The 55983-nt window shown below is 63.8% G+C and carries 54 protein-coding genes and 1 pseudogene (1 of these 55 only partly in view); 15 read left to right on the top strand and 40 right to left on the bottom strand.

Annotation, left to right across the window (positions count from 1 at the left end; translation table 11 throughout):
* From BFN67_RS04635 to BFN67_RS04610, 6 genes and pseudogenes are all read left to right on the top strand, one after another.
* Window positions 1–197: the 3' portion of a hypothetical protein gene (locus BFN67_RS04635; RefSeq protein WP_080918479.1), read on the top strand. 16 nt of this gene lie to the left of the window's left edge; 197 of the gene's 213 nt are visible here — the last part of the coding sequence; its start codon lies beyond the left edge, outside the window; the stop codon is at window positions 195–197.
* On the top strand, window positions 194–946 hold the full coding sequence (locus tag BFN67_RS04630) for an amino acid ABC transporter ATP-binding protein (RefSeq protein ID WP_080918478.1): 753 nt from the start codon (window positions 194–196) through the stop codon (window positions 944–946). The genes BFN67_RS04635 and BFN67_RS04630 overlap by 4 nt, the downstream gene beginning before the upstream one ends.
* A gap of 197 nt (window positions 947–1143) precedes the next feature.
* Window positions 1144–2451 (top strand): aminotransferase class III-fold pyridoxal phosphate-dependent enzyme, encoded by a 1308-nt coding sequence (locus tag BFN67_RS04625; protein WP_080918477.1) that lies wholly within the window; start codon window positions 1144–1146, stop codon window positions 2449–2451.
* 14 nt (window positions 2452–2465) lie between these two features.
* Window positions 2466–2840, top strand: a complete 375-nt coding sequence (locus BFN67_RS04620) for a nuclear transport factor 2 family protein (protein WP_080918476.1) — start codon at window positions 2466–2468, stop codon at window positions 2838–2840.
* A 35-nt stretch (window positions 2841–2875) separates the two neighbouring features.
* A pseudogene (locus BFN67_RS04615) lies at window positions 2876–3117 on the top strand (glutaminase); the annotation flags it as partial.
* A 393-nt stretch (window positions 3118–3510) separates the two neighbouring features.
* The gene (locus BFN67_RS04610) at window positions 3511–4425 is read left to right on the top strand and encodes a LysR family transcriptional regulator (protein ID WP_139789029.1); all 915 of its coding nucleotides are present in this window, start codon (window positions 3511–3513) and stop codon (window positions 4423–4425) included.
* Here the strand turns inward: BFN67_RS04610 and BFN67_RS04605 are convergent.
* From BFN67_RS04605 to trbB, 11 genes are read right to left on the bottom strand one after another with little or no spacing between them, the layout of a single operon-like run.
* A complete protein-coding gene (locus BFN67_RS04605) occupies window positions 4420–4671 on the bottom strand; it encodes a DUF2274 domain-containing protein (RefSeq protein ID WP_080918475.1) in 252 nt (83 codons plus the stop codon). The two genes, BFN67_RS04610 and BFN67_RS04605, sit on opposite strands and share 6 nt — an antisense overlap.
* 1 nt (window position 4672) lies before the next feature.
* Window positions 4673–5818, bottom strand: a complete 1146-nt coding sequence (locus BFN67_RS04600) for a TraB/TrbI/VirB10 family type IV secretion system protein (protein ID WP_245295157.1) — start codon at window positions 5816–5818, stop codon at window positions 4673–4675.
* Entirely contained in the window at window positions 5815–6816 is a 1002-nt protein-coding gene (gene trbG, locus BFN67_RS04595; RefSeq protein ID WP_080918473.1) for a P-type conjugative transfer protein TrbG, read from the bottom strand. Before trbG ends, BFN67_RS04600 begins: the two co-directional genes overlap by 4 nt.
* Window positions 6813–7502, bottom strand: coding sequence for a conjugal transfer protein TrbF (gene trbF / locus BFN67_RS04590; protein WP_080918472.1), 690 nt, complete (start codon window positions 7500–7502; stop codon window positions 6813–6815). The genes trbG and trbF overlap by 4 nt, the downstream gene beginning before the upstream one ends.
* Window positions 7499–8851, bottom strand: coding sequence for a P-type conjugative transfer protein TrbL (trbL, locus tag BFN67_RS04585; protein ID WP_080918471.1), 1353 nt, complete (start codon window positions 8849–8851; stop codon window positions 7499–7501). The genes trbF and trbL overlap by 4 nt, the downstream gene beginning before the upstream one ends.
* A complete protein-coding gene (trbK-alt, locus tag BFN67_RS04580) occupies window positions 8851–9153 on the bottom strand; it encodes a putative entry exclusion protein TrbK-alt (RefSeq protein WP_080918470.1) in 303 nt (100 codons plus the stop codon). Before trbK-alt ends, trbL begins: the two co-directional genes overlap by 1 nt.
* A 22-nt stretch (window positions 9154–9175) precedes the next feature.
* Window positions 9176–9946: a P-type conjugative transfer protein TrbJ gene (gene trbJ / locus BFN67_RS04575; protein WP_080918469.1), complete on the bottom strand. Its 771-nt coding sequence runs from the start codon at window positions 9944–9946 to the stop codon at window positions 9176–9178.
* Window positions 9943–12474: a conjugal transfer protein TrbE gene (gene trbE, locus BFN67_RS04570; RefSeq protein ID WP_080918468.1), complete on the bottom strand. Its 2532-nt coding sequence runs from the start codon at window positions 12472–12474 to the stop codon at window positions 9943–9945. The genes trbJ and trbE overlap by 4 nt, the downstream gene beginning before the upstream one ends.
* Window positions 12475–12485: 11 nt before the next feature.
* A complete protein-coding gene (locus BFN67_RS04565) occupies window positions 12486–12767 on the bottom strand; it encodes a VirB3 family type IV secretion system protein (protein WP_080918466.1) in 282 nt (93 codons plus the stop codon).
* Complete coding sequence (locus tag BFN67_RS04560) at window positions 12767–13099, bottom strand: TrbC/VirB2 family type IV secretion system protein (protein ID WP_080918465.1); 333 nt, start codon at window positions 13097–13099, stop codon at window positions 12767–12769. The genes BFN67_RS04565 and BFN67_RS04560 overlap by 1 nt, the downstream gene beginning before the upstream one ends.
* Window positions 13096–14094 carry a P-type conjugative transfer ATPase TrbB gene (gene trbB, locus BFN67_RS04555; protein WP_080918463.1) on the bottom strand — a complete coding sequence of 333 codons (999 nt, stop codon included), beginning with the start codon at window positions 14092–14094 and terminating at the stop codon, window positions 13096–13098. The genes BFN67_RS04560 and trbB overlap by 4 nt, the downstream gene beginning before the upstream one ends.
* A 202-nt stretch (window positions 14095–14296) precedes the next feature.
* On the opposite strand from trbB, the gene BFN67_RS04550 reads away from it, so the two are divergent.
* Window positions 14297–14902, top strand: coding sequence for a hypothetical protein (locus BFN67_RS04550; protein ID WP_080918462.1), 606 nt, complete (start codon window positions 14297–14299; stop codon window positions 14900–14902).
* A 30-nt stretch (window positions 14903–14932) separates the two neighbouring features.
* Here the strand turns inward: BFN67_RS04550 and BFN67_RS04545 are convergent, their stop codons facing one another.
* The 27 genes from BFN67_RS04545 to BFN67_RS04420 form a co-directional block, all read right to left on the bottom strand.
* Window positions 14933–15358 (bottom strand): ribbon-helix-helix domain-containing protein, encoded by a 426-nt coding sequence (locus BFN67_RS04545; RefSeq protein WP_080918560.1) that lies wholly within the window; start codon window positions 15356–15358, stop codon window positions 14933–14935.
* A 10-nt stretch (window positions 15359–15368) separates the two neighbouring features.
* On the bottom strand, window positions 15369–17354 hold the full coding sequence (locus BFN67_RS04540) for a conjugal transfer protein TraG (protein ID WP_080918460.1): 1986 nt from the start codon (window positions 17352–17354) through the stop codon (window positions 15369–15371).
* Window positions 17355–17508: 154 nt separating this feature from the next.
* Entirely contained in the window at window positions 17509–18294 is a 786-nt protein-coding gene (locus BFN67_RS04535) for a hypothetical protein (protein ID WP_080918458.1), read from the bottom strand.
* Window positions 18291–19265 carry a hypothetical protein gene (locus BFN67_RS04530; protein WP_080918456.1) on the bottom strand — a complete coding sequence of 325 codons (975 nt, stop codon included), beginning with the start codon at window positions 19263–19265 and terminating at the stop codon, window positions 18291–18293. Before BFN67_RS04530 ends, BFN67_RS04535 begins: the two co-directional genes overlap by 4 nt.
* Window positions 19266–19354: 89 nt before the next feature.
* Window positions 19355–21121 carry a relaxase/mobilization nuclease domain-containing protein gene (locus tag BFN67_RS04525; protein ID WP_080918454.1) on the bottom strand — a complete coding sequence of 589 codons (1767 nt, stop codon included), beginning with the start codon at window positions 21119–21121 and terminating at the stop codon, window positions 19355–19357.
* Between the two features lie 247 nt (window positions 21122–21368).
* Entirely contained in the window at window positions 21369–22124 is a 756-nt protein-coding gene (locus tag BFN67_RS04520) for a lytic transglycosylase domain-containing protein (protein WP_139789028.1), read from the bottom strand.
* A gap of 3 nt (window positions 22125–22127) precedes the next feature.
* Window positions 22128–22466 carry a DUF736 domain-containing protein gene (locus tag BFN67_RS04515; RefSeq protein ID WP_080918451.1) on the bottom strand — a complete coding sequence of 113 codons (339 nt, stop codon included), beginning with the start codon at window positions 22464–22466 and terminating at the stop codon, window positions 22128–22130.
* 46 nt (window positions 22467–22512) lie between these two features.
* Window positions 22513–23061, bottom strand: coding sequence for a S26 family signal peptidase (locus BFN67_RS04510; protein WP_080918450.1), 549 nt, complete (start codon window positions 23059–23061; stop codon window positions 22513–22515).
* Complete coding sequence (locus BFN67_RS04505) at window positions 23058–23576, bottom strand: DUF2840 domain-containing protein (protein WP_080918448.1); 519 nt, start codon at window positions 23574–23576, stop codon at window positions 23058–23060. Before BFN67_RS04505 ends, BFN67_RS04510 begins: the two co-directional genes overlap by 4 nt.
* Window positions 23573–23827, bottom strand: a complete 255-nt coding sequence (locus tag BFN67_RS04500; RefSeq protein WP_080918446.1) for a ribbon-helix-helix protein — start codon at window positions 23825–23827, stop codon at window positions 23573–23575. The genes BFN67_RS04505 and BFN67_RS04500 overlap by 4 nt, the downstream gene beginning before the upstream one ends.
* Window positions 23824–24477, bottom strand: coding sequence for a ParA family partition ATPase (parA, locus tag BFN67_RS04495; RefSeq protein ID WP_080918445.1), 654 nt, complete (start codon window positions 24475–24477; stop codon window positions 23824–23826). Before parA ends, BFN67_RS04500 begins: the two co-directional genes overlap by 4 nt.
* A gap of 150 nt (window positions 24478–24627) precedes the next feature.
* Window positions 24628–25767 (bottom strand): replication initiator protein A, encoded by a 1140-nt coding sequence (locus BFN67_RS04490; protein ID WP_080918444.1) that lies wholly within the window; start codon window positions 25765–25767, stop codon window positions 24628–24630.
* 8 nt (window positions 25768–25775) lie between these two features.
* On the bottom strand, window positions 25776–26057 hold the full coding sequence (locus BFN67_RS04485) for a helix-turn-helix transcriptional regulator (RefSeq protein WP_080918559.1): 282 nt from the start codon (window positions 26055–26057) through the stop codon (window positions 25776–25778).
* A 140-nt stretch (window positions 26058–26197) separates the two neighbouring features.
* A complete protein-coding gene (locus tag BFN67_RS04480; RefSeq protein WP_080918442.1) occupies window positions 26198–26671 on the bottom strand; it encodes a DUF2285 domain-containing protein in 474 nt (157 codons plus the stop codon).
* 85 nt (window positions 26672–26756) lie between these two features.
* Window positions 26757–26981, bottom strand: coding sequence for a transcriptional regulator domain-containing protein (locus tag BFN67_RS24695; RefSeq protein ID WP_080918440.1), 225 nt, complete (start codon window positions 26979–26981; stop codon window positions 26757–26759).
* A gap of 105 nt (window positions 26982–27086) precedes the next feature.
* Window positions 27087–27407 (bottom strand): DNA -binding domain-containing protein, encoded by a 321-nt coding sequence (locus tag BFN67_RS04470; RefSeq protein WP_425349737.1) that lies wholly within the window; start codon window positions 27405–27407, stop codon window positions 27087–27089.
* Window positions 27408–27437: 30 nt separating this feature from the next.
* Entirely contained in the window at window positions 27438–27698 is a 261-nt protein-coding gene (locus BFN67_RS04465) for a helix-turn-helix domain-containing protein (RefSeq protein WP_080918436.1), read from the bottom strand.
* 223 nt (window positions 27699–27921) lie between these two features.
* Window positions 27922–28323: a single-stranded DNA-binding protein gene (locus BFN67_RS04460; RefSeq protein ID WP_080918434.1), complete on the bottom strand. Its 402-nt coding sequence runs from the start codon at window positions 28321–28323 to the stop codon at window positions 27922–27924.
* 707 nt (window positions 28324–29030) lie between these two features.
* Window positions 29031–29447 (bottom strand): hypothetical protein, encoded by a 417-nt coding sequence (locus tag BFN67_RS04455; protein ID WP_080918432.1) that lies wholly within the window; start codon window positions 29445–29447, stop codon window positions 29031–29033.
* Window positions 29448–29603: 156 nt separating this feature from the next.
* Complete coding sequence (locus BFN67_RS04450; protein WP_080918431.1) at window positions 29604–30539, bottom strand: DUF2493 domain-containing protein; 936 nt, start codon at window positions 30537–30539, stop codon at window positions 29604–29606.
* 324 nt (window positions 30540–30863) lie between these two features.
* Window positions 30864–31904 (bottom strand): DUF7146 domain-containing protein, encoded by a 1041-nt coding sequence (locus BFN67_RS04445; RefSeq protein WP_080918430.1) that lies wholly within the window; start codon window positions 31902–31904, stop codon window positions 30864–30866.
* Window positions 31904–36244 (bottom strand): strawberry notch family protein, encoded by a 4341-nt coding sequence (locus BFN67_RS04440; protein WP_080918429.1) that lies wholly within the window; start codon window positions 36242–36244, stop codon window positions 31904–31906. The genes BFN67_RS04445 and BFN67_RS04440 overlap by 1 nt, the downstream gene beginning before the upstream one ends.
* A 149-nt stretch (window positions 36245–36393) precedes the next feature.
* Entirely contained in the window at window positions 36394–36630 is a 237-nt protein-coding gene (locus BFN67_RS04435; protein WP_080918428.1) for a hypothetical protein, read from the bottom strand.
* A 256-nt stretch (window positions 36631–36886) separates the two neighbouring features.
* Complete coding sequence (locus tag BFN67_RS24470) at window positions 36887–37051, bottom strand: hypothetical protein (protein ID WP_192856762.1); 165 nt, start codon at window positions 37049–37051, stop codon at window positions 36887–36889.
* Between the two features lie 451 nt (window positions 37052–37502).
* Window positions 37503–39638, bottom strand: a complete 2136-nt coding sequence (locus BFN67_RS04430; protein ID WP_080918427.1) for a ParB/RepB/Spo0J family partition protein — start codon at window positions 39636–39638, stop codon at window positions 37503–37505.
* 158 nt (window positions 39639–39796) lie between these two features.
* Window positions 39797–40285, bottom strand: coding sequence for a JAB domain-containing protein (locus BFN67_RS04425; protein ID WP_245295156.1), 489 nt, complete (start codon window positions 40283–40285; stop codon window positions 39797–39799).
* 145 nt (window positions 40286–40430) lie between these two features.
* Window positions 40431–41627, bottom strand: coding sequence for a DUF932 domain-containing protein (locus BFN67_RS04420; protein WP_080918425.1), 1197 nt, complete (start codon window positions 41625–41627; stop codon window positions 40431–40433).
* Window positions 41628–41866: 239 nt separating this feature from the next.
* Between BFN67_RS04420 and BFN67_RS04415 the strand changes: the two genes are divergently transcribed.
* The gene (locus BFN67_RS04415) at window positions 41867–42127 is read left to right on the top strand and encodes a pyocin activator PrtN family protein (RefSeq protein ID WP_080918424.1); all 261 of its coding nucleotides are present in this window, start codon (window positions 41867–41869) and stop codon (window positions 42125–42127) included.
* Between the two features lie 217 nt (window positions 42128–42344).
* Here BFN67_RS04415 and BFN67_RS04410 read toward each other — a convergent pair whose 3' ends face one another.
* Window positions 42345–42803 carry a very short patch repair endonuclease gene (locus BFN67_RS04410; RefSeq protein ID WP_080918423.1) on the bottom strand — a complete coding sequence of 153 codons (459 nt, stop codon included), beginning with the start codon at window positions 42801–42803 and terminating at the stop codon, window positions 42345–42347.
* A 174-nt stretch (window positions 42804–42977) separates the two neighbouring features.
* Between BFN67_RS04410 and BFN67_RS04405 the strand changes: the two genes are divergently transcribed.
* The 5 genes from BFN67_RS04405 (at window position 42978) to BFN67_RS04385 (ending at window position 51782) form a co-directional block, all read left to right on the top strand.
* Window positions 42978–44489 carry a DNA cytosine methyltransferase gene (locus tag BFN67_RS04405; protein WP_245295155.1) on the top strand — a complete coding sequence of 504 codons (1512 nt, stop codon included), beginning with the start codon at window positions 42978–42980 and terminating at the stop codon, window positions 44487–44489.
* Complete coding sequence (locus BFN67_RS04400; protein WP_080918421.1) at window positions 44479–45981, top strand: ATP-binding protein; 1503 nt, start codon at window positions 44479–44481, stop codon at window positions 45979–45981. Before BFN67_RS04405 ends, BFN67_RS04400 begins: the two co-directional genes overlap by 11 nt.
* A gap of 16 nt (window positions 45982–45997) precedes the next feature.
* Window positions 45998–48730, top strand: a complete 2733-nt coding sequence (locus tag BFN67_RS04395) for a Z1 domain-containing protein (RefSeq protein ID WP_080918420.1) — start codon at window positions 45998–46000, stop codon at window positions 48728–48730.
* Complete coding sequence (locus BFN67_RS04390; protein WP_158083469.1) at window positions 48727–49740, top strand: PD-(D/E)XK motif protein; 1014 nt, start codon at window positions 48727–48729, stop codon at window positions 49738–49740. Before BFN67_RS04395 ends, BFN67_RS04390 begins: the two co-directional genes overlap by 4 nt.
* Window positions 49741–49850: 110 nt before the next feature.
* Window positions 49851–51782 (top strand): AIPR family protein, encoded by a 1932-nt coding sequence (locus tag BFN67_RS04385; RefSeq protein WP_425349745.1) that lies wholly within the window; start codon window positions 49851–49853, stop codon window positions 51780–51782.
* 19 nt (window positions 51783–51801) lie between these two features.
* Here the strand turns inward: BFN67_RS04385 and BFN67_RS04380 are convergent, their stop codons facing one another.
* Entirely contained in the window at window positions 51802–53349 is a 1548-nt protein-coding gene (locus tag BFN67_RS04380; RefSeq protein ID WP_080918417.1) for a hypothetical protein, read from the bottom strand.
* Between the two features lie 180 nt (window positions 53350–53529).
* On the opposite strand from BFN67_RS04380, the gene istA reads away from it, so the two are divergent.
* Together istA and istB are read left to right on the top strand one after the other, a co-directional pair.
* The gene (gene istA, locus BFN67_RS04375) at window positions 53530–55065 is read left to right on the top strand and encodes an IS21 family transposase (RefSeq protein ID WP_080917953.1); all 1536 of its coding nucleotides are present in this window, start codon (window positions 53530–53532) and stop codon (window positions 55063–55065) included.
* A 13-nt stretch (window positions 55066–55078) separates the two neighbouring features.
* Window positions 55079–55834 (top strand): IS21-like element helper ATPase IstB, encoded by a 756-nt coding sequence (gene istB, locus BFN67_RS04370; RefSeq protein WP_080917952.1) that lies wholly within the window; start codon window positions 55079–55081, stop codon window positions 55832–55834.
* Window positions 55835–55983 lie beyond the last annotated feature (149 nt).

Here is a 55983-nt window from a genome sequence, read left to right as displayed (position 1 = left end):
TCAATATCAATTTCGAGCCGTCCGGTGATGCATCAGCGGCCATGACCGCGCCCCCGACTACAAGAAGCATTTCAGGGCTCATTCCGGGATTTTCGACAGACCAGTTCATCGCGCCTTTCAACCTTCATTTCGTCGATGATCAGACGATTTCCGCTCGGAGCGCGAAACAAGAACTATCTGGCCGAGGTACAAAATGACCTCAGGCTCAACAATGATCAGCCTTGACAAGATCCATAAATCCTACGGGTCGGTGGAAGTACTCAAGGGAGTAAGCATCGGCATCCGTGCCGGCGAGCGGGTGGTGCTCTGCGGCCCTTCTGGATCGGGAAAAAGTACTCTGATCAGGTGTATCAACGGTTTGGAACCGCGAAGCAGCGGGAAGATTCTGGTGAATGGCCACGAGTTGCACCCCAACTGTGAAAACATTGCCGATCTCAAAGGAGAGGTTGGAATGGTCTTCCAACAGTTCAATCTGTTTCCGCACCTAACGGTGCTGCAGAATCTTATGCTGGCGCCGCGGATCGTTCGGGGCACCGCTCATGAGGCGGTGCAGGCTCAGGCAATGCGCCTCTTAGAACGTGTGAAGATTGCAGACAAGGCTCATGCATATCCGGGGCAGCTGTCGGGCGGACAGCAACAGCGCGTCGCAATTGCGCGTGCGCTCTGCATGCAGCCGAAGGTGATGCTGTTCGACGAGCCTACTTCCGCCCTGGACCCCGAGATGGTCAAGGAGGTTCTCGATGTCATGATCGATCTGGCCCGAGAAGGCATGACGATGATCGTCGTTACTCACGAGATGGGCTTTGCAAGGACAGTGGCTGATAGAGTGATCTTTATGGATGGCGGGGTGATTTTGGAAGAAGACGCTCCGGCCTCATTCTTTACCAGGCCGAAGCATCCGCGCACGAAAGAATTTCTTCGGCAAGTGTACGAACACAGCCACTAGTCCCGCATCGCGCCAGCACAACTGAAACCACGCAATCCACCTCGATCGAGCGGTTTGCGAGAAGCCGCTTCCGCGGTGTTCGCCCGCACCCGCGACGGATCGCAATGCTTCGGCGATGGTCTGGCACAACACCTAGCTGTGCGTAGCGCAAGCACGCCGAAAAAACCGATAAAACGCTGACGTTTAGGAGAACGAATATGAGCAGACTTCTGCAAACCGGACTCAATGCCGGCAAAGAACCAGTCATCAAGGTTGTCGACGGCGAAGGTGTATACTTCATTCTCGCAGATGGGCGTCGTCTTATCGACGGCAGTAACACCGGCGGCCCCCTCGGCCACAAGCACCCTGCCATGGTTGAAGCGATGATCAAGGCTGCCTCAAATCCTGTCATCAACGAGGGTTGGTTCTGGGCCGAGCGTGAAGCCGCTGCTGAAGAGCTGATCGACATCGCCTTCGGCGAAGAAAAGAGCTGGGTGGGCGCCGTCCGTTTTTTCATCTCAGGAAGCGAAGCGAACGATCTTGCGCTGACCTTCTCGCAGGCCCTGACTGGTCGCACGGAGCTTGCAACCCGCGAGCGGGCCTTTCATGGCATGACAGGCCTGTCCCGACAGATGACGGTACAGCCGCATTGGCATGGCGGTCTTGCCCTCCAGAGCGGTGGAAGCAAAGCGGTACCGACGCAGGTTCCTGTCCGCATCATCCCAGGTCCGGTTGATGCGAAGTACGGGGTTGTGAGTGACAACAGGACACTCGCTGAGCGCATGGCTGGTACCGAGCAGGCGTTGTCCGCAGTAGCGGCGACCATCATCGACTACACGCAAGGTGGAACGTACTACGATCCCGAGTATCAGGACTACGTCGCGAATGCAGCCCGCAAGGCCGGTTCGCTTTGGATCGCGGACGAAGTGGTAACAGGCCTCGGGCGTAGCGGCCGCTGGTTCGCCTTCCAGGGCGGCGAAACCCGACCCGATATTGTCACACTTGGCAAATGCCTGGCTGGTGGTTCGGCCCCTGCCGGCGCGGTCGTCATGTCTAAGGAAATCGTCGATAACATGAAGGACAAGAGCTGGCAGACCTACAGCACTTTTCGCGCGCATCCTAGTGCGGTTGCCGCTATCCGGGCATATCTGTCGGTGATGAAGGACGGTGAAATCATCCGACGCGTCAAGACGCTCGAAGCGAAGATGCAGCAGGGTCTCGTCGAGATCGCTCGCCGGCATCCGAGCGTGGCGCGCGTCGATGGTTTCGGCTTGCATTGGACCGTGGAACTCCATGGTCCCGATTGGCGCAATTGGTATGCCGACACTACGGTTTCTCCGATTGCTTCGCGTGTGGCGTCACGCGCGATCGAGGCGGGCGCGATCATCGGTACAAGCGGCGAGCAAACATCGCTGTTCCTCGCCCCGTCATTTATCATTACCGACAGCGAACTCGATACACTGCTTGCTGCTCTTGATCATGGCCTGGCTGTTGCTGACGCCGAGTTTGAACGCGGCGCGGCCTGAAGGGAAGATAAGTCATGCCTGATAATACGGTGGCTGAGAACGTCCGTGCAGCCGTTCAATTTTACCTGGATGCGCTTTACTTTGGCGATGTCGAGGGATTTCGTGCAGTCTTCCATCCTCGGGCCCAGTTGTACTCGGCAACAGATGGTAAACTCGTTAATCTGAACGTCAATGCGTATCTCGATCTCGTTGCTAATCGCCCGTCTCCGCAGGAAAAGGGCGACGAGCGACAGGACGAAATCCTCGCGTTATCGGTAGCGAGCCCAACGACTGCTCACGCGCGTGTCAGAGACGTCTACCTGCCAAAACGCTTCATCGACGACCTTACATTCGTTCTGGTCGACGGCAAATGGCAGATCGTATCGAAGGTATGGCATTTTGATTTGTGACTTAGGTTGACTGTCAAGTTCCAGCGACGCCTTACGAAAGAACCCGGCGCCTGAACTCGTTGATGTTGAAGTGTGGCCTCTACGACGGTTCGGGGGAATTTGCCTTCCGGGTGGGGTTGCTCGCCAAGAGTGGTGTCGGCGGTGGCATCCTGGCTGTGGCGCCGGGCATCGCCTCACTCGCAGTTTAGAGCCCCGGTGTCGATGTGCAGGGCAATTCGTTACTTGGCATTAGCGCACTCGAATTGTTGGCTCATCAGACGACTGGTCGGTTTTCGGTCCAGATCAAAACGGGACGAGTGGATGGAAGATGACTTCACGTGAGATGGAGAAAAAAGCGTGTTTCTCCCAGGACTTGTCGTCAAATCGGCAATGCGTTGCCCCCTGACGACCGAATGAAAATGCACATACCAAACTCGCCGCATGCCCTTTCCAAGCTGTCTTGGCGCATGGCGGCCCGTCCTGCCGGCGGGGAGGAACAGCGCCGGCAGGACGTTTCTTTTTGATTTCATAACACCAGGCACTTTCCGCCAGGCTCAATCAATTCGCTCACCAAGGCCGCGATCCATGGAAATTTCACAGCACATCAGGACTTCGCCAGCAATTCCATAAGACCGCAGGGCGGGGTTCGGGGGCGAACAGAAAATGTTTCAGTCACATTATGAGGTTGCCAATGGCACTGCCCCCTGCCCCTTATGAGTTCCGCCATCTGCGCTACTTCCTCGCCGCCGTCGAGCATGGCAGCTTCCGCAAGGCGGCCGCAGCGCTCGACGTGCAAGAGTCAGCAATCAGCCGCCGCATCCGGGATCTTGAGGACAATATCGGAGCCTCGCTGTTTCACCGGCATAGCGCCGGGGTTCGGCTGACCATCGCCGGCGAGAAGTTCCTGCCGCGAGCCAGGGAGATCGTCCGGCACATCGGAGAATCCGGCGCCGATGTCGGTGCGGTGGGCCGCGGCGAGGATGGACGGATCAGGATCGGCAATCACGCCTCTTTGTCCTCGGGATTCCTGTGCGAGCTTTTGTGCAGCTTCCGTGTCTCGCATCCGGGCGTGGCAACCGAACTGGTCGACGGCGCGCCGGCCGGTCTCGTCGCCGAGATCCGCCAGCTTCGGCTCGACGTGGCGTTCCTGCCGGGCGCGCGGGAGTGGCAGGATTGCGACACGGTGAGGCTTTGGACCGAGGGCGGCTTCGTCGTGCTATCAGAGAGCCATCCGCTCGCCGCGAGGGATGAACTCGACTGGGAGGATCTTGCCGAAGAGACCTTCGTGATCAGCGAGGCTCCGCCCGGGCCGAACATACGTGATTGCCTGATCAAGCGGCTGGCGAGGCTCGGCCACACTCCCGACATCCGTTGCCATCAGGTCGACCGGCACAATCTGTTGTCGCTCGTCGGAATGGCGGAAGGATTGACGCTGACCAGCGAAGCCTCCACGGCCGCCCGGTTTCCTGGCATCTGCTATCGACCGATCAGGGGCGAAGTTTTGCCTTTCACCGCAGTCTGGTCGCCGGTCAACGACAATCCGGCCATGCGACGGCTCCTCAGTCTTGCCCGGACGATGTCGGCGAAGCGCCAGCAATCTTCATGAGGTCGGATCGTGTGCCGGTTTCGGTGCCGCGCAACCGCGCCGCGCCCTAGCAAACCCGCGATCCGTTGCGATGAACCGCTCCAGCATCGGCACGATCAGCCGGACCGGCTCGACCGGCCCATCTCCGCCGTCCCTGCCCAAAATTTCGCCATACGAGAAAAGATCCCTGTGAAGGCTCGCGGGCAGTTCCACGGTCAGCTTGACCGGCCTGTCGTCTGGCAAGGGTCCGAGTTTCAGCTTCGCCATCTCAGCCTCCGTAGGGTTCAAGCACAAGGTCGCGGCTGACAATGACCCGGACCGGGAAGCCGGGCCGGATGGTAAGCGTCGGTTCGACCCGCAATTGGCGCTGAACGATCCGCTGACCGGCGTCATTGATCGTGTCCTGGGCGCCGTCGCGGATCGCTTGGACCAGCCGCTCCTGGTCATCGGTCGCAAGCTCGGCCCCGACCGCGAGCAGGGTCGAGAGCCCGACCGCCTTCATCAGATCCCACCAGTGATAGTCGACGCCGTCCTCGAGCCCGGCATAGCCGGAAGGATCGGCGCCCGGCAGGCGTTCCAGCACGATCGAGCGTCCGTTTGGGAAGATCAGCCGCTTCCAGACCAGGAGCACGCGGCGCTGACCGAAGGTGACGCCGTCGTCGTATTCGCCGATGATGCGGGTGCCCTGGGGGATGAACAGCAGGCTGCCGGTCGGACTGTCGTAGACGTTCTGGGTCACCTGGGCCGTGATCTGCCCCGGGAGGTCCGAGCGGATACCGGTGATGAGTGCTGCCGGAATGACCGACCCGGCCTGCAGCACATAGGGCGAGGCCGGCGCCGTTACGCGATCCGGTGCCACGGTTCGGCGATCAACGTCCGCGTTCAGGAAAGCCTGGTGCCGGTCCTGTCCGGTTGCGCCAAGGTCGGGTGCCGCCACGGCCGGCATCGTGCCGACAGGCATGTCCGTCCGGGCGCCCGGCTGCGTCTGGAAGAAGAGCTTGCTGGTGTGGGCTGCCTCCATCTCGGCGAGCCGTCGCTGTTCCTCCGGATCGGCCGCGGGCGTGGCGATCGTCGGCGGGACGACCGGTTGGCCGCGTTCCTGGGCGTCGAGGATCGGACCACCGAGATCGCCGGGGAGCGGAGACCCGAGTTTGGGAATGGCGTCATAACTGCCGGGCAGGTCGTTGAGCCCATCCGCCGGCTGGCTGCGATCTCTGGTGATGAGCTCCTGCCGTGAGCCCTGCCGGTCCGGCCCCTGGAGCCCATAGATCAGGGCGCCGCCCATGCCGAGACCGGCGACGATACCGAGCCCGGCCATGGCCTTGCGCGAGATGCGGGTGACGCGCGGCGGATCGGCGCGCAGGCGCATGGAGGCGGCGGCCTCTCTGTCTGTGCTCGTATTCGATGACGTCATGACCGCTCTTCCTTTTCGCTCGGCGTCGTTGCGGCTCGACTTCGCGGCGCAGTCCTCACGATGCGCACCACCTGCTGGTCCTTGCCACGCCCGAGCCGCAGTTCTGCCGCTCCGAAGAGCCGATCGACGATCAGCACGTTGCGATGGATGCGGCTGTTGACGATCTCGGGCTGGCCATCGGAGCCAATGACTAAGAGCGGCGGCATCTCGCCCTGCACGATGCCGGCCGGGAAGACGACATAGACGCGTCGTCCGTCGTCGAAGACTGAGACCGGCCGCCAGGGCGGCGCGTCACCCTGCAGGCCATATCGATAGTTGCGCGCACGCGCCGGCGGGATGGACGGTGTCGTCGCGGCCACACGCTGCTCGCCGGGCACGCGTGGGTAGGCCCAGGAGACGGCGGGCATCCAGGTCTTCTCGCCCGAACGCAGTTCCAAGAGATAGGTGCGTCGGTCGGTCGAGATGACGAGATTGGTGGTGATGTCGGGACGGGTCGGCTTGACCAGCACCAGGACGCGGCGGTTGTTACCGGCGCCGCTTTCCGTGTTGCCGATGATCCAGCGGGCGGTGTCGCCGGCAGCGATCGGACCGGCGCCGGTGAGATTCTCGCCAAGCTCGAGCGCGATGGTGGTGATCTGACCGGGAGCGGCATAGACCTGATAGAGCGCGCCCTCCGACCAGGGGTAGATCTGGATGGCGTTGAAATACCCCTCGCGGCGCGGCTCGACGCGCGCGGCGGCATTGGCGTTCTCGACGCGCCCGGTCGCCGTCGCCGCATTGGCCCCCCCCTTGCCCGGCGTCCAGGCGGGCGGCGTGTGCAGCGGCTTCGACATGTCGTCTGCGGTCGAAGTTCTGACCACCGGAAGCGGCGGCACCGTATCGTCATAGGAAAATTGCGGCGGTCGGTTGGTGGCGCATCCCGCGAGCACTGTCGCGGAAAGCAGCAGAGCCGCGGTTGCGGATCTACGGAGAGACGTGATCGCGCGGTCTGTCGTCATTGGCTCAACTCCCGCGACCAGTTGATCGCGTTGACATAGATTCCAAGCGGATTGGCGCGCAGGCGCTCGGCCGTCTGCGGCGGGCGGATGACGACGGTCAGGATGGCGGTCCAGCGTTCGGTGCGGGCGAGCTGGCCGTTGTCATAGTGCCGCTCAGTCCAGGCCACCCGGAAACTGTCGGGCGAGGCACGGATGACGCTCGAGACCTCGACCGAGACCTGTTCCTTGCCCACGCGCGTGAAGGGATCGTTGGCGCGGGCATGGTCGTTGAGGGCGACGGCGCCGCGGTCAGTGGTGAACTCGTATGCGCCGAGCCAGTTCTGGCGCACGACCACCGGATCGGCGGAGAGCCCCCTCACCTTCTCGATAAAGCGCGCCAGGTGAAAGGCGATCTGCGGGTCGGTGGGCGTATAGTCGGCCGTGGCCGGCTCGACAGCGCGGGATTCGCCGTGACTGTCGACCTCGACGACCCAGGGCACGACGGTGCCGCGCGCCGACTGCCACACAAGCGCCGCGGCGAAACCGCCTGAGAGGATCAGACAGCCGAAAGCCATGAGACGCCAGTTTTTGGCCTGCACACGGGCCGAGCCGATGCGCTCGTCCCAGACCTGGGTCGCCTTCTGGTAGGGCGTCTCGGGTTCGGGCGTCTTGCCGTAATGGGTGGCGGATCGTTTGAAGAGGCTCATGTGCGGTCGCTTTCTGAAACAGTGACGGAGGCGCCGCCGCCATGGCTGTCACCGGCGCGGACAGCGTGGCCGGCGGCGGAGAGGCCGTGGCTCATGGCCTGATTGCGGCGCAGGGATTTGGCCCAGGCGGGTGGCATGGAAGCCGGTGCGGAAGAGGCTGCGGCAGAGTCACCACCGATCGTGCCCATGGACGATGTGCCGCCCGTGGCGCTGAACCCGGCCTTCACGCCCTCGGTGTAGCTCGACTTGACCACATCCGAGGCACGGGATGTGGCCTTGCGCAGCGGCGAGGCGGCGGCGGATCCTGCGGCACGCGCGACGCCGCCCATGCCGGAGGCGACGCCTGCCGCACCGGTTTCGCCGACCGCGCCGAGTGTGTAGGCGGTCGAGGCCGCGCCGGCGGCCGAGACAGCTCCGCGTGTGGCGGCAGCACCGCCGGAGAGGACGGCGCCGGTTCCGCGCGCCGCGAGCATGGCGCCGCCGCCGGTGGCGAGTGCCGCGCCGCCGACGGCAAGTCCTGTTCCGACAGCTGCGCCAGCGCCAAGCTGTGGACCGCCGGAGACGAGACCCGTGGCGATGCCGGGCCCGAAGATACCGAGGCCCAGCAGCGAGAGCGCGGCAAGAACGATGGCCATCGCCTCGTCGATCGTCGGCGTCACGCCGCCGAAACCGGCGGTGAACTGGCCGAAGAGGGTCGAGCCGATGCCGATGATGACGGCGAGCACCAGCACCTTGATGCCGGAGGAGACGACATTGCCGAGCACGCGCTCGGCCATGAAGGCGGTCTTTCCGAAAAGACCGAAGGGAATGAGCACGAAGCCGGCGAGCGTCGTCAGCTTGAACTCCATCAGGGTGACGAAGAGCTGAATGGAAAGAATGAAAAAGGCGAGGATCACCAGGGCCCAGGCGAAGAGCAGGCAGGCGATCTGGACGAAGTTCTCAAAGAAGGCAACGAAGCCCATCAGGTCGGAGATGCTTTCCAAAAGCGGCCGTCCCGCATCGAGCCCCGTCTGGGCGACGCGTCCGGGGCGCAGGAGCTCGGCGGCGGAAAACCCGGTGCCCGATGCCATCAGGCCGAGACCGGCAAAGCTCTCGAAGACAATGCGGGCGAGGCTGTTCCAGTTCGAGATCAGGTAGGCGAAGACGCCGACGAACAGCGTCTTCTTGACGAGCCGGGCCAGGATGTCGTCATCAGCGCCCCAGGCCCAGAACAGCGCGGCGAGCGTCACATCGATAACGATCAGCGTGGTGGCGATGAAGGCGACCTCACCGCCCAGCAGGCCAAAGCCGCTGTCTATGTAGGAGGTAAAGACTCCCAGGAAGGAGTCGACGACGCCTGTTCCCCCCATCATCGTGCCTCGCCCTGATGAGGGGCGCCGGGTCCGGGCGCGGGTCCTGCCGCGCGGCCAAGAAAGCGATCGCGGGTTTCAGCCCAGACCGCCAGGCACCCGGTATTGCTGGCCGCGGCCTCGCCCATGTGCTGGCAACGCCGCTGGCCCGCGCGCAGCGGATCGACCGATGGTTCCACCGCCGGCGCGAACGCAGCCGGTTGCGGTGCTTTCTCCTGCCGCGCCATTTCGATCGCCGTCGCGGTGAGCGCAACGGCGGCAAAGACTATCGCGGCGATGCGGGCCAGCAGCCTGGAGTCCATGATGTCCCCCTGCCCTTGGGCGTCAGTTATTGAACATCCGGGCGTTGCCCGGCTGGTAGCCGCCACCCGGCGTCAGGAAACGCTCGCGCTGGACACGGCCCTGCTCGGCGGCCGCCGCGCGCTCGGCCTGGGTGAGCGCCTCCGCCCGACCATTGGCGGCGATGACGGCGGTGAGATCGGCGATCTGCTGGGCCTGCAGCGCCAGCAGCTGGTTGCCGGCCTGGGCCGCCTGCAACGCGCCGGTCGCGCCCTGGCTTTCGCCGACGAGCGCAGCCAGTTGCGCCCGCTGCTGGTCGATATTGCCGACGACGCCGGCCTGGACGCGCATGGCGTCCTGAAGCCCGCCGACGGTGTTCTGCCAGCGGGCGCGGGCATCGGCGATGAGCTGCCCTTCGGATGTGCCGGGATCCATGGCGCCATATTGCTGCTGGAACATCCGGTCGATCTGCTGGACGTCGAAGGCGATGTTCTGTGCCTCGCTCAGCAGCTGCTGCGTGCGCTGCACCGATTGCTGCAGTTGCTGCAGGGTGGAGAACGGCAGGCTCGCCAGATTACGCGCCTGGTTGATCAGCATCTGCGCCTCGTTCTGCAACTGCACGATCTGATTGTTGATCTGCTCGAGCGTCCGCGCCGCGGTGAGCACGTTCTCCGCGTAGTTCGACGGGTCGAACACGATCCGCCAGGCGTGGGCGGGCGACGCCATGAAGGGCGACATGCCGAGCGGCGCGGCAAGTGCCAGCGCAAGCGCGGACGCGCCGCACAGGCGGAAGCGGCGGAGAGATGGCAGGGTCATGATGTGGTCTCCTGGTGGGGTTGAGATGGCATTGAACCGGTGTCCTCCTCCCCGGAGCCCGAGCCATCGCGCGGTTCCGCGCGGCGCGGCGCAGGCTCGAGGACGAGGTTGGTGAGATCGGGAACGAGATCGGCCGCCCAGGCGGCGCCACGGGCACGCAGCCAAGCATCGAGAAACCCGCTCCGGCCATGTTCGGCCAGTATCTCCGTAATCAGCGCCTGGTCGGATTTGGGGGACGCCGCGCAGAGCGCGAGCCCCACCTCGGAGAGGCCGAGTTCAAAGAGCCGGTTGCCGCGCCGCGACTGGCAGTAATAGTCCCGCTTCGGCGTCGCGCGGGCGAGGATCTCGATCTGACGGTCGTTGAGACCGAAGCGGCGATAAATGGCGGTGATCTGCGGCTCGATTGCGCGCTCGTTCGGCAGCAGGAGCCGCGTCGGGCAGCTCTCGATGATCGCCGGCGCAATCGGCGAGTTGTCGATGTCGGAGAGCGACTGCGTGGCGAAGATGACAGAGGCGTTCTTCTTTCGAAGCGTCTTCAGCCATTCGCGCAGTTGCCCGGCGAATCCCTCGTCGTCCAGCGCCAGCCAGCCCTCGTCGATAATGAGCAGCGTCGGTCGGCCGTCGAGCCGGTCGCCGATACGATGGAAGAGATAGGAGAGCACGGCAGGCGCCGCTCCGGTGCCGACCAGTCCCTCGATCTCGAAGGCCTGGACGGAGGCGGAGCCCAGATCCTCGGCTTCCGCGTCGAGCAGCCGGCCATAGGGTCCGCCGACGCAATAGGGCCGGAGCGCCTGCTTCAAGTCGTTGGACTGCAGGAGCACGGAGAGCCCGGTGATGGTGCGTTCTTCAACGGGCGCGGTACTGAGCGAGGTGAGCGCCGTCCAGATGTGATCCTTGACGTCCGGATTGATGGACACGCCCTCGCGCATGAGGATGGAGGCGATCCAGCCGGCGGACCATGACCGCTCGGCGGCGGCATCGATGTTTCGGAGCGGCTGCAGCGACACGGCTGCCTCGCCGCTCTCGCTCAGGCCGCCGCCGAGGTCGTGCCAGTCACCGCCCATGGCGAGGCAGGCCGCGCGGATCGATCCGCCGAAATCGAAAGCGAAGACCTGCGAACGCTGATAGCGGCGGAACTGCAACGCCATGGCGGCAAGCAGCACTGATTTACCGGCCCCGGTCGGACCGACGACAAGCGTGTGACCGACATCACCGACATGAAGCGAAAACCGGAACGGTGTCGCACCCTCGGTCTTGCCATAGAGCAAGGGAGGCGCATCGAAATGTGCATCCCGTGCCTCGCCTGCCCACACGGCGGAAAGCGGGATCATGTGGGCGAGGTTCAGTGTGGAGATCGGCGGCTGACGCACATTAGCGTAGACATGCCCCGGCAGCGAGCCGAGCCAGGCGTCGACCGCGTTGATGGTCTCGACCATAGCGGTGAAATCGCGGCCCTGGATGACCTTCTCGACGAGGCGCAGCTTCTCGTCGGCCAGCCGCGGATCCTCGTCCCAGACGGTCAGTGTCGCGGTGACATAGGCCTGGCCGGCGATATCGGCGCCGAGTTCCTGCAGCGCCAGGTCGGCGTCGGCCGCCTTGTTGGCGGCGTCGGTATCGACCAGCACCGATTGCTCGCTGGTCATCACCTCCTTCAGGATCGCCGCGATCGACTTGCGCTTGGCGAACCATTGACGGCGGATCTTTGTGACCAGCCGCGTCGCATCCGTCTTGTCCATCAAAATGGCGCGGGTCGACCAGCGATAGGGAAAGGCGAGCCGGTTGAGCTCGTCGAGAATGCCGGGCGTTATGACCGTTGGAAACCCTGTGATGGTGAGGACGCGCAGATGGGCCGTGCCGAGCCGCGGCTCGAGCCCGCCGGTGAGCGGCTGGTCGGCCAGAAGCGCATCGAGATAGATCGGTATCTCCGGCACGCGCACGCGCTGCCGCTTGGTCGAAACGGTGGAATGGAGATAGGACAGCGTCTCGCCGTCATCAAGCCAGCGGCATTCCGGCATGAAGCCGTCGACCAGCGCCAGCACCCGATCGGTGCGATCGACAAAGCCACGCAGGATTTCCTGTGGGTCTACGCCGACGCGCTCGCGGCCCTCGTAGAGCCAGGTCTCGGCCCGCGCGGTCTCCTCGGCCGGCGGCAGATAGGTCAGAGTCAGAAAATAATCCGAGATGAAATGCGTGCCCTGCTCTTCGAACGAAGCCCTGCGCTCGGCATCGAGCAGGGCCGAGGCCGGATCGGGAAAGCGGCTCTCGGGATAAGTCGCGGCCTCGGCCCGCTGCGCTTCGACGAAGATCGCCCAGCCGGAGCCGAGGCGGCGGAAAGCGTTGTTCAGGCGGCCGGCGACGGCGACGAGTTCGGCGGCGACTGCGCTGTCGAGATCGGGACCGCGGAAGCGGGCCGTGCGCTGGAAGCTGCCGTCCTTGTTGAGCACCACACCCTCGGAGGCGAGCGCCGCCCAGGGCAGGTAATCGGCGAGCCGGGCGCCGGTGCGGCGATATTCGGCAAGGTTCATCATCGCGCGCGCCCTCACACCTCAAAGTGGCCGGGCAGGCGCAGGTGCCGGCGCCCGGTCTCGACAAAGAGCGGATCGCGCCGGGCGGCCCAGACCGCCATCGCGTGGCCCAGCAACCCGATCGCGATCCCCGCTATCCAGAGCTGGAGGCCGAGGCCGATGGCGCCGGCGAGCGTGCCGTTGAGGATGGCGAAGGTCCGCGGCGCGCCACCGAGAAGAATCGGCTCGCTCAAGGATCGGTGCACCGGCACGGAGAAACCTGGGACCGCCTCGAGCTGTTCGAACGTGGCCGCCATCAGATCAGCGCCCCGCCGCCGAAGGAGAAGAAGCTCAGGAAGAAGGAGCTGGCCGCGAAGGCGATCGACAGGCCGAAGACGATCTGGATCAGACGCCGGAAACCGCCCGACGTGTCGCCGAAGGCGAGCGACAGGCCGGTGACGATGATGATGATCACCGCGACGATCTTTGCGACCGGTCCCTCGATGGACTCCAGGATCGACCGCAGCGGCGCCTCCCATGGCATGGAGGAGCCGGAGGCATGGGCAGCCGGGGCGAGCATGAGGCTCACCCCGGCGAAAACGGCGGCGGATTCGATGTGGCAGCGCGCGCGGGAGAGAATGCGGATCATGGACGATCTCCAGTGACATGAGGGATTGTGGGTGAAGGATCCGTGGGCGAGACGCGGTAGTCACCGTCGGGCCCAAGGCCGTCGACACGAGCAAGTTCACTCAGGCGCCGCGCCGTGCCACGCCCGGAAAGCACGGCGACGAGGTCGATGGTCTCGGCGATCAGCGCACGCGGCACGGTGATGACGGCTTCCTGGATGAGTTGCTCCAGCCGGCGCAGCGCGCCAAGCGCGGAGCCGGCATGGATCGTGCCGATGCCGCCGGGATGGCCCGTGCCCCAGGCCTTGAGGAGATCGAGCGCCTCGGGCCCGCGCGCCTCGCCGATCGGGATGCGGTCGGGACGCAGCCGCAGGCTGGCGCGGACGAGATCAGAGAGCGAGGCGACGCCGTCCTTGGTGCGCATCGCCACCAGATTGGGCGCGGCGCATTGCAGCTCGCGCGTATCCTCGATGATGACGACCCGGTCGGAGGTCCTGGAAACCTCGGCCAGCAACGCGTTGGTCAGCGTCGTCTTGCCGGTGGAGGTGCCGCCGGCGACCAGAATGTTGGCGCGTGTCGCGACGCCGACGCGGAGCGCTTCGGCCTGGAGTTCGGTCATGATGCCGGCGGCGACGTAGTCCTCCAGCGTGAACACCGCGACGGCCGGCTTACGGATGGCGAAGGCAGGCGCCGCAACCACCGGCGGCAGCAGGCCTTCGAAGCGCTCTCCCGTCTCGGGAAGTTCGGCGGAGACGCGTGGACTGCCGGCATGGACCTCGGCGCCGACATGGTGGGCGACCAACCGCACGATGCGCTCGCCATCGGCCGGCGACAGCGTTTCGCCCGTGTCGGACAGGCCTTCGGACAGCCGGTCGATCCAGAGCCGCCCGTCGGGGTTGAGCATGACCTCCACGGTCTGAGGGTCGTCCAAGAACCGGGCGATCGCGGGTCCGAGCGCCGTGCGCAACATGCGCGCGCCGCGCCGGATCGCCTCTGGTTGCTGGTAGTTCCCGGTCATGCCGTCCCCGTTCTCGCTGAGGGCACGCGACAGGCGGCCCTGGATCGGGGACGATTAAGAAAGGCAGACTTGGGGATGGCTCAATAAGTATTCAGGGGGCGTAGGGTTCTGGCGTGCAATGACAGGTGAAAGGCGGTGTTCCAAATTCCGGACCTGCTGCATGATGACGAGGCACTGACGAAACAGGAACGGGACGAGCACCATGAGGGACAAGGAGACGGCGCTGAGGATCGCGATTCTCGGATGGGGATCGCTCATCTGGGATGACGGCTGGCCGAAGTTCGATGAGCAGCGTGGAGAGTGGCTGGAGGACGGGCCCGTCCTGCCGCTGGAGTTCTCGCGGGTCTCCGAGACAAGGGGCAGCGCCCTCACCCTGGTGATCGACGAGGAACACGGCCGGGAGTGCAAGGTGATGTATGCGATGAGCAAACGCAGGAATCCGGACGATGCCATCGCCGATCTGCGCGATCGTGAGGGCACGATCCTGAAACGCATCGGGTTCTACTTCCCAAACGACAGATCGCGAAAATGCGAAGCGCCGGTCCCTGCCACGATTCCGGAATGGGCCGCGTCCAAGGGGATCGACGTTGTCGTCTGGACCGGTCTTCCGTCCAACTTCGCCCAGAAGAACGGCGTCCGAAAGGGCGAAACCTTCTCCGTCGACGCGGCGATCGCGCATCTGCAGAAGCTGACTCCGGCGGGCAAGGCCGCGGCGGCGACCTATGTCTGGCGAGCGCCCGCATTCGTGAGGACGCCGCTACGCGAGCGGCTGGAGACAGAACCCTGGTTCAAGCAGGACGCCTCGTAGCACTGCCAGGAAAGCTCCCTCCCCGTTCGGTCAATCGCCCGGTTCGGAAGGCGCGGCCTTCACATCTGCCGGCACCTCGTCCAGGAACCCCCGCCCCTTCTGTATCCGCCGCCCGAGCGTCTCGACGAAGCCCTCGAACCGCTCCCGGCCCTTGGCCTGAGCGGCGGCCTGGTCCTCCGGCGCGATCGGCGGGGTGATGGTCAGCCAGAAGCGCACGAAGAGCGCGACGGTCTCGGCGGTGATGCGCTGGTCGCGTTCAAGCCGCGCCGCCTGGCGCGTGAGCCGGTCGAGCCGTCTGGTGAGCGCTGCCTCCTGCCGGTCGGCATGATCGGGCGACAGGAAAGACTCGACCGCCGCCTCGACCACGGCGGAGCGGGTCAGGCGCTTGCGGTCGGCCAGATCGTTGATCCGGCCGATCATCTCGACGGGCAGTGAAAGGTTCAGGCGGTCGCGCATGCCGGCCTCCTCACAGCTCAGTGCCGTCATCGTGGTCGAGGCTGGCCTGCCGGGCGATCTGCCGCATCTGGCCGCGCAGGGCCTGCCGTTGGCGAGCATTGTCCTCCGGCTCGTCATCCAGCATCTCGAATTCCCGCGCGGGTTCTTTCTCCGTCTCGGGCACGATGGCGACATGCTCGGGCAATTCCGGCTCGCGCCGCAGCCCGGCATTCGCCTCGTCCTCGTCACCGTCCCCTGCCTTGGTCTCCTGCGCCACATCCAGCTCCGGCGCCGGCAACGTCGACCAGCCGTCCTCGCGTGCCGAAACCGGTTCCTCCTTCGGATCGGGTGGCGGCAACACCCGCTCAGTGAGGCGAGCATCCGTGTAGTAGCGCGCCTTCCTCGCCCGGATCGGCGGCGTCCCCGCCACCATGACGATCTCGTCGTCGGGCGGCAGCTGCATGATCTCGCCAGGCGTCAGCAACTGCCGCGCGGTCTCCGAGCGCGAGACCATAAGATGGCCGAGCCAGGGGGCGAGCCGGTGACCGGCATAGTTGCGCATCGCCTTCATCTCCGTGGCGGTGCCGAGCGCGTCCGACACCCGCTTGGCGGTGCGCTCGTCATTGGTGGCGAAGCTCACCCGGACATGGCAGTTGTCGAGGATCGAATTGTTCTGGCCATAGGCCTTCTCGATCTGGTTGAGCGACTGGGCGATCAAAAAACTCTTAATGCCGTAGCCCGCCATGAAGGCGAGCGCGCTTTCGAAGAAGTCGAGCCGCCCGAGCGCCGGGAACTCGTCCAGCATCATCAGCACCCGGTGCTTGCGGTTCTTGGTGTGCAGGTCCTCGGTGAGGCGACGGCCGATCTGATTGAGCACCAGGCGGATCAGCGGCTTGGTGCGCGAGATATCCGAGGGCGGCACCACGAGATAGAGCGTGGCGGGTTTGTCGTTCGCGATCAGGTCGGCGATGCGCCAGTCGCAGCGCCGGGTGACGTGGGCGACGACAGGGTCGCGGTAAAGCCCGAGAAAGGACATGGCGGTCGAGAGCACGCCGGAGCGCTCGTTGTCAGATTTGTTCAAGAGCTCCCGCGCCGTGGAGGCGATCACCGGATGCGGACCCACCTCGCCCAGATGCTGGGTCGCCATCATCGCCTTCAGTGTCGCCTCGATCGGACGGCGCGGATCGGAGAGGAAGGCGGCGACGCCGGCGAGGGTCTTGTCCTTTTCGGCATAAAGAACGTGCAGGATCGCGCCCACCAGCAGCGAGTGCGAGGTCTTCTCCCAGTGGTTCCTGCGCTCGAGCGAACCCTCGGGGTCGACCAGCACGTCGGCGATGTTCTGGACATCGCGCACCTCCCACTCGCCGCGGCGCACCTCGAGCAGCGGGTTATAGGCGGAGGAACTCATGCCGGTCGGATCGAAGCGCAGCACCCGACCGTGCCTTGCCCGGAACCCTGCGGTCAGTTCCCAGTTCTCGCCCTTGATGTCGTGGACGATGGCCGAACCCGGCCAGGTGAGCAGCGAGGGAACGACGAGGCCGACGCCCTTGCCCGACCGGGTCGGCGCGAAGCAGAGCACGTGTTCCGGACCGTCATGGCGCAGATAGTCCTGGCCGAGCCGCCCCAGCAGCACCCCGTCCGGACCGAGCAGCCCTGCCGCCGCGATCTCTTTCTGCTCGGCCCATCGCGCGGAGCCATAGGTGTCGATATCTGCCGCCTCGCGGGCCCGCATCACCGAAAGGGTGATGGCGACGGCGATGGTGAGAAAGCCGCCCGAGGCGGCGATGGCCCCGCCTTCCCAGAAGATGGCGCGCGCATAGGCGTCATAGAAATACCACCACCAGAAGATCGCCGGCGGCGGGTAGACCGGCATGCCGAGGAACTCGAACCAGGGATTGCCCAATTGCGCCTGGAACCCCAGCCGCCAGGCGACCCATTGCGTGGCGCCCCAAGTGGTGGAAAGCACGATCAGGAAGACGATGAGGATCTGGCCCCAAAGGATTTTCGTGGCGGTCATGGGGCGCCATGATCAGGCCGCAAGATGCCCTTTCAAGAGCAGCCCGATAAGCAGCGCACGGCAGAGGGCGATAGCGAGAAAATGGGACAGCCTGAATGGCTTTGCCTTTGCGAGGTGCGCTCGCGGGTCGACGAATTTTCGAAGGTTAGCCGGTCTAAAGCTCGACTGGCTGACCGACGAAGATCGTCTGGGCACCCTGAAGCCAGGCCTCCAGAGCGAAGACGGCGGCATCTCCTTCGGCGGGCGTTCTGGCACGGTCACGGAGCTGCTCGCGCTGGCCCTGCGATAGCCGCCTTGTCGCGCGCCCTTCGGTTTGCTCATTGGCCAATCGTTTAACCGTGTATGCAAGCGGCTCATCTTTCTTTGCGCCGCGGGCCGCAATGCGTTGCACAAGGTCGTCGACCTTCACATCGGGGGTCTCAACCGGATCCGAGCAGACATATCGCCGTGAACGATCGTACACGATCCGGTGCTCGGCCGTCGGACCTGGCGTCGCGTTCCGGATTTCCGACGGCGTGATCAGCAAGGACTGTTCGAGGACCTTGCCCGATCGGAACAGCAACTCATAACGGGCCCAGTCGGCAAAGCGTGGCGCAACGTAGTAGACCTCTGCACCGAGAACCTCGGACGACCACAGTCTCAGAAACTGATGCTCGCCTGTGTCGACCTGAAAGCGCCAGAACGGCCTGGCTAGCGCCGGAATGGATTGACCAGGATGGCTTCGCCTGAAGCGGCTGAGCTGGTGGCCCAGCTTGAACTGAAGCATGAGAACGGCGCCGGGCTTTGAAAAGGCGACGTCAAAACCGACCTCCTGCTCATGCACGAGGCTGGGCAGAAAGGGTACAGCATTCCATCCCACCGTCTCGAGCAATCGCCGGGTCTCCTCGACCACGCCGTACCCGTAAGTAAACTCGGACAGCCTTTCGCTGATGCTGATCATGTCGCGGGCCGCACATGGATCGCCTGCACCTGGCGCATGCAGAGATCGCCGTCCGGATGACAACTGGTCCAGATCTCATCATCGACCAGCCGGAATTCCCTGATGTCATCGGGCGCGAACAAGCCATCCGAGAGCGGAATGGCCGCGTTCGGATTGTGAAAAAGACGAAGACCGTCGCGCAGGCTTTCCCGGTAGTTCGATTTCCTCGCTCCGATCGTGATCGGCTCGACATTGTTACGGATGCGAATTGCCTGGAAGATAAAGGTGCCTTCGCAGTTCGCCAGGGCACGGGCCTTACCGAACGTGGCCAAGCTACTGAAGAGAATTCCACTGACCTCACTCATCCGGTCGTCAAGGAATAATCCTGTCGGCAAGGGAATCCGACCGTCCTTCAGGAATTCTCCTTCTTCCCAGACATCGTAAAGAAGCCGCTGCATCGCCACGTCACCCAATTGGTGCGCATCCGGGGTGGCGAAGTTGTGGATCGCAATGACATAGGCATTCCCCTGCATGTGTGGCAGACGCGAATAGCGCTCGCGATATCGGCGCACCTTGGAATCGATGCTGTTGGAAAGCCGGACCAGGTTCTCAAGATACCGTGCGCCGATCTCTCCGGTGTTTGTCAGGTCCTTGATCGTCTTCTCCCATTCCGGCGTCATACCCTGGCCCTGGGCCGAGATGACCGCCTCGATCGCAAGGTTCGCATCCGGCGCAACAAAGTCCGGAGCGTCGAAGGAAAAATCCACCCGTATTCCGAGACTCTTCAGGACCGCGTAAAGATAGAGCTCCCACCAGGAGGAATTGAACGTCCGCTGAAACTCATTGACAAACTTGCCATCCCTGTCGGCGAAGCCGTCCGCCCAATCGCGGAGCACGGCGCGAATACCATCGTCAGCTTCACCGACGAGACGCGTGAAGTTGGGATGTAGTCGGCTCTCTGGAACGATGGGGTTAAACAGGTCAAGTGGCATGTCGCTTCATCGCAAAATCGCGTCGAATCGCCAAGAGCAGTGTGCCGGCATTCGGTACTTTTGCAGGCTGTCACTCCTAACTCCTCACCTCATATCCCCAGGCCCCGCTTCCGCCCCAGGCTCCAATCGATACCACCATTGCCACGCACGACGCCGGTGACGTGCTGACCGAGTTTGTTCTCGATCTCGCGGGACCAGGGCACGAGCTGGAAGCCGGGGCCGCCGTCCGGTCCGATACCCTCGATCAGCGCGTAACGGCCGGAAGAGAGGGCCAACTGCCGACGGTAGGTGCCGGCGACATGCTCGCCGGCCTTGACCGGGTGATGCGGCAGACCGGTCTCGTCCGCGAGTTTCGCACCCACGGCATCGAGCTCGCGGCGGCGCAGGGTTGCGAGCAGGTTGCGCTGCAGAAGAACGCGCTGGCCCTGCCGGCGGGCCAGGCCTTCGCCGGTGAGGTGCCCGGCGCGAGCGTCCATCGCCTCACGTACCTCGCGCCCGAAACCGCCCATGGCAAGCGGCATCGCCTCCTGCTCGACGAGCCGGTGATCGAGCCAGGTGGCACCCGGTGCCGTGGTCTGGTGCGCGAGATCGAGATCGGACCGGTTGGCGAGGACAAGTGTCGGGCGCTTATCATCCGGACCGCCGAGGCGGCGGACCTCGACGATGCCTCCTTCGGGCGGGGCATGCTCGAAAGCGTCCAGCCCGCGGAAGCGGACATGATGGGCACGACCGTCGGTGCCATCGATGACGGCGTAGGCTTCGCCCGTGAGCTCGTCATGCAGCCCCTTCTCAACCAGTCGGCCGACGATCGGCGCCCCTGCTGCACTGTCGTCGATCGCGAAGTCCGAGAAACCGCGATCCTGACCGCGTTCCGCGAAGGCCCGGTGCATGGTCTTGATCATATCTCCCCGTTCGCCGAGCGCGCGCAGCGTACGCTCGGCCTCGAGCCCGACCATCCATTCGCCGGGGCCGCCCTCGTAGGCGAGGCCAAGTTTCCGCAGGTGCTGGAGCCGGCCGATCATCAGCCGGCGCAATTCGGGATCATTAGGACCCTTCGCCTCGGGACGCAGATCGACGAGGCCAAGGTCGTCGGCGCGGGCGCGGACCTCGCGGTCAAGCCGGGTCCAGCGCTCGGCCGTCACTTCGAGTTCCAGGGCGTTTCGGATCTCGTGCTCGGGCTTCGGCCCGAGTTCCTGGGCGACCAGGTCCTCGGCGCGCGAGCGCAGACCGGAACTGATATAGTCGCGCGAGATCACCAGATCGGCGCCCGTCTCGTCGACACCGCGGACGAGAAGATGCACATGCGGATTGTCGGTGTTCCAGTGATCGACCGCGACCCAGTCGAGCTTCGTGCCGAGATCGGCCTCCATCTGTTTGACGAGATCGCGGGTGAACGCCTTGAGGTCCTCCATCTGGCCCGCATCCTCCGGCGAGACGATGAAGCGGAAGTGATGCCGATCCTCCTCGCAGCGCCCGGCAAATCCCGGATCGTCGGCCCGGTCATGCTCCGCGTCGAAGAGCAGGCCCTTCTCCCCGTCCCGGCTGACCCCTTCGCGCTTCAGATAGGAGAGGTGTTTCATCATCGGCGCGGCGCGATAGGCACGGCCCTTGTGCCGGGCGATGCGCGCCTTCACGACGACCCGCCGCGCCGGCGAAAACAGCCGCGAGTGGCCGAAGCGGTTGTGTCCGCGGCCGAAGGTCGAGCGCCCCCTGCCCTTCGACGCTGGGGACGATGAGGTATGACCGGATTTCTGGGCGGCGCGCAGCACCTGGTCGATGAAGCCCTTGGTGCGCGGCGCAGGGGTCGTGCGTGGCTTGCCGGGACGGATGCGGAACTCGCGGTCGGGATCGCTCATGCGGTGCCTCCCGGAAGCCAAGAAACCCCGCTGTGCAGGCCGGAGGATTGAAATGCCTCACAAAATCCGGGCAGTCTGCCCGCGACCGCCGCGCCTGCGCACGAAAAGCCGAGCCTCTTCAGAGGCTTGTGGCGTTCGTGGCAGGCGCTTTTATCTCGCCCTCTTTCCGTCGCGCCTCTCCTCCCGGTCCTCCTTTCCGCCGAACCTTTCCAAAGACCCGCCAGGTCACGCCCTGCCGCGATTGCCATCATTGCGCCCCTCCCGCGCCGGATCGGGCGACGAAGATCCCGCCTGTCGGTGCCGGCGCCAACCCGTCGGCGCCGGCTGGCGGTGCAGGCGGAGTACCGTCAGGTGTGCGGCCGGTCTGCGTTTCACCTGCATCGGAATCGCCGACGAAGATGTCCGCCTCACGCCAGTCGGACGGTTGCGCAGCAGTCTCCGGCAACACCGAACCGTCAAGGAGAGGCGCGAGCTTCGCGACATAGGCGCGGGTCTCGGCGGGCAGTGCCCGGCCGTCCGCGAGATATTCGTCGTAGCGCTCCGGACCGGCATTGTAGGCCGCAAGCATTGCGGCCGTGTTGCCGTAGCGGGTGAACATCTCGCGCAAGTAAGCGACGCCGGCGAGGATGTTGTCGCGCGGCGCGAAGGGATCGGGCCCGAGCCGGTGGCGGAGCCGAAGCTCGTCCCAGGTGTTCGGCATGACCTGCATCAGGCCCATCGCGCCGGCGGAGGAGACGGCGCGCGGATCGCCGGCGCTCTCGACGCCCATCACGGCGCGGATCCAGGGCTCCGGAATGGCGAAGCGCCGCGCCGCCTCCGCGATGAAGCCGGCATAGGGACCGGCCTCGGATTGCAGGGCGGAGGTCGCGCCTTGTGCTACAACGGCCGCGCCCGGTGGGAGGCCGAGGAGCAGGCCGGAAAGAAGGAGAGAGGCGAAGCGGCGGGCGCCGTGTGGACGCCCGGCCGCACGCGGGCGGTATCGATCCATGTGAGGAATCGGCATCGCTCAGTCCTTTCCGTCGCGCTTCGGCGGCCGGTTCCAGTGCAGCGACCAAGCAGTGGCATCGCCGCCGTTCCGGAACAGGTTGGCGCGGATCGGATGGGCGAGCATCGGATCGTCGATCAGCACCGAGAGATAGTCGCCGGCCTTCTCGCCGGTGCGGTTCCAGGCCGCGCCGATCTCGCGGACGTCCTCGCCCTCGCCGCGATAAAGTCGGTAGTCCGGCGCGTTTCCGGCCTCCGACGGATCGGCGGGGAGGATGCTTACCTCAAGGTCGAGCATGAGTGTTTGGATGCGTCCAGCAAAGCCAGCCTCGCCGCGGATGAAGTCGCCGATCTGGGGCATTGGTCTCGTCCTTTCTGCTGCTGTGAAACTGTCTATTGTCCGCCCGTCACCGCGCGCCCGCGCGCCATTCGAAGCGCCCGTCGCCGTCCTCGTCGGTCCAGAGCGGCGAAAGCTTCGCGGTAATCGCGGTGACGGGCAGAGGCCCGAAATACCGCCCGTCGAGGCTGTCGGCCGCGTCCCAGTTCATCAGGAATACCTCGCCCTCGGCGAGCACACGGCAGCCCTGCCAGCGCGGCAGAGCGCGGCCGAGCCGGTCGCGGTCGAGCGCCTCGCCATAGACGTGGTCGTAGGCGATGATCGTCGCGCCCTTCCGGCAGACTTGTGTGCCGGCGAGCGCGAGCACGCGCTTGATCAGCGGCACGTCGAGAGGCAAATAGCCGCGCCCGGCGAGAAAAGCCGCGAGCGCGTCCGGCGGCCGGACGGCGACCAGATCGCCGACCTCAAGCCGGCGGGCGGCGTGCATGGCATAGAGCCCGACGGGGGCGCTCGCCGAGGCGTTCCAGATGAGACGCGGTGGCCAGGCGAACAGTGCTGGCGCGGCAATCAGCACGGCGGCGCCGGCCGTCGCCCAGAGAATGGTGCGGCGCGCGTTCATTGCAGAACGCCCCGCCGTTTCAGCCACGCCCGGTGCTGCGACCAGTTATAGGCATGCGCGTCCTCGCCGGCGGTCAGGCGGTTGTGGAGATGCCGCCAGTAGTCCGGGGAAACGTCGCCCGGGTCGATGGCGAGCGCCTCGATCACGTCGATCATCCGCAGCACGCGCTCGACTTTCGGCCAGCCCTGGATCTTGAGCAGCAGTTCGCCGCCGGGGCGCACGAAGGGCAGCGTCTGATACGGCGCGCCGATCGGAACCGCGCGCAGGATGTCGATGCGCGAGATAACCGTGCCGAAGCCGTTCGCCGCCCACCGGACGAAGGCGAAGATGGTTCCGGGCGCGAAGCCGACAATGCGGCTCGCCCGGTTCAGGGTCCGCTCGTAGGCCGGACGGCCGAAGCGGATCCAGTGCTCGATCCTGCGCTCCTGCCAGGTCAGCTGGACCAGGGTCAGGTCCGAGATGACGTCATCGGGCAGCGGATGACCCATCCATTTGGGGGGTGGTTTGGCGCTCATGGCGTCTCTCCGTCCTGGGTTGGGAATTCACGGGCGAAAAGGTCGCGCAGCATGTCGGCGACGGTGACGCCGCGCTCGAAAGCGGCGATCTTGATCCGCGCGCGCTGGTCGGGCGTCACGTCGATGGTGAGCCGGGCGGTGAAGCCGGAGGCGTCGCGACCGCGCGCGGAGGCCCCCTCGCCCGCTCGGATCCAGTGCTCCGGATCGGCTGGCCGCGAGGCGAACCCTTTGCGGGAGGTTCTGGCCGTCATGGCGCGCCCCTCCCGAGCCCGAGCCGGTCGATTTCCGCGGTGAGCGCCGCGATTTCGCGCGCGGCGGGCGGGTCGCCATCGAGCTCGGAGACGAGGCGGCCGGTCTGCGCGGCGGCCGCGAAGGCGACGCGCTGGCCGATGGTGGTGCCGAGCACCGGAGGATCGTGATCGGCGAGGGTCTCGGCCGTCTCGCGGGCGAGCACCGTGCGGGCGCCGCAACGATTGAGCACGAAGCGCGCTGCAAGGTCCGGGCCGTAGATGCGCGCCTCCGAAAGCAGCGCCAGCATCTCGGCCGAGGCCCAGCCGTCGAGGGGCGACGGCTGCACCGGGATCAGGACGAGGTCGGCTGCGAGCAGCGCCGAGCGCATCAGACCGGCGACGCGCGGCGGGCCGTCGATGACGATGTGATCTGCGTTTCGCGCCAGGTCGGGCGCTTCCCGGTGCAGCGTGTCGCGGGCAAGGCCGACGACGCCGAAGCGCCGCGGCAGTCCTCCATGACCACGCTGTTCGGACCAGTCGAGGGCCGAGCCCTGCGGGTCGGCATCGATCAGGGTGACGCGCTTGCCTTGTCTCGCCCATTCCCCAGCAAGGTTCAGCGCCAGCGTCGTCTTGCCGACGCCGCCCTTCTGGTTGAGGAGCGCGACGATCATCGGTCCGCCTCCGGTCCGGCATCGAGAGGCGGCTCGGACACGAATCCGGTGCCTGTGATCGACCGCATGGCGCGGATGAATGAGTCGCCGATAAACGGCAAATCCCGTTCCACGATTAAAGGAACGCGAGTCCACGATTTGAGGAACCGTTCATTCATTGCCGGCTCCATCTTTGTCTTTGGAAACCAACGGCAATTCGGTTCGCGTTTCCTGGAGCGGGTTCACGAAACCTCGCCCCGGTTCGCGAAACCCGGCACCCCGACAGGAGTTTTCCCCAGTCCCCGGGCCCAAAAGAAAGTTATTCTTATTGTTAGACTCTAAGTTAAGGGCCGGAATCGCCGTTTCAGGCCAAAGACTTAACTGCGGTTTTTGCGTGCGATCTCCCGATAGGGCTGCGTTTGATCTCCCGACAGTCGCTGCGTGTGATCTCCCGATCGGATCCACAGCACTATCCACAGGTGTCGGAGATTGGGGCGCCGGCAGGATCCGCAGCAGTTCGCGCGGGCCCTCTCTTTCGATACGCAGGCGATAACCGGGCAACGGCTGGCGCAGGGCGATGCGCCGCACCTGCAAGGCGAAGTCGGAGACGCGGGCGAGGCTGCCGGACTTGTGGTGCAGATGGCGGATCTCGAAGAGCCAGCCGCCAGGCTGCCGGCCGGCATGCTTGCGCGCGACGCGGTAAAGCCAGCGCTCAATCCCGCCCTTCAGCCGGAAATAGGCCGGGTCGATCGAAAGCACCAGCGAGCGATCGATGACGCCGCGATAGAACCAGTCGGGCAGGACGAACTCCATGCCCTCGACGCAGCCATCCTGGCGCGTGAGCTCTTCCCATTCGTTGATCCAGGAAAACTGGTGCCGCCTCCAACGGCTGTCGTTGCGGATCGTCGTTCGGATCGAGGTCGACTGCAGCCGCGTCAGCGCGCCCTTGAGGAGCTTGTAATCGCTCGCCCCGGTCCGGCGACCGATCGCGGTCAGAAGCTGATAGGGCGTGAACCGCAGGAAGCGCGAGGTTCTGAGCCCGAGGTTTTCCGCCTCGACGATCTGGCTGGCAGCCCAGATCAGGATATCAGCGTCCCAGATCGTCGCCATGCCGTGGTCGGCTACGGCGAAAACCTCGACCCGCACATTCCCCGCCTCATAGAGGATCGGGGTGATGCGGCGCGACTTCGTGAGCGAGAAGAAGGGCCGCTCCATCAGGTCGCGCTGATCGCGGGGACTGGCATCGCCCGTGGCGATGATAAAGGGATCGAGCTTCTGGCGCTCGGAGCCGGACAGGCGGTGAAGGGACATGTCGCGCCTCACCGTCCGAAGTTGCGCGTGCGCGCGTCCGCCGGCGCCTGGTGCCGCTTGGCGGGCAGCACGGCGCCGCGCGGATCGGTGGTCGAGGTAACCGCCCCGCGATTGGCCCAGGCCTGCAGATCATCGACCGAATAGACCACGCGCCCGCCGAGCTTGTGATAGGCGGGGCCGGTGCCATAGGTGCGGTGCTTTTCGAGGGTGCGTGCCGACAGGCTCAGGAAATGCGCGGCCTCCTTGGTGCGCAGGTAGCGCGGGGGAAGATCGGTCGGTCTGGGATGCATGGGACGCGTCTCCGTGCTGATCGTGACTGCCGCGTCGAAGGGGCGGCTGATGACGGTCACGATGGCGGAGAGGCACGGCGTGGATGGAGTGCGAAGATGGCCGGGCCAAATTCGCACACCGGCTCGGGCATGGAGATGGCTTATGGTCGTCGGCGATGATGACGAAGCAGTCCGCGATACCCGCCCGCCACCAGGGCATTGGCGTCCCGAAGCAGGGACATGACCGCGTAACGGTGCGAGGACACCTGCCATTCGTCGCGGCCCATGGTTCCCAGGCGAAAGAGGGTCCGCGCGATCTCGAGGAGCGTCGCACCGCTCCGCCTTCCGTCAAAGGCCTGCAGCATGGTCCGGTGTCGCCGCCGCTGTTGCCGGGTCAATCGTCTGTCAGGCGGAATGGCGCGGCCATGAAGGCTCGCGAGCAGGCGGTAGACGGCGTCGAGCCGATCGAAGCCCTCGGGTGCGAGCGGGATCAGCGCGACGCTGCCGGAAACGTCCAGGCCCGCGACAAGGGACGTCAGCTGAAGTCGCTCGCCGTTGGCGAGGCTGAGGAGCCGATTGCCGTTGTCATCCTCGCCGTCCGGCCCGGATCGTCCATTATCGGCACCGCGCGGCATGCCGGTCCCCGTCGCGAGCGGCGGCGGAACCTCGTCGAGGACGATGACGCTCGTGTCCTCTTCGGGCAGCCAGAGAACGTTCGCCTCAGGGGCTGCCTCTTGGGGATCGAGCGGGACAAAACAACCCCCAGTGCCGACGGATTTCCTCCATCAGCGATTGTTCGCTGTCATCGGCGGCGGTCAGGGCCTCAAAATCACGATCGTATGCCTCGTTCCGGCGCAGCCATTCCCAGGCCATGTCGGACGCGGTCAGATCCTCGGCATACGCATACTCGGCCGAAGACCACCATTGGGACGGATCAAGTAACAACTGGGTCCCCCTTGATCTCCATACAACATCAGGCGGAGCGAGGTTTCCCGGAAAAGTTGTCTTACTGAAGGTTCGCTCTCGGCACGGAGCGATGCGCCTGCGGCATCACCGCGGCTTCGGACGCTGGCTTTCGCGGACCAGTTCGCGATAGCCCTGTTCGGTCATCCAGCGGGCCCGGGCGAGATGGCTGTCATGCATCCTGCGACAGCGCTCTGGATCCTGATCGGGATCCATCCCGAACAGGATGCGAACGACCTCCCGCCAATCCGCCCCGTCCCGTTCCGCATCGAGGATGCGCAGGTATAGCACCATGTGGTCCCGGTCGTAGCGCGTCAGCTCCGGCCCGGGAGGCGGTTCGTCAAGAAATTCGGATCCTGTTTTCCCCATCAGCACTGCAATATCGCATACGCAGCCGTGACCCGCCAAGTGCGCGCACCCTGGGGCATTGACGTGTCTTCAGCTTGATCGGGAGGTGTCTTGCGGAATTCCATCATGATGCAGCAGTACGCCCTCGCCCTTGTCCGTGGACAGGAGAACGATGCCCGCCGCTTCCAATGCCCGTCTGACCTGATCGCGCGTCGTCTCATAGACCTCAAGCCGGTTTTCGGATTCGAGGCGCTTGAGCGCGGTCAGGGATACCCGGGCTTTGTCGGCGAGCGTCTCCTGTGTCCATCCAAGCAACGCGCGCGCGGCCCGCGACTGTCGGGCGGTGATCATGCATGATCACCTCCCATCGCAACCTGTGCGCACGCCAGAACTACGACTATTATAGTCGCTCTTGGATCGAGTTACCACACAGAAGACGTTGAAAACAAGCGAAAGCGCCCTCGGCGGCGCGAACTGATTCGGATCGGCGTCGGCAACGTCTCGGTGCCAGCGCCGAACGGTGACAGCAGAAGAGGCTCGGCGGCCTGCGCCGCCGGGCCTCTGGTCTTCCGCCTCAGAACGGCACGTCATCGTCGTCGATGAACTTGCCGTCCTCGTTCTCGGACTGCTTCGCCCGGCTCAGGAAATCGACCGTCTCGGCGATGATCTCGCAGCCGTAGCGGTCGACGCCCGCCTGATCGGTCCACTTGGTGTAGTGGATACGGCCCCGGACCAGGACCTTCATGCCCTTCTCGCAATACTGCTGGACCGTCTTGGCGAGGCCGTTGAAGCAGGTGATGCGGTGCCATTCGGTGTCCTGGACGCGGTAGCCGTTCTCGTCGCGGACGACCTTGCCTTCGGAGTAGCGCGGGCGCGAGGTGGCAAGGGTGAAGTGGGTGATGGAGGTGCCGCCCTGGGTGGTGCGGATTTCCGGGGCCTGACCGATGTTGCCGGCGAGGATGACGATGTTCTGCATTTTCAAGTCTCCGTTGCTTCAACCGGAGGGACCGTCCCTCCGATGATGCCCGGCCAAGACCGTCGGGAGAGGCCTGCACGGGTGCCTTGCGCATCCGCTCGACCCCTAAGGCGGAACGGGGTGCGGGCAGGTGCGGCACGCGCCAACACGGGTCCCGCCGCCGGGGTTGCCGGCCGAAACCGAACGGGCTTAGGGGATCAGTGAAGAGGAGGGACAGGGTCTTTCGGGAAGCGTCCTCGGAGACGGGGTGCGGAAAAATCATCCCGCTGGCAGGAATTCATCGGCAGCCCCCACCCGCCCCACTCACAAGTGCCAGCGACAGGCCCTTCTTCATCCGCCACCGGCGGCGTGACTTCCGCGGTCAGGAGTGATCGCGAGAACGGTATCGGGCTTGGACACCACGCACCGCGTCTTGCGGAAACAGTCTCGAAACGGCTCACACTTCGCGGGAATGCATGAAGTCTAGGTCCGGCGCAGTGGCGGCACCCACCAATTCGTTCCGGCGTGCGTCGCCCCCCGGGGCACTGCAGCGATTATCACCTCAACGAATTCAGCAGCCGGCCCGAGCGCGCCAGAACCATGCGGATGGGCACAGACCGGTTGTTGCTCGCTTGGGAACGGAAGGTCCTAAGGTCCTGGCGCGGGTGCCCGGCATCTGTATCGTGCGACGCACCGGACGCCTCGGCAGGCCACCCGCTCGTGCCTGATCACCGTGACAACACATCCTCGCCGAGCGCGCTGAGATTGATCATCGCGGCGACAGCCACGATCAACCCGCAGGTTCCGCAGAGGAGGTTGAGCGCGATCGCGGAGTCGAAGGCATATTTAGCAAGCCCATGGGCGAGCGCATAGCCGGCGACCGCCGCCGGTGCGGCGAACACGGCGAGCGCCGCCAGGCGCAGAAACGGGTTCCTAGCAAAGCCCAGAACAGCGATCACCAGAACGACGGAGAATGCCGCGCCACCAAGCGCGGCCAGAACCGACAGGCCAAAGCCCGCGCCCGCGGCGTGGACATGCTGGAACGCCGAGATCCCGACCATGACCGGCAGCGCGTAGATCGCGAAGTTGAAGGCGAGCACGCAGAGCGTGACGGAAAGCGAGATGGCGAGCAGAATAAGCGTCATGACAGCCTCCGGCGTCAGTGATTTCCAGGGATCACGACAGGCTGCCGATGCGTACGCTCCGCCTGCGACTATGCTGCTTCGCCGGTTCTGCAAGTCTGGTCATATGACCCCGGGACGATGTCCGGGGTCAAGGGTGCCAGAATCGAAAAGCGGCGCTCAGGCGCCACCCTGGTATTTCATGACGGGGATGCCGAGCTTGCGGGCCTTGTCGGCGAGGTTTTCCTGGATGCCCGTGCCGGGGAAAACCAGGACGCCGATCGGGAGCGCGTCCAGCATGGCGTCATTGCGCTTGAACGGCGCGGCCTTGGCGTGCTTGGCCCACTCGGGGCGGAAGGCCACCTGCGGCACCTTGCGATGATCGGCCCAACGGGAGGCGATGAGTTCAGCGCCCTTCGGCGAGCCGCCATGGAGCAGCACCATGTCCGGGTGTTTGGCATGAACCTGGTCGAGCCTTGACCAGATCAGGCGGTGATCGTTGAAGTCCGCCCCGCCGGTGATGGCGACCTTCGGCCCCTGTGGCAGCAGCATCTCGGCCTCGGCCCGGCGTTTGGCGGCCAGGAAATCCCGGCTGTCGATCATCGCCGAGGTGAGGTTGCGGTGGCTGACCCGCGAGCCATTGCGGGGTTGCCAAGGTTTGCCCTGATGGCGCTCGAACCCTTCGACGGCGAGGTCCCGGAAGAGCTCCAGCGCGTTCCTGCGCTCGATCAGGCTCTGCCCCTCGGCGATCAGGCGCTCCAGTTCGACGGATTTCACCTCGGAGCCGTCCTGTTCCCGCTGCAGCCGGCGCTGCGCCTGCTCGTTGTCGTCGAGCTCCCGCTCGCTGCGCGTCGTGGCGCGATGGAAGAGATTGACCGTGCCCCAGAGCAATTCGCTGAGCTCGGGTTCGAGGCGCGTATCCTCGAGCGTCGCGATCAGGGCGTCGAAGATGTCGGCGACGGCGCTGGCGACCATATTGCCCTCGGGGAGCGGTCTCGGATCGGGTTCGTCCTGGAACGGAAGCCAGCCGTAAAGCTGGAGTTCAGTGAGGGCATGATCGGTCTGGGAAGAGCTGTGGATCGGTTCGTTGCCTGCCATGTCGTCCTGATAGGTCATTTCGGGGTTCCTTCGTCGGGTGAGCCGCGCCCATCGCGGCCTTCATGGCAGCGACCAGCCCACAGGCAGGACGGTTTGGCAGCCCGAGCATGCGAGGGCCCTGATGGCCAAGCGCGGCTATCTTGCCTCGCGATGCAAAGCGCGCCGCAGGCGCGCGGCGGAAAATAGCCGGAGCGCGGCCATTGCCCGACCGTCCCGCTTGTGGGCCGCATGCCCTCTCAAGAAGGCCGCGGGCGCCGACCCGTCCGATGGAGGAAGACCGGGAGGACCGGACATGACAGGAGGACGGCGACCGTCGAGCCACCGTTCCGACCTCTCTCGCCCTCACGCTGCCAGAAAGCGCAGCGCGTCCTCGGGATGAAACCGAAGCCGCAGCCGCTCCCGCAGGGTTGCCACGCCATCGCGCCTCAGATCGTCATTGAAGTCGCCCGACCGCGGGGTCAGGGCCAGTGCCTCGATCCCGACCTCGGCAGCTCTGCCGAGCAAGGCCTGCCGCGCGCCCTCGCCCGCTGGATCGCGGTCACGCAGGACATAGAGCCGCCTGAGGCCCTGCGGGAACAGGATGGCGGCGAGATGCGCCGCCGAGAGCGCCGCCAGCACCGGCAGTCCGGGAAGAGCCGAGCGGACCGAGAGCACCGTCTCGATCCCCTCGCCGGCTGCGAGCACATCTTGCGACGCCCCGAAGCGCACCCCGTGGCCGAGCAGCTCTCCCATCGCCCGCCTTGGCGTCTCGACCTCCGCTTTGCCAGAGCCGTCCGCGGCAAGCCAGGTGCGATGCGCGCCGGTCTGGCGCCCGGCGAGATCGGTCACGGCGGCGATTGTCGCCGGGATCTGTCGGGTCGCGCCACCATGCTCCGGCCGGTAGTAGCAGGTCGGATGGAACCGCAGGTTTGCGCTTTCGTGCAAAGCCGTAATGCCGCGATTGCGCAGATACGTTTCCACGAGCGAACCGGGGATCGGTTGCGACATTGCGAACAACCGCCGCGCCGCTGCCGCTGAACCAGACGGAACCGGTGACGGTTGCCGGGACCGCGGCTGCTGCCTCGGCCCCGAATGCGGCAGGCTCAGGAAGCGACGCGCTTCCTCGGTCACATCCCTGACGTCGTTGAGACCGCAGCTTTCCCGGATCACATCGAGGAGGTCGCCATGTTCGGCCGTCGCGGCATCCGTCCACTTTCCAGAAGCGCCCTTGCCACGGTCCGGCCCGCTGAGCCGGACGAACATCGACCGGCCCGGCGAGCCCTGGACATCCCCCACCAGCCAGTAACGGCCGGATTTTTTTCCGGCCGGCAGATAGTGGCGGCAGACCGCTTCGGCCTCTCTTGCGAGACGCGCCGCAAGGTCGGAGGCGTCAGCGCGGGACATCACGCCGCCTCGCGATCCGAGACACGCTCGATCGGCCAGGCGTCGATCAGCTTGCCGACCGCCTCCGCCCCGCGCTCGTCGACCGGCACGAAGAAGCGCAGCATCCAGGAGATGATCTCCGAGAAGAGCCCGAACGCCTTGAGCCGCTCACGCATTCCTTCGGTGAAGCCGCAGAGCTCGATCCGGTTGGCGCCCATGACGCGGACCCGCCGGAGTTGCAGCCCTTCGGCCAGGTCCAGAATCGTGCGACCGTCGACCAGCGCGGCGTGGGCTTCCGCGGGAGACAGCGTCACCGACCCCGTCGAGGCGGCATTGGCCGCCCAGGCTGGCGAGACACGGCGGCCGATGATGCGCTCGCCCTCGTCGGTCTGCAGCCGATAGACCCGTGTCGACTCGTTCGGCAGACGCTTCCAGACCGGCAGGAGCAGACCGCAGACCATGTGCAGCGTGGTCTCGGTGAATTTGGGAACCTCCGACAGTTCGCGGTTCCAGACCGAGGCGAAGGCCACGCGGTCCACCTCTTGCCAATGGCTGCCGCTGAGCGCCTGGAGCGAGAGATGGCTGAGCTCCATCGGCCGGATCAGCCGGACGCGGCGCTCGATGTCGCCATCGTCGAGCATCATGGATGGCGCCGGCACCTGAACGGCCGCCCGCCCGGACTTGCCGTTGATCAGCAGCCTGGCGCCAGGCTCCGCGCCCGCGCGGGCAATCGCTTCGTCCAGCGGGATCGGCCGGTTGCGGCGCCTTTCAGCGATGCTGAGAAGCCGGGTTTCCGCGCCGGTCGCCGGATGGGTATGGATCGTCCGGCGATCGGTGACTACGAAGCTCTCCGCCACCAGCGTTTCCAGCCCGACGTCATAGGTGCCGCTGGCGATCGCCCCCTCCACCCTGGCGTCGAGAAGTTGCTCGAAGGCGGCAAAGAGGATGCCCTGGAGCTCGATGGTCAGCGCCAGCAGCCGGTTGAGGAAAGTGGTGATCGGCGGCAGATCATCCTTGATGCCGTTCGAATCCGTCAGCTTCAGGCCGGTGGCGGTCTCGAACCGTTCAAGCGGGCAGCCCTCGATCCTGCCGCGCACGATCAGCAGATAGAGCTGGCGCAGCGCGTCGCGGGCGTAAAAACTCTCCAGATTGTCCTCCGGGCGAAACAGCCCCTGGCCGCCGGTCTGGCGCTGGCCTCGCGTAATCGCGCCGAGCGTGTCAAGCCGACGGGCGATGGTCGACAGAAACCGCTTTTCCGCCTTCACATCCGTCGAAACCGGCCGGAACAGCGGCGGCTGCGTCTGATTGGTGCGGTTGGTCCGCCCGAGCCCCTGGATCGCGGCATCCGCCTTCCAGCCAGGCTCGAGCAGGTAATGAACCCTTAGCCGCCGGTTCCTCGCCGACAGGTCGGCGTGATAGCTGCGCCCGGTGCCGCCGGCATCCGAGAAGACGAGGATGCGCTTGAGGTTGTCCATGAAGGCGGACGCCTCGGCGAGGTTGGCAGAGGCCGCCCGGCTTTCGACAGCAAGGCGATCGCCCTTCCTCACGATGCGCCGCGAACGGCCCGTTACCTCGGCAACCGTGTCCGCGCCGAAGCGCTGGACGATCTGGTCGAGCGCACCGGGGACTGGCGGCAGCGCGGCGAGCCGCTCGATCAGGTCGTCGCGCCGGGCAACCGCCTCGCGGCATTCGACGGGCTGACCATCTCGGGTGACCGGGCGCGACGAGAGGTTGCCCTCGCTGTCGGTGAAGGGCTCGTAGAGCTGCACCGGGAAGGAATGGGCGAGATAGTCGAGAACATATTCTCGCGGGGTGATGTCCACCCGGACGTCATTCCATTCCTCGGTGGGGATTTCGGCCAGCCGGCGCTCCATCAAGGCCTCGCCCGTGGAGACGATCTGGATGACCGCGGCATGGCCCGCCTGCAGATCGCGCTCGATCGAGCGGATCAGGGTCGGTGTCTTCATCGAGGTGAGCAGATGGCCGAAGAAACGTTGCTTGGCGCTCTCGAAGGCGGAGCGGGCAGCGGATTTCGCTTGCCGGTTGAGCGTACCCTCCCCGCCGGTGATGTTGGCGGCCTCCATCGCCGCATCAAGATGGTTGTGAATGACGGCGAAGGCGCCGGCATAGGCGTCGTAGATGTGGCGCTGCTCGGCCGTGAGCCGGTGCTCGACCAGCTCGTATTCGACGCCGTCATAGGAGAGCGAACGGGCGGTGTAGAGCCCGAGCGACCTCAAATCGCGGGCCAGCACCTCCATCGCCGCGACTCCGCCCTCCTCGATCGCTTCGACGAACTCTGCTCTTGTCGCGAACGGGAAATCCTCGCCACCCCAGAGGCCGAGCCGCTGCGCATAGGCGAGATTGTGGACATTGGTGGCACCGGTGGCCGATGCATAGACCACGCGGGCGTCGGGCAGTGCGTGCTGCAGGCGCAATCCCGCGCGCCCCTGCTGGGAGGGTGAGACATCGCCCCGTTCGCCCTTGCCCCCGCCGGCGTTCTGCATGGCATGGCTCTCGTCGAAAATGATCACTCCATCGAAATCCTCCCCGGCTTCGGCGCCGAGATCGGACTTCAACCATTCGATGATCTGCTTCACCCTGGAAACCTTGTCGCCGCGATCGTCGGAGCGCAGCGTGGCATAGGTGGTGAACAGGATGCCTTCTCTGAGCGTGATGGCCTTGCCTTGCGGGAAGCGCGACAGCGGCGTGACCAGCAGCCGCTCCATGCCGAGTGCCGACCAGTCGCGCTGCGCGTCTTCGATCAACTTGTCGGATTTGGAGATCCAGACGGCCTTGCGGCGGCCGCGCAGCCAGTTGTCGAGGATGATCGCGGCCGACTGGCGGCCCTTGCCCGCGCCGGTGCCATCGCCGAGCATGAAGCCGCGGCGGAACCGGAAAGCGCCGCCGGCCCCTTCGGGCGCAGCCTGGACCAGATCGAAGGTCTCGTCGACGGTCCAACTGCCGACGAGATGACCGGAATGGGCCTCACCCGCATAGACCACCGTCTCGAGCTGCGCGTCTGACAGCAGCCCGTCGGTGACGGCATTCGCCGGAAGCATCGGCCGGTGGCTCGGCTTAGGCGGCGCGACGGATGCCATCGCCGCCGACTGCACCAGGTTTGTGGGATGGGCCTGAGAACCGGGAATACGGATCGACTGCAATCCGTAGGCTTCGTAGATCGCGTCGGTGAGCCCGGCGCTATCGGGCGGAGTCCAGTCGACGGTCTCATAGGTCAACTCGACGCCCTCGGGATCCGCGACAACGGGCCTCGCCAGACGCGGTGTTGCCGGGCGCGCCGGAGATCCACGCAGAGTCTGAGACTTGGCGGAGCGAGGTGACTGCGGAACCTCGGGAAGCGAAACCGGTAGCCGCGGTGGAACCTGGTTCTCGATCCAGCCGAGCAGAGTGGAGACGTCCGGCGCCATGCCTGGCGAGGTCGGGAAGCTCGTGGGATCTTCGGCCGGCGCCTTATCGATGACGGTGAGCCGGGTCGGGAAGGTCGTCCCGTGTTTCGCGTAAGCCGAGCCGACGATCGCGGCGGAGAACACGACAGTGCCGCGCTTCTGCAGGCGGACAAAGGCCTCGCGCCAGCCGGGCAGCTCCGGGCCGACATTGGCCCCGGTGATCGTCACCAACCGCCCGCCCGGCGCGAGGCGGTTGAGCGCCGAGGCGATGTGCCGGAAGCCGGCATCGGCGACACGGCCGGAGACGTTCGCGAGCGCCGTGAACGGCGGGTTCATGATGACGACGGAAGGCACCAGCGCCGGATCGAGATGATCGTCGATCTGCGCCGCATCGAACCGCGTGACGTCATGGGCCGGAAAGAGGGAAGCGAGCAGGTCGGCGCGGGACGCCGCAAGCTCGTTGAGGATCAGCGATCCGCCCGCGATCTCGGCCAGAACCGCCATCAGGCCGGTGCCGGCCGACGGTTCCAACACCCTGTCGGTGGCGGAAACACGAGCCGCCGTCAGCGCCGCAAGGCCCAGGGGAACAGGCGTACTGAACTGCTGGAGCGCCTGGCTTTCCTCGGAGCGGCGCGTGTGCGTCGGCAGCAGCGCCGCGATCTTTTCCAGCACGCAAAGCCGTGCAGCCGGCGTTCCGGCCTTACGGAAAACCGCCTTGCCGTATTTGCGCAGGAACAGAACCGTCGCCGCCTCGCAGGCGTCATAGGCGCTCTTCCAGTGCCAGGCGCCCGACGCATCGGACGCGCCGAAGGCCGTCTCCATCGCGACACGCAACATGGCGGCGTCCACGCGCTGACCTTGTTCGAGATGGTTGAGGAGATCATGGGCGGCGGCCAGGATGGCGGGCGCATGGGCGATGGGCGTGGCCGGAACGGTCACGGGTGTGGTCATGTTCATGAGAGGAATTCCTCGAGAGCAGCAACGGGAAAGCCCGGCCAGCGCTCTCTCGACCGCCCGGGCTCACCCCGTCCCGGCGGCCCTCTCGCTCTCTGGGCAGAAGAAATCGCGCCGCACTGGAGGGGGGGCGCGATTGGATTACAGACAGATCAACGGTCGTCTTCGGGCAGCGCGAGGCGAGCCCTCGCTTGTCGAACGGCCTTCAATAGCCGGCGCGAAAAGGCCGGCAGGCGCAACAGCTCCCTGTCGCTCATGCCGTCAGTCTGCGTAAGCCGGGTGAAATTGTCACGTCGCAAGCGTTCCACGAACAGCTTCGACAGACCGCTATTTTCCAGAAGATCGGGATCATTGTCTGGCAGGTTGGTGAATTCGGTATCGGGATTCATGGTCACATCTTTTCTCGTTGAAATGCGCGAAACAGGTATCGTCACCGCCAGGATGTGGCGACCCGGCAGAAATGCCGGGCTTTTGCCGCGGCAGGGCCGGAACCGAACTACGACACGCAGGCGAAGCGGGGGAGTTTCAGCCAGGAAGCTATGGAGGCAGATGCATCGCGGCGATGCGGACCCGCCGCGGCAAGGGCCGGCGAGTGCGGCGGGGAATCGGGGCTCGATTGCCCCGACAGGCCCCGAGGCGATCGCCTCACGCGAAGGGATCGATCTCGAACATCACGGCCACCTCGTCGCCCTCGATTTCTTCGGCGGGTAAGGCGCCGAAGGATCCGTCGCCGGCCTGGAATACCACGATGGAGACCATCAGCGTGGCGGCGAGGCTGGCTGCGAAGGCGGTGGCGTCATGAAGGGTCATTGTTCCGGCTCCTGTCTTTGGAGGCGGGGGACCATCCCCCGCGCGACAGGCGCCCGAAGTGTCTAATCGAGGATGGCAATCACCGCGTGCGTTCGGGCCCGTCCCGAATGCGCGCGGCGGCACGCTCGCGTAAGCCGACCCATGCGGGTTGAATGCCAAAGCCTCGTTCACACCAAGGTCAGCGAATGGAAGCGGGGATGGCTTCCGCATCTGTCAGAAGCCGGAAAGCCGGAAATGCTTTTGCACGGCCGCATCGACCTTCAGCCAGCCGTTCGAGGGCCAAGGCGACGATGCGCAGGAGCGAAGATATAGATCGGGCAAGCAGGCGCATCTCAAGCGGGCACAATGGCCTTGATTTCGCTGGGTCCTCCGATCGGCCCGGTGATCGCTGCCAAACCGACGCCACCCATGAAAAAACCCCGGAGCCTTTCAGCCCCGGGGCATGATCGCGTTACTCGGCCGCCACAAGGGCAGCGTCATCCTGGTCGGCTTCCGCGTTATCGTCCTCGCCATCGTCATCGGTGAGGAATGTCGGAAGAGCCTCATCCGTCCTGCAATTCTCGCTTTCGGTGTCGACCGGCGCGGCCTCGCCATCGTCCAACATACGCAACGGCTCCGGCAGCCAGCCGGTGTCGGCCAGCAGGCGTTCGGCCTCTCTGGCCATGTCGCCCTTCTTGAGATGGTCGATCAGTTGGGCCGGACCTTCGCCGGCGCCTTCCCGAACGGCCTCGAGAATACGGGCCTTGGTGACGCGGCCGAGGTAGTTTTCGGCCGTCGGCCGCCAGCCGGCTTCCACCATGTCGAGCCCGGTCGCACGGGCGAGACGATCGGCCTGGGCGAGACGGGTATGGAGTCCATGCTCGCTGACGCCGCTGGCGCTGTAGGGGTTGGGCTTCTCGTGAAGCGCGTTGACGCCATAGCTGACGCAATGCGCGAGGAGCGCCATGCGGCTGGCCTCATCGAGCGCTGCGAGCCAGTCCCAGAGGGCATCGTCCTCGGCCGGAATGTCCGCCTCCCAGGCTTCGTGTCGCTCGGTCACGGACTTCGCGGACGGACTGTCCTTGAGGTCTTCCGATTGCGCCGGGAAGAAGACATGCTGAACGCCCGCCTGCAGGCATCCCCTCGCCGTGCGATGATGGAAGGTGTCGGACACCAGCCTGTGCAGAAGCACCGTCATGGCAACATGCGGATTGTTGGCGACGGCATCGCGCAACGCGAGCGTGCGATGCGCGGTCAGTTCGGTGAGGAGACGGTCGGGCAGCGGCTTGATGCCGTCGTCCTCTTCTTCCTCCGCTGAAACGCCCTGCCCGCCGATCGTGATGACCGCACGCGGCGTGTCCGTGTCATCCGCTTCCGGGCCTTCCGATTGCGATTGGCCGTCCTCTCCGCTCTCGACAGAGACCTCGTCTTCGGGCCGGACATAGCCGCGTTCGACGACGAGCCCGCCATCATGGCGGATGCTGACGAAAGCGCCCGAGCAGGCGATCCCTTCGGCGTCGTAGTGCACAGGGCGGTTTTCGAAGGCGTCCATTGCTTCCTCGATCTCGCCGAGGCGCACGTCAACTTCGTCGGGAAGCTCGCCGGCTTCGGCGTATTCCGCCTCCAGCGCATCGAACTCGGTGCGCAGCTTCTCGCGCTCGGCGCGCTCGTCATCGGTCAGGTCGATGGTCGTGCCGGTCAGGCGGCGCAGACCGCTGGTATGGCCATAGGGAAAATCGGCCGCGATCTCGATCCATTTCCAACCTTCGGCCGCGATGGTCTCTGCTTCCGCTTTCAGCTTTTCGGCCACGAGGCGCTCAAGCAGCGGCACATTCTTGACCCAGCCGCCATTGTCATCCTCGAAAAGGTCGCGCATGACCGTGCCGCCCGCCTCGACATAGGTGTCCAGACCGATGAAACGCACCCGCCGGTCGGAGGCTCGTACCGCATTCTCGGTCAGCATGCGGCGGATCTGATGGGGTTCCTTGTTCCAGCTGTTCTTCACCGCCTCCCAGACCTGCTCCTGGCGCGCATGATCATCGGTGACGGCGAAGGCCATGAGCTGTTCCAGAGTCATGCCGTCCTGGGCATAGACCTCGAGCAGCGCGGGCGCGACCGAGGTGAGCCGGAGACGCTGTTTGACGACCTGGGCGGTGACGAAGAAGGCAGCAGCGATTTCCTCGTCCGACATTCCCTTCTCGTGCAGGCTCAGGAAGGCGCGGAACTGGTCGAGCGGATGGAGCGGCGCCCGCTCGATATTCTCGGCGAGCGAGATCTCGTCGATCAGGATGTCGCCGGACGCGTCGGAAACCACGCAGGGCACCGGGGCGGTCTTGTTGAGACGCTTCTGCTTGACGAGCAGTTCCAGCGCGCGGAAGCGCCGGCCGCCGGCGGGTACCTCGAACATGCCGGTTTCCTTGCCGTCGTCATCGAGAACGGGCCGGACATGCAGGCTCTGGATGAGACCGCGCCGAGCGATGGACTCGGCGAGCTCCTCGATCGAGGCACCCGCTTTCACACGGCGGACGTTCGACTGGCTGAGGGTCAGCTTGTTGAAAGGAATGTCGCGCGAGGACGACAGGGTGATTTTTTGATTGGCAGGTGCCATGATCTTTTTCTCCGCGACGGGCGCTGAGAGCCTCTCTCTCAACTTTCAATCCGTCGCGAAAACCCCTTCCCTCCTCTCGCTCTGCGGGCTGCGAGGCCGGTAACCCGTGACCAGAGGCGAGCAGTCCGGAGAACCGGGCGCCAATATAACCGGGCATCTCAGATTTCGCCGCGAGCGCGCAGGCTGACCTCCCGGCCGAAACCGACGATGATGTGGTCATGCAATGACAGCCCCAGAACCTTGCAGCCCTTCTGGATTTCCTTCGTCATCGTGATGTCGGCGCGCGATGGTTCGGGATCGCCGGACGGATGATTGTGGACGAGGATCAGCGCCGTCGCGTTGACCTCAAGGCCGCGCTTCAGGGCTTCCCTCAGATAGACCGGAACGTGATCGACGGTGCCGGTCGCGAGGCATTCATCCGAAATGAGCCGGTTCTTCTTGTCGAGATAAAGCACATGAAACCGCTCCACGTCGCCTCGGATGGTGAGAGCGCAATAGTCCAGCACCGCCTGCCAGGACGACAGAACCGGATTCTGGTTGAGGCGGCGCAGCAGGATCTGGCGCGCTTCGTAGATGACCACCTGCTCTTCGGCCAGGAGCGGTGCGGATTGCGGCTTCATACCAAATGTCTTCTGATGTCGGTTCATTGTGGCGTCTCCCGACGGGCGGCAGGCCGTTGCCGATGCTCTCAACCCGTCACGAGAAGACGCGCCGCCCTCTTGCTCCAAGAAGGCAGCGCCAGAAAGATGAAAGCCGGCAACACGCTTTCACGCGTCTCCGGCTTTCCGGAACTCAGGCCACGCGGTCGAGCAGCTTCTTCGCCCTACCCTCCATCTCCAGACGCGCATCCTGATGCGGCTTGCCGCGGGCAACCGCTGTGATGCCCTGCACGAAATCGAAGACGCTTTCGGGAGGTCTCCCCTCCTCGGCGAGCACCGTGTCGATGATCTTGCCCGTCTCGGCCCTAGAGAAGCCGCGCTTGCGCAGGAAGCCGGTGCGGTCGTCGTCATCACGGGCCACGATCTGCTCGCGGGCGGCCTTGATGCCGTTGATGAACGGCGCGGGCGAGGAATTGGCGAAGTTCTGGAGCGCCGGCGCCGCCTCGTGGGCAAAGCGGGAAGCCGCGTATTTCGAGTGGCGGATGGTGATCTCCTGAAAATCCTCGACGCCCCACAGATTCCTGTTCTGGCATACGGCGCGCAGGTAGAAGCTGGCGATGCCGAGCGTCTTGGCGCCGACCTCGGAGTTCCAGCAGTAGAACCCACGGAAGAACAGGTCGGGCGAGCCGTCCGGCAGCTTGCCCGCCTCGATCGGATTCATGTCGTCGACCAGGAACAGGAAGATATCGCGATCCGACGCATAAAGCGTGGTCGTGTCCTTGGTGATGTCGACGCCGGGGTTGTAGACGCCACTCGACCAGTCGAGTGTACCCGGCACTTTCCAGCGGGTGTCGCCAGTGCCATTGCCGGCGATGCGCTGGACCGCCTCACTCAGCTCAAAATCGTGGATCCTCCCGTAGTCCGGACCGGTCACGGCCCGCAGATCGACGCGGCCGTTGTCGGTTTCAAGCGTCTTGATTTGCTCACCACGATGCGAAGATAGGCCGTATTGCAAATTGATCCCGGCCAAGGCCGCCGGCAGCTGGCGCAGGTAGGAAGCGGGTGCGCCGACCATGCTCGCCAATTGTCCGAACGACCAATGCGTCGGTGCGACCGGCGCGTCCGCCTCCGGCAGGATCAGCGAGAGCCGTTCGGGATCGGCGCGGTTGGCTTCGACATGGATCAGCGCACTCTCGACCACGCGTGTGCGGCTACGGTCAGAGCGCTCGCGTACGGCGCGGGTCAGCTCGTCAAGCGACAGAAAACGCTCGTCATCCGGGCGCGAGAACCATTCGGACGAGACACGGCCGATCCGCTCACCGCGGTTGGCGTCCACACGGTAGCCGCCGCGTGTATCTCGCTGGCCATCGAGAACCTCGATCTGGGTCATGGGGAAATCTCCGCGACAGGCGCCGGAGGCCTTTCCTCCAGCCCTCAACCCGTCGTGAAGTCACAGGCCCAACTCTCACTCTCTGCGAGATCTGGTTCAACGAAGAGGCGGCCCGGAGTTCGCGACCAGATTGAGAGAGACTAAATGATCTTTCCGATTTCAACGCTGCGCTATCCTGCTTCACGCTGCGTTGTCGGCCCCCTTCTCCCTTGCGACTATGCCTGCTTGAGTGCAGAACCATGAACACTGCATTCCTGCTCATGGCGATGTATTCTGGCCGTCCTGTTATCCCCGCTGAGGACGTGGCGCGGGACTTTTTCGGCCTGACCACCGACAAGTTCATCCGCAAAGTGTCCGCCGGCGACATCGCGTTGCCCCTCGTCCGGATGGAGGCATCGCAAAAATGCGCAAAGGGAGTGCATCTCAATGACCTCGCCGACTACGTAGATAAGCGAAGGGCTGCAGCTGTTAAGGAATGTCTGCAACTGCAAGGCCAGTGACGGCTCGCTACAGCGACACAGCCTTAAGACGCCATGATTGATGCTTGGATACCCGTGCGGCGGTTTCGGGACCTGAAGCCACGTGCGCAGTTTGGCAAACTCCACGTCTGACACGTCAACTGCGGCTACTGCACATTCACAGATGCAACAGAGCATAAAGCACAGACCGGAGCCGGCACAGCCCGGATGGTGCAAGTTCGCCGTGCGCGACATCAAATCACTCGCCGCGCAGCCGAACCAGACCAGTCTCGAAGCGAGGTTCGTCAGACCGTATCCAGTCGATTGTACTGTCGATCACTGCCAATCCGTCAGACCGGAGAGCGCATTCCCATACTATGCCCACGCGCCATCCAGCCTGTCGGAGCAGTTCGATCTGGCGACGATCACGCTCGACATTCCTTCGGAATTTTTCCGACCAAAAGTCTGCGTTCGAAGTTGGCACTGAACACCAGTGACAACCTTCGTGACGATGCCAGAAGCAGCCATGTACAAAAATGACTGCGCGAAACTTCGGCAATACGAGGTCGGGCTTGCCCGGCAACTTTGCATCATGCAGCCGAAACCGAAAGCCCGCACGGTGAAGCCCCTTCCGCAAGAGCATTTCTGGCTGCGAATTCTTGCCGCTGATCCCCGACATCATTCTTGATCGCGTGACCGGATCAACTACATCAGCCATGAATTGAGTCCTGTATTTCTGACGCCAGAATGTTATTCCTTCATGATGACTTGCGGGTTCTGGGAAGCGTGATTCTTGTCAGCATATTCAGTTGTGGACATTTTTGCAGGCCCGGGCGGGCTTGCCGAGGGATTTTCAAGCGTTCGTCGGGAAGATGGAAACCCTGCGTTCGGCTTGGCGCTGTCGATTGAAAAAGAGGCAGCGGCACACTCGACGCTGCAACTACGCGCCTTCCTGCGACAGTTCGATGGAACGTTTCCCGACTGCTACTACGACTTCATCAACGAAGGTGGAGAAGAGCCGAACTGGGCCGCATTGTTTCCGGATCAATGGACCGCCGCATCGCGGGAAGCGTGGCAACTCGAACTTGGCAAGGAAGACCCCGAGTTCAGGCTGAATGCCCGGATCGACGAAGTTCGCGAAGAGGCGAACGGAAACACGGTTCTCATTGGCGGTCCTCCCTGCCAAGCATATTCCCTCGTAGGGCGCGCTCGCAACCAGGGCAAAGAGGGGTACATTGCGAGCAAGGACAAGCGACACTTCCTCTATCAGGAATACATCCGCATACTCGACCGTCTGCGGCCTGCGGCGTTCGTCATGGAAAACGTCAAGGGCATGCTGTCTTCTTCGGTCGACGGCGAAAACAAGATCATCGATATGGTGCTCGATGATCTTCGCGGCGAACGGCGCGGTAGCGAGCGCTATCGACTTATAGCGCTTTCGCCGCACCGCCGTCGCCAGCTCGATCTGGACAGTTTCGAGCCTCGCGCTTCAGATTTTGTGATCAGAGCGGAAGACTTCGGAGTTCCGCAGGCTCGACATCGTGTCATTGTCGTCGGATTGCGCGAGGATCTCGCTGCCGGTATCCCCGAACATGCCTTGTCCGATGTCATGGTGCGTCACAATCTGGCGGCAACCGTCGGCCATGTCATCGACGGCATGCCGAAACTGCGGAGTGGTCTCAGTCGAAGAACCGACACCGCTGAAGAATGGAGACAGGTCGTCACCGATGCCATGACCTTAGTGGCGGACATCGAGACCGGCCTCCCTGACGACCAGCACGCGGCCTTTGCCAGACGAGCAATGCGTCATCTCACCGCGTTCCGTGCCCAGAATAGTGTGCCGGATCGAAACGCAACCGGAACAGGCATTTCGGACGCCTGCCCTCGGGACCTTCGGGATTGGCTGACTGACGACAGGCTCAAGACGCTTCCCAATCACGTCACCCGCAGTCACATGACGAGTGACCTTGCCCGCTACTTCTTCGCGGCCGTCTTCGCGGAAGTTCTCGGCAAGTCTCCCAAGGCCTCGGACTTTCCCGAAGAGCTGGCGCCGCAACACCGAAACTGGTCGTCGGGCAAGTTTGCCGACCGATTTCGCGTGCAGGTCTCAGGTGGACCGTCCACCACGGTCACAAGCCACATTTCCAAGGATGGTCACTACTTTATCCATCCGGATCCCATGCAGTGCCGGAGCCTGTCGGTCCGCGAAGCTGCAAGGCTGCAAACATTTCCCGACAACTATCTGTTCAAGGGGAACAGGACCGAGCAATACGTTCAAGTCGGCAATGCGGTGCCCCCACTGCTCGCGCGCTGGATCGGAGATGCACTGTGGACGATCCTGAATGCCCAGGATTCCGAACAAGGGCGTACCCCCAAAACGAGGCGGCTCGGCCATGTCGCCTGACTATGATATCGCAAGCCCGGGCGCAGCAGAGCTGTTCGAATCTCTCCGCGCGTTCGGCTATGATCTTCCGACCGCGGTTGCAGATATCATCGATAACAGCATCACGGCGAAAGCCAATAACATCTGGATCAGTCTGACCTGGGCGGGTCAGAACTCGCGCATCACCATCCGGGACGATGGCGAAGGGATGCCGGAAGACGTGCTGCTCCAGGCCATGAGACCGGGGAGCCTGAGTCCTCTTGCCGAACGAGCAGAGAATGATCTTGGCCGTTTCGGTCTTGGCATGAAGACCGCGTCGATCTCGCAATGTCGCTGCCTGACCGTCATGACCAAGACGAAGACGACGCCTGTCGCCATTCGACGGTGGGACCTTGACTACATTGCCTCGACCGGGACCGGCGAATGGCGTCTGCTGAAGGGTGCCCATCTGCTTGATGCCGCCGACCAGTCCGCTCTCGACAGCCAGGAGCAAGGCACGATTCTGTTCTGGGATCGGCTCGACCGATTCGTTGGCAACGCCTCTTCAGATGATCAGGTGGCTCAAAAGCACTTCAGAGAGAGGGCAGATGCCGTCAGGGACCATCTCGCAATGGTCTTTCATCGCTTCCTGCGCGGTCGAAATGCCATTCGGCTGTACATAAACGATCGACCGATCGAACCGTGGGATCCGTTCCTTGAAGACTGTGACGCGGTCGCGCCGCTTCCAGGCGAGACGCTGAAAATGAACGGCGAGGCCGTGGAGGTGAAGCCCTTCATCCTACCCCACCATAGCAAGATCAGTACTGAAACACATGCGCTCGCCGCCGGTCCGAGAGGCTGGAACGCCCATCAGGGGTTTTACATCTACAGAAATTGCCGCCTGCTTGTCGCCGGCGACTGGCTGGGTCTGGGGATGCAGAAGGAAGAGCATTTCAAGCTCGCGAGAATCCGCATTGATCTCCCCAGTTCATCCGACATGCTTTGGCAGATCGATGTCAAGAAGTCGCGCGCTCGCCCCCCGGCTGCGCTCAGGAAGGATCTGCTTCGGATCGCACGCGCCGCAAGAAGTCAGGCCTCGAATATCTATCGCCATCGCGGGAAGGTCCTTCAGCGCAAGGTCGGCAGCAACGATGTCTTTCTCTGGAACCATGTCGTCCGACGGGGCAAGACCTTCTACAAGATAAACCGCGAGCATCCGATCGTTCGCAAGGTACTGGAATCGGCAAGCGACAAGGCACCTCTGCGTGCGCTTATCGCACTTGTGGAACAAACGGTTCCTGCGCCCCTCATCGTCATAAACAATGCCGAGACTCCGGACGGGCTGGGAAGGCCGTTCGAAGACTCATCCTCTGATCTGAAGGAAGCAATGGCGGAGGTATTTCGCGCCATGATCGAAGACGGTCGCGAGCGGTCCGACGCGGCGCGCGCTCTTCTCACGATGGAACCGTTCAATCAATATTCCGAACTGGTGGCGGTCTTTCTCGAGGAACAATCGAACAAAGAGACGACGTAGAAGGAGCAGCAGGCAAATGGCAGGGGGGGCGAACGAGTCGGTATTCGCGGCGGCCTACGCCGTCGCAACCGGTCTTCTGATGATGGAACCACGTATCACGCAGGAGGCGCTCGAACGCGCGGTCGCCACCGTGGTGGCGATGCCCAACTTCGTCGACATCGATGCTGATCGCCTTCGGCGCGAGCTTGAAACCAACAACAATGTTCACGTCGCCGGCTATTCCGTCATCGACGATCGGGACTTCAAGGCCTGGATCCAGTCAGCGCGCGAAACGCGGCAGTTCGCGTTCTGGAACCGATATCGCAAGTATCTCGAATTGCGGAAACGAATGCCGCACGAGGTCGTGGAACAACTGGACGGACTGACCGATGACATCCTGGACCGCCTGCGTGACCCGCACACCGACGGCGAATGGGGCCGTCGAGGGCTCGTGGTCGGAGATGTTCAGTCCGGCAAGACATCGAACTATACCGGCCTCATCTGCAAGGCCGTCGACGCAGGCTATCCACTGGTGATAGTGCTTGCCGGCGTACACAACAGCCTGCGCAGCCAGACACAGATCCGACTTGACGAGGGTTTTTTCGGCTTCGACACGCGGCTCAATCTGCGCGCCGACCAGGAAAATCAGCGGATAGGCGCCGGAGCCCTGCCCGGTGCTCCGTTCCTGGTCGCACATTCGCTGACCAGCAGCAGCGACAGCGGCGATTTCAGGCTTGGAACAGCGCAGGGCACCAAGGTCATTCCGGGAGGCAAGGATCCGGTCGTGCTTGTGGTCAAGAAGCGCGTGAGCATCCTCGACAACCTCTACAAGTGGCTCGCCGTCAGAAGTGAAAAGGAAGAGAGCATGCCGGGCGGACGCGTCATTCGCGGAGTACCGCTGCTCATGATCGATGACGAAGCCGATTATGCTTCGGCCAACACGAACGAATTCCGCGATTCGGACGGCAAGATCGACGAGGATGCAAATCCGACCAATACCAACAAGTACATCCGTCGCCTGCTGACTCTGTTCGAAAAAAGCGCCTATGTGGGCTATACCGCAACGCCCTTCGCCAATGTCTTCATCCACCATGAAGGCTGGCAAACGGACGTCGGCGAGGATCTCTTCCCCCGAAGCTTCATCATCAACATCCCGGCACCCACAAACTATCTGGGAGCCGACAAGGTCTTCGGACTCGACCGGCCGGGTACCGATGGCGAAAGCGACGGGTTGCCGATCATCCGTCCGGTGCTCGATGCAGAACCCGTGTTCCCGCCGAAACACAATAAGGAACTGCTGGTGGCGGAGCTTCCCGCCAGCCTCCATGAGGCGATCCTTGCCTTCATCCTTGCCTGCGCTGCCCGTCGCGCACGCGGTGACATCTCCGTCGACAATTCGATGCTTGTTCACGTCACGCGGTTCACACTCGTCCAGCAGCAGGTGGCCCGGCTGATAGACGAGACCATGACCGACATTCGTCGACAACTCGAATATCCCGGGACGGGAGGCGATGCCCTGGACCGTCTCGAAACCCTCTGGCGCAACGATTTTGAGGCGCACGGTCCCCTACTGCGCAGCATGCTCGAAGATCACAAATTGCCACCGATCGGCTGGGACGCCGTGCGCGCCGAGCTGTTCGATGCCGCCCGCCGCATCACGGTGCGGCAGATCAACGGCTCCGCGAAGGACGCGCTGGACTATGCCGAGCATCCCGATGGTCTGTCAGTGATTGCCGTGGGCGGCGACAAGCTGTCGCGCGGTCTCACTCTGGAGGGGTTGTCTGTCAGCTATTTCGTTCGAACATCCCGAATGTATGACACGCTGATGCAGATGGGTCGATGGTTCGGCTATCGGCCCGGTTACGCTGATCTCTGCAGGCTCTATACCTCGCCTGAACTTGTACTCTGGTATCGTCACATAGCCGTAGCGACGTCAGAGCTCCGAGAGGAGTTCGATCTCATGTACGCGACGGGGCAGACACCGGACCAATTCGGCAACCGGGTGCGGGCCCACCCCGACGGGATGCTGATTACGGCCGCGAACAAGATGCGCGCCGCCCAGCAAGTCCGCGCCGGCTTCTCCGGGACAATCTCCGAAACGGTGTCGTTCGACATCTCCAGTGCAGAGCGCAATCTCGAAGCCTTTTCGAATTTTCTGACCAACCTCCCGACCGCCGAAGTGACCGATGGCCGATATGTCTGGGATGATGTCTCGGGGGTCGACATCGCAGCGCTCATGACACGGGTCGAAACGTCTCGCGAGTCCTGGAAGGCAAACTCCCGCGCGATCTCCGACTACATCAGCGACAGAGTCGCCAATGGTGCACTTGAACATTGGACCGTGGCACTTCTTGCGGGCGGACGCAGCGGCGACATCGCCCACATAGGCCCCTACAAGGTCTCGCTCATCAAGCGCACGAACAAGTCAGCCGAACAGCGTGGCAAATATACGATCGGTCGCCTCGTCAGCCCGGCCGACGAAATGATCGATCTCGGCAAGGAGGAAGTTCAGGAAGCCCTAAGGCAGACAATCAAGGCATGGGAAATGAAGAAACCTCCCAAAAGGGACCAACCACGAGATCCCAGCGGCCCATTCATCCGGCGACAGCGAGATTCCAGCAGAGGCCTGTTGTTGATCTATCCGATCGGCACAGGTTCCGGTCAGACACCGCTCATGGGAATTGCGGTCAGTTTTCCTTGGGACGTGAACGCGAGAGAGATCGAGTATGCAGAGAACAGCGTCAAGCAGCTGGAGGAGCTGTTCGAATGACACCAGCCGAGCTTGCCGAAAGATGGACAGATCTTGCGTCGGCGAGGCGCAGCTCAAGCGGCATGGAACGTCGGCGGCTTGATGCCGCGGCCGCAGTCGATGTGTTCGCCTGCATCTTCTGGCCGCAGGGACGTGCCGGACTGTTGATCGAGGGGGACGGCCGTGCCTCCGACCTTGCCGATCGTGTCCCCAGATGCCGGGGCGTCCGGGTTGTCGTCGAAGAAAGCGGCGCTGGTGCCACGCCGCAGCGGACAGTTCTCGTGATCATGCTGGAGCAGGAGCGTCTTCGTGAAATTTTCGGCGTACTCTCGGCCGACCTGGTCAATGCGATCATTTCCGAACCATCGGGTCCCGCCGCGCTACGTCGTTGCATCGATCGGCTGTGCATGTGGCAGGGGCTTTTCGAACGCCTCGCACCGGAAGGCCTCTCCGAGGAACGGCAACGAGGGTTGTTCGGCGAGTTGTATATTCTGGATCAGCTTTTTCTCGGTGGCGAAAATCTCCTCGCGGGTGTTGATTCCTGGGTTGGCGCAGAAAGTTCACATCAGGATTTTCGTCGCGGTGGTCTCGCAGTGGAAGTCAAGACCTCGCTCTCCAAGCGGCATTCCCGAATCACGATAGCCAGCGAGAAACAGCTTGATGAACGACCGCATGTACATCTGCTCCTCGCCCATGTGCGTCTCGACGAAAGCGAAGGATTGGGCACCTCCCTTCCGGACCTCGTGGCAAATGTGCGCAACACCCTTTCAGAAGATGAGCCCGCATCCAGGCTTTTCGACGAACGCCTGCTGCTTGCCGACTACCTGGATGTCCATGCACCACAGTATGAAACGCGTTACCGACTTACGTCCGTGCGCTACTTCAAGGTCGAAGGTAACTTTCCCCGTCTTGCCGAATGGAACCTGCCGCCAGGAGTGGGTGACATCAGATACACGATCATCGCCGATGAACTTGGAACCTGGGAGATGGATTCCACGTCGGTGGTGGCGCTTGCCGGAGAGACGATGTGAGCGAAACCGAAGAACTCCGGGAATTTGCGGTAAACCTCCAGCAGGACGTGATTGCACGCGCCGATGCCGCCGAGGAAGGATCGTTGCGCACCACCGCCTTCACGGAGCACATGATCCAGCACCTGATAGATGCATCGGAAATCGATGACGGAACAGTCTGCGATTTCGAAGGGCGCGGCATGCGGTGCAGCGGCTGGTATCTTTCGGAAGACAGCGATCGCCTGGATCTGTTTCTTTCCGTCCCGCGGCTCGACGGGCTTGCGAGCACCGTGCCGAAGGCCGAAATCGAAACGGCGTTCCGGCGCCTTTCCGCCTTTCTCGCAAAGGCGCTCGATGGCCTGCACAAGGGGATGGAAGAAGCCCTTGATCGCTACGACATGTGCAGGTCCATCTACGATGCGCGAACCGAGCTGAGTCATGTGCGCCTGTTCGTCATCACTGACGGCGTTGCCACGGTCGACCACATTGACAACGAGAATATCGAAGGGGTGGAGGTTTCAAGCCAGCTGTGGGACCTGCGCCGCCTGTTTCGTGCGGTATCATCCGGCGCAAACCGCGAGCCGATCCGGATCGAGTTTGCCTCACTCGGAGGCGAACCGCCACGATGCATCGTTGCGAGCCCGCCTGACAGCGGCTACCGATGCCTGCTGACAATGCTGCCCGGCAATGCTCTGGTGGAAATGTATCGCCAGTACGGACCGCGCCTCCTTGAACGCAATGTCCGAAGTTTTCTGCAGCTCAGAGGCAAGGTCAATCAAGGAATCCGCAAGACGATCATCGAAGAACCGCAGATGTTCCTGGCCTTCAACAACGGGTTGTCGGTAACTGCCTCCGGCCTCACTCTCGAAGATCACGGCGACGGAACGGCCACGCTGCTGTCGGCCGAGGACTTTCAGATCGTCAATGGCGGCCAGACCACTGGATCGATCTTCCGTGCCTGGCGTAAAGACAAGATCAAGGCAGACCTCCTGCAGGTCCCGATCAAGATCACCGAAATACTTTCGGACGGCGACGTCGAGGAGATTGCGCCACGGATTTCTCAATCGGCCAACAACCAGAACAAGGTGAACATGGCCGACTTCTCGTCGAACCATCCCTTTCATCGCCGCATGGAAGAACTGTCCCGCTCGATCTGGGCACCGCCGGCGGCCGGCATGCAGCGCCAATCCCGATGGTTCTACGAACGCGCCCGCGGACAGTATCATGATGCCCTTGCTCAAAACCGCACCGAAGGAGAACGCCGGGCGTGGGAAAGGATTCATCCGCGCAACCAGCTCGTCACCAAGACCGACCTTGCCAAGTACGAGCATACATGGTCGCAGCTTCCCCACATTGTCAGTCGGGGCGGCCAGAAATGCTATCTCGACTTCATGGATGTCCTGGAGAAGCGGGGCGCATTCGAGCCGGACGAGACTTGGTTCAAACGGTGCATCGCCCGGGCGATTCTGTTTCGACAGGCTGAAAAGATCGTTTCGCGACAGAAGTTCGGCGGCTACAGAGCCAACATCGTAACCTACTCCCTGGCCTGGCTGTCCCATCACACTGCGAAGCGGGTGGACCTCGACGCAATATGGGGATCTCAGAAGCTTTCGGACCCGCTCGCGGCATTCATCGAAACGCTGAGCCATCAGGCGCATGAGCACATCACCAATCCGCCCGGTGGGCAGAACGTGACCGAATGGGCCAAGAAGGAATCCTGCTGGGATCGCTTTCGCGAACACTCGATCGCGATTCCTGCAGAGATCGAAGCCGAACTGATCTCGCGCGAAAAGGCACAGCATTCGCCGTCGGCCCACGTATTCGAGGATCAAACAAGTGCGGACGAGGCCGCTCAGATGGAGCGCGTTGCAGAGGTGCCCGCCCAAACCTGGTTCGATCTGGCCGCCTGGGCGAAGGACACGCAAACGCTCCAGCCCTGGCAACGATCGCTTTCTTTCAGCCTGGGAAAGCTCGCCAGTTCGGGCCGGCGTCCGACGCGCAAGCAGGCGATGCATGGCGAGAAGATCTTCGAGGAGGCAAGATCGCTGGGCTTCAGAGGCTGACGGCCTCGCGAGTATCCGGCTATTGCTCTGGCACTGACGACGGATTGAAAACAACGGCAAGGTTTCCAACAGGCAGCATCAGGCTCTCTCCCTTCTTGCCTGACCTGGACTGATTCACGGCGGACTGCAGATCGGACGCGAACTGTGAAAGCGACCGCCGAGGTGCGTGACTACGCACCCGCTGGAAATGAACCCAGTCCGACCAGACAGCTCGTGCATCATGATTGTCGAATCCGGCGTAGTGTGCGTGATAGCGTCCAAGCACGAACAGCCGCACATTGGGCGTGCCCAGGTCTTCAAATCCCAGTCTCTTGCGTAGTTCGGCGGCGCCAAATCGATCGAGCCAGGAATTCACCGTTTCAATCCACCGATTGCCCTCTTCGATAAAGTTCTTTCCGGCACTCCGCCTGGCGCGATTGTCAAATCCTATCGGATGCTGCCATTTCATTTGGAACAGTGCGAGTTCATTTGTCTTTCGGTCGAGGACGGCAAAATCGATATCCGTTTCCACCCTTCCGTTGGAGCGCAGCTTCAGATTGCGATCATGTGTCTGCCACCTCGGACCATCAAACAATCGGCAGATTTCCTCGATCCACCGACCTTCACGATCATTGGCAATTCGGAACCAGTCCCGTTCATGGCGAGCTCGCAAGTCCGCCAGGAGGAAGAGAAACGGGTTGATGTCCAGACCATAGTTCGGAAGAAGCAACGTTCCTTCCGATGCCTGAACAATCGGTGCCCAGGCAGTCTCGCTTCCGCTCGTATGCACGTCCAGGTTCTCTGATGACAGGGTCATTGACTTGAGGATCGTTTCGATCTCCTCCGTATCCGCATCCAGGAATTCTGCGAGCGAACTGACAAAGGTCTCACGGACGATGTGGGAGGTCAGCAGATTGCGGATATGAACGTGCGGATAGCGAGCGCGCAGAATTGCGGCATAGGCTATGTGCTTCTGTGATCGGGCGGATAGAGCCGTCAATACCTCAAGGTATCGCGAGAAGGGCCGTCCACCTATCATGTCGTCGGAAGCAATCAGCTCCTGCGAGCGGATTCGGCGCAGGTAAAGGCGCGCCCAATCCATGAAGTAGCAGTCGATCTCCGGTGTAGATGAATAGGATACGCGCCAGCCGCCGATGAGCTCCACTCGCTGCCCGAGGTCGCGCGACATCTTTCGATGGCGCTGCTCGAGTTGACGCTCCCGTCCCCTGTCGTTGGCGGTAATTCTCCTGCTCGACCAGTTCAGTCCGCTCAGTCCGATTTCCTCGTCCGAATAGGAAGACCGTGCCGGTCGCAGTACAAGCACTTCCAGCGTGCCCTCCCCGTCGGGCTTCGGATGACAGCGAACCTCGCCGGACAGAATTCCTTCTCGCAACCAGCCCTCGTATCGTTCGCCCAGCTCGAGGGCAGCGCAATTGAAAATGAAATCATCTGCCTGGGCCTGGATGGTTGTCGTCGAAGGAAAATCCTTGAAATCACGAGACGTCAGACTGCGCGGCACGATTCTCCGAAGCGCATGGTTCACACCCCAGGTCGACAGAGAACGAAATTGGCGTTCGTTTTCTTCCACCGCCCTCCTCGGCTGCGGATTCCGACATTATCCGGCCGGGCATTCCAACCTGAAGCCGGCCATCGTTCCGACGTGAAGCCGGCCACCATTCCGATCAATATCCGGCCGCTTTGAGGTCTGAGCAGGAGCACCAGGGTCAGCAACTTTGGCATGACGGTCCTTTTGAACAAGGGACGCGTAATGCCGGCAAAGAGAAGGCTGACCATGAGACAATTACGACAGATGCTGCGGCTTGCCGGTGATGGAACCAGCGCCCGCGAGATCGCACAGAGGCTGGGCGTCGCGCGCAGCACCGTGCAGGACAATCTGAAGCGCGCGACCGCGGCGGGACTGATCTGGCCGCTGCCAGGCGACCTGACCGACGACGCGCTGGAGAACCGGCTGTTCGCCCGCGCCGGGGTGAAGCAGGGCCTGCGCCGGCTGCCGGAGCCGAACTGGGCGGATCTTGCGCTGGAGTTGAAGAAGCCGGGCGTCACGCTGATGCTTCTGTGGGAAGAGTACCGCGCCGTCCATTCCGGCGGCTATGGCTACAGCCGTTTCTGCGACCTGTTCCGCGGCTTCGAGAAGCGTCTGTCGCCGACGATGCGCCAGGAGCATGTCGCCGGCGACAAGGTGTTTGTGGATTATTCCGGCAAGAAGATCGCCATCGTCGACCCGCTGACCGGCGAGATCCGCGAGGCGGAGATCTTTGTCGGCGTCCTGGGTGCATCCGGCTTCACCTATGCGGAAGCGACCTGGACGCAGGCGCTACCGGACTGGATCGGCGCGCATGTACGCATGTTCAGCTTCTTCGGCGGCGTCCCGCGCCTGATCGTGCCCGACAACCTGAAGTCCGGCGTCAATCATGCCTCCTTCTATGATCCGGAGATCAACCGCAGCTATGGCATGATGGCCTCGCACTATGGCGTCGGCGTGCTGCCGGCGCGGCCGCGTCGCCCGAAGGACAAGGCCAAGGTCGAGAACGGCGTGCGTTTCGCCCAGACCTGCATTCTCGGCCGGCTGCGACGACAGACCTTCTTCTCGCTGGCCGAGGCCAATGCCGCAATCGCCGGGGCGCTCGACCGCATCAATGACCATGTCATGCGCCGCCTTGGCGTCAGCCGCCGCCATTTGTTCGAGACGGTGGAACGGCCGACCCTGGCGAGCCTACCGGTGCAGAATTACGAGTTCGCCGAATGGCGCCTGGCTCGCGTCGCCACCGACTATCATGTCGAGTTCAAGACCTTCTTCTATTCCGTGCCGCACAGCCTCATCCGCCAGCAGGTCGATATCCGCGCGACCAGCAGGACGATCGAGATCTTCCACCGCGGCAAGCGCGTCGCCGTTCATCAGCGCCGCTATGGCGGACGCCGCTACGGCACCAACCCCGAGCACATGCCCAGTTCCCACCGTCGATATGCAGAGTGGACGCCGGCACGCTTCCGCCGCTGGGCGGCATCGATCGGGCCACAGACCGAGGGGCTGATCATCGCCATTCTGGCCAGCCGACCGCATCCGGAACAGGGGTTCCGCACATGCCTTGGCGTTTTGCGCCTCTACCGGGATCTCCGTCGTGAGCGTGCCGAGACCATATCAGCCCGCGCCGTCGAGATCGGCGGGCTGACCTGCAAGAGCATCGCCGCCCTCATCATCAACCACAAGGCCGCCCGGCCTGCCGGCAATCCCGGCGCCATCATCGACCACGCCAATCTGCGTGGTCCCGGCTACTTCCATTGAGGAGATAAAGATCATGCTGACCCATCCCACCCTCGACATGTTGCGCGACCTCGGACTGCACGGCATGGCCAAAGGCTTCCAGGATCTCGACGCGCAGCCGGAAGCACGCGCCCTCGACCATGGCGAATGGCTTGCCATCCTGCTCGAGAACGAAGCGACGCTGCGCCGTCAGAAGCGCTTCGAGGCGCGTGCCCGCGCTGCCAGGCTGCGCCATGATGCGCAGGTCGAAGATGCCGACTTCCGTGCCGAACGCGGGCTCGACCGCTCCCTGTACCTCAAGCTCGCAGGCTGCGACTGGATTCGCCAGCGTCACGGGCTCCTGATCACGGGCCCGGCCGGTGTCGGCAAGAGCTGGCTCGCCTGCGCTCTCGGGCACAAGGCCTGTCGCGAGGACTTCTCCGTCGTCTATCACCGCGCCCCACGGCTCTTCGCCACGCTCGCTCTCGCAAGGGGAGACGGTCGCTATGCCAGGATGCTCAAGGCGCTGGCCCGAACCGACCTGCTCATCCTCGACGATTGGGGACCCGAAAAGCTCAACGACGAACAGCGCCGCGATCTCCTCGAGATCGTCGAGGACCGCTATGAGCGGCGATCGACCATCGTCACCAGCCAGGTGCCCGTCGACCACTGGTACGAGATCATCGGCAATCCCACCATCGCCGACGCCATCCTCGACCGCCTCGTGCACAACGCCTATCGCATCGAACTGACCGGCGAAAGCATGCGAAAACGGCGCGCGCCACAAAACCCGGAAACAGCTCAGGCTTGACCAGAAACGAAACTCGAACCAAATCTCAACAACGACCCAGGTGATCCAAAAAAGTGGCCGGCTTCAAATCGGAATCCCGGCCGGAATGAAATTGGAATGGGTGGCCGGTAATTGATCGGAATCACTGGCCGGCTTCGTCGGAATGCGCA

Source organism: Manganibacter manganicus (assembly GCF_002075885.1).
Lineage (GTDB): Bacteria > Pseudomonadota > Alphaproteobacteria > Rhizobiales > Rhizobiaceae > Mesorhizobium > Mesorhizobium manganicum.
Note: the sequence above shows the minus strand (reverse complement) of the source record. Positions and strands in the feature narration are given on the sequence as shown.

What these genes read in the sequence shown, in the direction of transcription:
- BFN67_RS04630 (WP_080918478.1), top strand. Translation starts at nt 194, where the DNA reads ATGACCTCAGGCTCAACAATGATCAGCCTTGACAAGATCCATAAATCC.
- BFN67_RS04625 (WP_080918477.1), top strand. Translation starts at nt 1,144, where the DNA reads ATGAGCAGACTTCTGCAAACCGGACTCAATGCCGGCAAAGAACCAGTC.
- BFN67_RS04620 (WP_080918476.1), top strand. Translation starts at nt 2,466, where the DNA reads ATGCCTGATAATACGGTGGCTGAGAACGTCCGTGCAGCCGTTCAATTT.
- BFN67_RS04610 (WP_139789029.1), top strand. Translation starts at nt 3,511, where the DNA reads ATGGCACTGCCCCCTGCCCCTTATGAGTTCCGCCATCTGCGCTACTTC.
- BFN67_RS04605 (WP_080918475.1), bottom strand. Translation starts at nt 4,671, where the DNA reads ATGGCGAAGCTGAAACTCGGACCCTTGCCAGACGACAGGCCGGTCAAG.
- BFN67_RS04600 (WP_245295157.1), bottom strand. Translation starts at nt 5,818, where the DNA reads ATGACGTCATCGAATACGAGCACAGACAGAGAGGCCGCCGCCTCCATG.
- trbG (WP_080918473.1), bottom strand. Translation starts at nt 6,816, where the DNA reads ATGACGACAGACCGCGCGATCACGTCTCTCCGTAGATCCGCAACCGCG.
- trbF (WP_080918472.1), bottom strand. Translation starts at nt 7,502, where the DNA reads ATGAGCCTCTTCAAACGATCCGCCACCCATTACGGCAAGACGCCCGAA.
- trbL (WP_080918471.1), bottom strand. Translation starts at nt 8,851, where the DNA reads ATGGGGGGAACAGGCGTCGTCGACTCCTTCCTGGGAGTCTTTACCTCC.
- trbK-alt (WP_080918470.1), bottom strand. Translation starts at nt 9,153, where the DNA reads ATGGACTCCAGGCTGCTGGCCCGCATCGCCGCGATAGTCTTTGCCGCC.
- trbJ (WP_080918469.1), bottom strand. Translation starts at nt 9,946, where the DNA reads ATGACCCTGCCATCTCTCCGCCGCTTCCGCCTGTGCGGCGCGTCCGCG.
- trbE (WP_080918468.1), bottom strand. Translation starts at nt 12,474, where the DNA reads ATGATGAACCTTGCCGAATATCGCCGCACCGGCGCCCGGCTCGCCGAT.
- BFN67_RS04565 (WP_080918466.1), bottom strand. Translation starts at nt 12,767, where the DNA reads ATGGCGGCCACGTTCGAACAGCTCGAGGCGGTCCCAGGTTTCTCCGTG.
- BFN67_RS04560 (WP_080918465.1), bottom strand. Translation starts at nt 13,099, where the DNA reads ATGATCCGCATTCTCTCCCGCGCGCGCTGCCACATCGAATCCGCCGCC.
- trbB (WP_080918463.1), bottom strand. Translation starts at nt 14,094, where the DNA reads ATGACCGGGAACTACCAGCAACCAGAGGCGATCCGGCGCGGCGCGCGC.
- BFN67_RS04550 (WP_080918462.1), top strand. Translation starts at nt 14,297, where the DNA reads ATGAGGGACAAGGAGACGGCGCTGAGGATCGCGATTCTCGGATGGGGA.
- BFN67_RS04545 (WP_080918560.1), bottom strand. Translation starts at nt 15,358, where the DNA reads ATGCGCGACCGCCTGAACCTTTCACTGCCCGTCGAGATGATCGGCCGG.
- BFN67_RS04540 (WP_080918460.1), bottom strand. Translation starts at nt 17,354, where the DNA reads ATGACCGCCACGAAAATCCTTTGGGGCCAGATCCTCATCGTCTTCCTG.
- BFN67_RS04535 (WP_080918458.1), bottom strand. Translation starts at nt 18,294, where the DNA reads ATGATCAGCATCAGCGAAAGGCTGTCCGAGTTTACTTACGGGTACGGC.
- BFN67_RS04530 (WP_080918456.1), bottom strand. Translation starts at nt 19,265, where the DNA reads ATGCCACTTGACCTGTTTAACCCCATCGTTCCAGAGAGCCGACTACAT.
- BFN67_RS04525 (WP_080918454.1), bottom strand. Translation starts at nt 21,121, where the DNA reads ATGAGCGATCCCGACCGCGAGTTCCGCATCCGTCCCGGCAAGCCACGC.
- BFN67_RS04520 (WP_139789028.1), bottom strand. Translation starts at nt 22,124, where the DNA reads ATGCCGATTCCTCACATGGATCGATACCGCCCGCGTGCGGCCGGGCGT.
- BFN67_RS04515 (WP_080918451.1), bottom strand. Translation starts at nt 22,466, where the DNA reads ATGCCCCAGATCGGCGACTTCATCCGCGGCGAGGCTGGCTTTGCTGGA.
- BFN67_RS04510 (WP_080918450.1), bottom strand. Translation starts at nt 23,061, where the DNA reads ATGAACGCGCGCCGCACCATTCTCTGGGCGACGGCCGGCGCCGCCGTG.
- BFN67_RS04505 (WP_080918448.1), bottom strand. Translation starts at nt 23,576, where the DNA reads ATGAGCGCCAAACCACCCCCCAAATGGATGGGTCATCCGCTGCCCGAT.
- BFN67_RS04500 (WP_080918446.1), bottom strand. Translation starts at nt 23,827, where the DNA reads ATGACGGCCAGAACCTCCCGCAAAGGGTTCGCCTCGCGGCCAGCCGAT.
- parA (WP_080918445.1), bottom strand. Translation starts at nt 24,477, where the DNA reads ATGATCGTCGCGCTCCTCAACCAGAAGGGCGGCGTCGGCAAGACGACG.
- BFN67_RS04490 (WP_080918444.1), bottom strand. Translation starts at nt 25,767, where the DNA reads ATGTCCCTTCACCGCCTGTCCGGCTCCGAGCGCCAGAAGCTCGATCCC.
- BFN67_RS04485 (WP_080918559.1), bottom strand. Translation starts at nt 26,057, where the DNA reads ATGCATCCCAGACCGACCGATCTTCCCCCGCGCTACCTGCGCACCAAG.
- BFN67_RS04480 (WP_080918442.1), bottom strand. Translation starts at nt 26,671, where the DNA reads ATGCCGCGCGGTGCCGATAATGGACGATCCGGGCCGGACGGCGAGGAT.
- BFN67_RS04465 (WP_080918436.1), bottom strand. Translation starts at nt 27,698, where the DNA reads ATGATCACCGCCCGACAGTCGCGGGCCGCGCGCGCGTTGCTTGGATGG.
- BFN67_RS04460 (WP_080918434.1), bottom strand. Translation starts at nt 28,323, where the DNA reads ATGCAGAACATCGTCATCCTCGCCGGCAACATCGGTCAGGCCCCGGAA.
- BFN67_RS04455 (WP_080918432.1), bottom strand. Translation starts at nt 29,447, where the DNA reads ATGACGCTTATTCTGCTCGCCATCTCGCTTTCCGTCACGCTCTGCGTG.
- BFN67_RS04450 (WP_080918431.1), bottom strand. Translation starts at nt 30,539, where the DNA reads ATGACCTATCAGGACGACATGGCAGGCAACGAACCGATCCACAGCTCT.
- BFN67_RS04445 (WP_080918430.1), bottom strand. Translation starts at nt 31,904, where the DNA reads ATGTCCCGCGCTGACGCCTCCGACCTTGCGGCGCGTCTCGCAAGAGAG.
- BFN67_RS04440 (WP_080918429.1), bottom strand. Translation starts at nt 36,244, where the DNA reads ATGAACATGACCACACCCGTGACCGTTCCGGCCACGCCCATCGCCCAT.
- BFN67_RS04435 (WP_080918428.1), bottom strand. Translation starts at nt 36,630, where the DNA reads ATGAATCCCGATACCGAATTCACCAACCTGCCAGACAATGATCCCGAT.
- BFN67_RS24470 (WP_192856762.1), bottom strand. Translation starts at nt 37,051, where the DNA reads ATGACCCTTCATGACGCCACCGCCTTCGCAGCCAGCCTCGCCGCCACG.
- BFN67_RS04430 (WP_080918427.1), bottom strand. Translation starts at nt 39,638, where the DNA reads ATGGCACCTGCCAATCAAAAAATCACCCTGTCGTCCTCGCGCGACATT.
- BFN67_RS04425 (WP_245295156.1), bottom strand. Translation starts at nt 40,285, where the DNA reads ATGAACCGACATCAGAAGACATTTGGTATGAAGCCGCAATCCGCACCG.
- BFN67_RS04420 (WP_080918425.1), bottom strand. Translation starts at nt 41,627, where the DNA reads ATGACCCAGATCGAGGTTCTCGATGGCCAGCGAGATACACGCGGCGGC.
- BFN67_RS04415 (WP_080918424.1), top strand. Translation starts at nt 41,867, where the DNA reads ATGAACACTGCATTCCTGCTCATGGCGATGTATTCTGGCCGTCCTGTT.
- BFN67_RS04410 (WP_080918423.1), bottom strand. Translation starts at nt 42,803, where the DNA reads ATGGCTGATGTAGTTGATCCGGTCACGCGATCAAGAATGATGTCGGGG.
- BFN67_RS04400 (WP_080918421.1), top strand. Translation starts at nt 44,479, where the DNA reads ATGTCGCCTGACTATGATATCGCAAGCCCGGGCGCAGCAGAGCTGTTC.
- BFN67_RS04395 (WP_080918420.1), top strand. Translation starts at nt 45,998, where the DNA reads ATGGCAGGGGGGGCGAACGAGTCGGTATTCGCGGCGGCCTACGCCGTC.
- BFN67_RS04390 (WP_158083469.1), top strand. Translation starts at nt 48,727, where the DNA reads ATGACACCAGCCGAGCTTGCCGAAAGATGGACAGATCTTGCGTCGGCG.
- BFN67_RS04385 (WP_425349745.1), top strand. Translation starts at nt 49,851, where the DNA reads ATGATCCAGCACCTGATAGATGCATCGGAAATCGATGACGGAACAGTC.
- istA (WP_080917953.1), top strand. Translation starts at nt 53,530, where the DNA reads ATGCCGGCAAAGAGAAGGCTGACCATGAGACAATTACGACAGATGCTG.
- istB (WP_080917952.1), top strand. Translation starts at nt 55,079, where the DNA reads ATGCTGACCCATCCCACCCTCGACATGTTGCGCGACCTCGGACTGCAC.